Annotated in this window: 61 protein-coding genes and 1 rRNA gene (1 of these 62 running past the window's edge); 53 read left to right on the top strand and 9 right to left on the bottom strand. The window is 36.1% G+C overall.

The genetic code is table 11. The features are described 5' to 3' along the window. The 36 genes from KHA88_RS17480 to KHA88_RS17305 form a co-directional block, all read left to right on the top strand. Nucleotides 1-758 carry the 3' portion of a sensor domain-containing diguanylate cyclase gene (locus KHA88_RS17480; RefSeq protein WP_213099763.1) on the top strand. 292 nt of this gene lie to the left of the window's left edge, so only the last 758 of its 1,050 coding nucleotides appear in the window; its start codon lies off the left edge, out of view; the stop codon is at nt 756-758. A gap of 411 nt (nt 759-1,169) precedes the next feature. Then, entirely contained in the window at nt 1,170-1,910 is a 741-nt protein-coding gene (locus KHA88_RS17475; RefSeq protein WP_213099764.1) for a YveK family protein, read from the top strand. Further along, nucleotides 1,888-2,556 (top strand): CpsD/CapB family tyrosine-protein kinase, encoded by a 669-nt coding sequence (locus tag KHA88_RS17470; RefSeq protein ID WP_346729076.1) that lies wholly within the window; start codon nt 1,888-1,890, stop codon nt 2,554-2,556. The genes KHA88_RS17475 and KHA88_RS17470 overlap by 23 nt, the downstream gene beginning before the upstream one ends. Nucleotides 2,557-2,991: 435 nt before the next feature. Continuing rightward, nucleotides 2,992-4,821, top strand: coding sequence for a polysaccharide biosynthesis protein (locus KHA88_RS17465; RefSeq protein WP_213099765.1), 1,830 nt, complete (start codon nt 2,992-2,994; stop codon nt 4,819-4,821). A gap of 14 nt (nt 4,822-4,835) precedes the next feature. Beyond that, nucleotides 4,836-5,714: a UTP--glucose-1-phosphate uridylyltransferase GalU gene (gene galU, locus KHA88_RS17460; protein ID WP_213099766.1), complete on the top strand. Its 879-nt coding sequence runs from the start codon at nt 4,836-4,838 to the stop codon at nt 5,712-5,714. A gap of 9 nt (nt 5,715-5,723) precedes the next feature. Continuing rightward, nucleotides 5,724-6,869 (top strand): glycosyltransferase family 4 protein, encoded by a 1,146-nt coding sequence (locus KHA88_RS17455; RefSeq protein WP_213099767.1) that lies wholly within the window; start codon nt 5,724-5,726, stop codon nt 6,867-6,869. Beyond that, nucleotides 6,854-7,963, top strand: coding sequence for a glycosyltransferase family 1 protein (locus KHA88_RS17450; RefSeq protein ID WP_213099768.1), 1,110 nt, complete (start codon nt 6,854-6,856; stop codon nt 7,961-7,963). Before KHA88_RS17455 ends, KHA88_RS17450 begins: the two co-directional genes overlap by 16 nt. Before the next feature lie 8 nt (nt 7,964-7,971). After that, the gene (locus tag KHA88_RS17445; protein ID WP_213099769.1) at nt 7,972-8,862 is read left to right on the top strand and encodes a glycosyltransferase family 2 protein; all 891 of its coding nucleotides are present in this window, start codon (nt 7,972-7,974) and stop codon (nt 8,860-8,862) included. 60 nt (nt 8,863-8,922) lie between these two features. After that, complete coding sequence (locus KHA88_RS17440) at nt 8,923-9,993, top strand: EpsG family protein (protein ID WP_213099770.1); 1,071 nt, start codon at nt 8,923-8,925, stop codon at nt 9,991-9,993. A 66-nt stretch (nt 9,994-10,059) separates the two neighbouring features. After that, on the top strand, nt 10,060-11,181 hold the full coding sequence (locus tag KHA88_RS17435) for a glycosyltransferase family 1 protein (protein WP_249313310.1): 1,122 nt from the start codon (nt 10,060-10,062) through the stop codon (nt 11,179-11,181). Continuing rightward, entirely contained in the window at nt 11,175-12,377 is a 1,203-nt protein-coding gene (locus tag KHA88_RS17430; RefSeq protein ID WP_213099844.1) for a glycosyltransferase, read from the top strand. The genes KHA88_RS17435 and KHA88_RS17430 overlap by 7 nt, the downstream gene beginning before the upstream one ends. A 25-nt stretch (nt 12,378-12,402) precedes the next feature. Beyond that, on the top strand, nt 12,403-13,473 hold the full coding sequence (galE, locus tag KHA88_RS17425) for a UDP-glucose 4-epimerase GalE (RefSeq protein ID WP_213099772.1): 1,071 nt from the start codon (nt 12,403-12,405) through the stop codon (nt 13,471-13,473). Between the two features lie 22 nt (nt 13,474-13,495). Then, nucleotides 13,496-13,648, top strand: a complete 153-nt coding sequence (locus KHA88_RS17420; RefSeq protein WP_213099773.1) for a YwzD family small protein — start codon at nt 13,496-13,498, stop codon at nt 13,646-13,648. A 32-nt stretch (nt 13,649-13,680) separates the two neighbouring features. Continuing rightward, nucleotides 13,681-14,295: a sugar transferase gene (locus tag KHA88_RS17415; protein WP_213099774.1), complete on the top strand. Its 615-nt coding sequence runs from the start codon at nt 13,681-13,683 to the stop codon at nt 14,293-14,295. Continuing rightward, on the top strand, nt 14,292-14,936 hold the full coding sequence (locus KHA88_RS17410) for an acetyltransferase (RefSeq protein ID WP_213099775.1): 645 nt from the start codon (nt 14,292-14,294) through the stop codon (nt 14,934-14,936). The genes KHA88_RS17415 and KHA88_RS17410 overlap by 4 nt, the downstream gene beginning before the upstream one ends. After that, the gene (locus KHA88_RS17405) at nt 14,937-16,115 is read left to right on the top strand and encodes a DegT/DnrJ/EryC1/StrS family aminotransferase (RefSeq protein ID WP_213099776.1); all 1,179 of its coding nucleotides are present in this window, start codon (nt 14,937-14,939) and stop codon (nt 16,113-16,115) included. It begins immediately after the preceding gene. A 20-nt stretch (nt 16,116-16,135) separates the two neighbouring features. Continuing rightward, a complete protein-coding gene (locus KHA88_RS17400; protein ID WP_213099777.1) occupies nt 16,136-16,486 on the top strand; it encodes an XRE family transcriptional regulator in 351 nt (116 codons plus the stop codon). Nucleotides 16,487-16,568: 82 nt separating this feature from the next. After that, the gene (locus KHA88_RS21350) at nt 16,569-17,759 is read left to right on the top strand and encodes a glycosyltransferase (protein ID WP_213122613.1); all 1,191 of its coding nucleotides are present in this window, start codon (nt 16,569-16,571) and stop codon (nt 17,757-17,759) included. Between the two features lie 13 nt (nt 17,760-17,772). Beyond that, nucleotides 17,773-18,975: a glycosyltransferase gene (locus tag KHA88_RS17390; protein WP_249308761.1), complete on the top strand. Its 1,203-nt coding sequence runs from the start codon at nt 17,773-17,775 to the stop codon at nt 18,973-18,975. Between the two features lie 88 nt (nt 18,976-19,063). Beyond that, complete coding sequence (locus KHA88_RS17385; protein ID WP_249308763.1) at nt 19,064-20,251, top strand: glycosyltransferase; 1,188 nt, start codon at nt 19,064-19,066, stop codon at nt 20,249-20,251. A 13-nt stretch (nt 20,252-20,264) separates the two neighbouring features. After that, nucleotides 20,265-21,239, top strand: coding sequence for a glycosyltransferase (locus KHA88_RS17380; RefSeq protein WP_213099778.1), 975 nt, complete (start codon nt 20,265-20,267; stop codon nt 21,237-21,239). A 25-nt stretch (nt 21,240-21,264) separates the two neighbouring features. Next, nucleotides 21,265-23,079, top strand: coding sequence for an ABC transporter ATP-binding protein (locus KHA88_RS17375; RefSeq protein ID WP_249313308.1), 1,815 nt, complete (start codon nt 21,265-21,267; stop codon nt 23,077-23,079). 19 nt (nt 23,080-23,098) lie between these two features. After that, nucleotides 23,099-24,265, top strand: coding sequence for a glycosyltransferase (locus KHA88_RS17370; protein WP_213099779.1), 1,167 nt, complete (start codon nt 23,099-23,101; stop codon nt 24,263-24,265). Between the two features lie 66 nt (nt 24,266-24,331). Further along, the gene (locus KHA88_RS17365) at nt 24,332-25,186 is read left to right on the top strand and encodes a PIG-L deacetylase family protein (protein WP_213099780.1); all 855 of its coding nucleotides are present in this window, start codon (nt 24,332-24,334) and stop codon (nt 25,184-25,186) included. A 16-nt stretch (nt 25,187-25,202) separates the two neighbouring features. Continuing rightward, nucleotides 25,203-26,072, top strand: a complete 870-nt coding sequence (locus tag KHA88_RS17360; protein WP_213099781.1) for a 6-hydroxymethylpterin diphosphokinase MptE-like protein — start codon at nt 25,203-25,205, stop codon at nt 26,070-26,072. Continuing rightward, nucleotides 26,072-27,241: a glycosyltransferase gene (locus KHA88_RS17355; protein ID WP_249308765.1), complete on the top strand. Its 1,170-nt coding sequence runs from the start codon at nt 26,072-26,074 to the stop codon at nt 27,239-27,241. The genes KHA88_RS17360 and KHA88_RS17355 overlap by 1 nt, the downstream gene beginning before the upstream one ends. A 3-nt stretch (nt 27,242-27,244) precedes the next feature. Further along, nucleotides 27,245-28,300 (top strand): glycosyltransferase family 2 protein, encoded by a 1,056-nt coding sequence (locus KHA88_RS17350; RefSeq protein ID WP_213099782.1) that lies wholly within the window; start codon nt 27,245-27,247, stop codon nt 28,298-28,300. A gap of 67 nt (nt 28,301-28,367) precedes the next feature. Continuing rightward, nucleotides 28,368-29,531 (top strand): GNAT family N-acetyltransferase, encoded by a 1,164-nt coding sequence (locus tag KHA88_RS17345; RefSeq protein WP_213099783.1) that lies wholly within the window; start codon nt 28,368-28,370, stop codon nt 29,529-29,531. A 55-nt stretch (nt 29,532-29,586) separates the two neighbouring features. After that, on the top strand, nt 29,587-30,651 hold the full coding sequence (locus tag KHA88_RS17340; RefSeq protein ID WP_213099784.1) for a glycosyltransferase family 2 protein: 1,065 nt from the start codon (nt 29,587-29,589) through the stop codon (nt 30,649-30,651). Between the two features lie 69 nt (nt 30,652-30,720). After that, entirely contained in the window at nt 30,721-31,386 is a 666-nt protein-coding gene (locus tag KHA88_RS17335; protein ID WP_213099785.1) for an acylneuraminate cytidylyltransferase family protein, read from the top strand. 21 nt (nt 31,387-31,407) lie between these two features. Further along, the gene (kdsA, locus tag KHA88_RS17330; RefSeq protein WP_249308767.1) at nt 31,408-32,235 is read left to right on the top strand and encodes a 3-deoxy-8-phosphooctulonate synthase; all 828 of its coding nucleotides are present in this window, start codon (nt 31,408-31,410) and stop codon (nt 32,233-32,235) included. 21 nt (nt 32,236-32,256) lie between these two features. Further along, nucleotides 32,257-33,237 (top strand): KpsF/GutQ family sugar-phosphate isomerase, encoded by a 981-nt coding sequence (locus tag KHA88_RS17325; protein WP_346729077.1) that lies wholly within the window; start codon nt 32,257-32,259, stop codon nt 33,235-33,237. Between the two features lie 3 nt (nt 33,238-33,240). Then, a complete protein-coding gene (locus tag KHA88_RS17320; protein ID WP_213099786.1) occupies nt 33,241-33,768 on the top strand; it encodes a KdsC family phosphatase in 528 nt (175 codons plus the stop codon). Between the two features lie 31 nt (nt 33,769-33,799). Continuing rightward, complete coding sequence (locus KHA88_RS17315) at nt 33,800-35,965, top strand: right-handed parallel beta-helix repeat-containing protein (protein ID WP_213099787.1); 2,166 nt, start codon at nt 33,800-33,802, stop codon at nt 35,963-35,965. Between the two features lie 247 nt (nt 35,966-36,212). Beyond that, a complete protein-coding gene (locus tag KHA88_RS17310; protein WP_213099788.1) occupies nt 36,213-36,719 on the top strand; it encodes a DoxX family membrane protein in 507 nt (168 codons plus the stop codon). A gap of 171 nt (nt 36,720-36,890) precedes the next feature. Further along, nucleotides 36,891-37,202 (top strand): ATP-grasp domain-containing protein, encoded by a 312-nt coding sequence (locus tag KHA88_RS17305; RefSeq protein ID WP_213099789.1) that lies wholly within the window; start codon nt 36,891-36,893, stop codon nt 37,200-37,202. Between the two features lie 163 nt (nt 37,203-37,365). On the opposite strand, the gene KHA88_RS17300 is transcribed toward KHA88_RS17305, so the two are convergent. Continuing rightward, nucleotides 37,366-38,610, bottom strand: a complete 1,245-nt coding sequence (locus KHA88_RS17300; RefSeq protein WP_213099851.1) for a protoglobin domain-containing protein — start codon at nt 38,608-38,610, stop codon at nt 37,366-37,368. 522 nt (nt 38,611-39,132) lie between these two features. On the opposite strand from KHA88_RS17300, the gene KHA88_RS17295 reads away from it, so the two are divergent. The 3 genes from KHA88_RS17295 (at nt 39,133) to KHA88_RS17285 (ending at nt 41,094) form a co-directional block, all read left to right on the top strand. After that, the gene (locus KHA88_RS17295) at nt 39,133-39,639 is read left to right on the top strand and encodes a DoxX family membrane protein (RefSeq protein WP_213099790.1); all 507 of its coding nucleotides are present in this window, start codon (nt 39,133-39,135) and stop codon (nt 39,637-39,639) included. Between the two features lie 65 nt (nt 39,640-39,704). After that, on the top strand, nt 39,705-40,211 hold the full coding sequence (locus KHA88_RS17290; RefSeq protein ID WP_213099791.1) for a DoxX family membrane protein: 507 nt from the start codon (nt 39,705-39,707) through the stop codon (nt 40,209-40,211). A 265-nt stretch (nt 40,212-40,476) separates the two neighbouring features. Next, the gene (locus KHA88_RS17285) at nt 40,477-41,094 is read left to right on the top strand and encodes an NUDIX hydrolase (protein ID WP_213099792.1); all 618 of its coding nucleotides are present in this window, start codon (nt 40,477-40,479) and stop codon (nt 41,092-41,094) included. Nucleotides 41,095-41,160: 66 nt separating this feature from the next. Here KHA88_RS17285 and KHA88_RS17280 read toward each other — a convergent pair whose 3' ends face one another. Together KHA88_RS17280 and KHA88_RS17275 are read right to left on the bottom strand one after the other, a co-directional pair. Continuing rightward, on the bottom strand, nt 41,161-41,340 hold the full coding sequence (locus tag KHA88_RS17280) for a YfhD family protein (RefSeq protein ID WP_213099793.1): 180 nt from the start codon (nt 41,338-41,340) through the stop codon (nt 41,161-41,163). 37 nt (nt 41,341-41,377) lie between these two features. Next, the gene (locus tag KHA88_RS17275; protein WP_213099794.1) at nt 41,378-41,509 is read right to left on the bottom strand and encodes a YfhE family protein; all 132 of its coding nucleotides are present in this window, start codon (nt 41,507-41,509) and stop codon (nt 41,378-41,380) included. 114 nt (nt 41,510-41,623) lie between these two features. Between KHA88_RS17275 and recX the strand changes: the two genes are divergently transcribed. Both recX and KHA88_RS17265 read left to right on the top strand, forming a co-directional pair. Further along, entirely contained in the window at nt 41,624-42,421 is a 798-nt protein-coding gene (recX, locus tag KHA88_RS17270) for a recombination regulator RecX (RefSeq protein ID WP_213099795.1), read from the top strand. A 12-nt stretch (nt 42,422-42,433) separates the two neighbouring features. Beyond that, a complete protein-coding gene (locus KHA88_RS17265; RefSeq protein WP_213099796.1) occupies nt 42,434-42,748 on the top strand; it encodes a YfhH family protein in 315 nt (104 codons plus the stop codon). A gap of 39 nt (nt 42,749-42,787) precedes the next feature. On the opposite strand, the gene KHA88_RS17260 is transcribed toward KHA88_RS17265, so the two are convergent. Then, nucleotides 42,788-42,949, bottom strand: coding sequence for a YpzG family protein (locus KHA88_RS17260; protein WP_213099797.1), 162 nt, complete (start codon nt 42,947-42,949; stop codon nt 42,788-42,790). A gap of 18 nt (nt 42,950-42,967) precedes the next feature. Then, nucleotides 42,968-43,150, bottom strand: coding sequence for a small, acid-soluble spore protein K (locus KHA88_RS17255; protein ID WP_213099798.1), 183 nt, complete (start codon nt 43,148-43,150; stop codon nt 42,968-42,970). Between the two features lie 98 nt (nt 43,151-43,248). On the opposite strand from KHA88_RS17255, the gene KHA88_RS17250 reads away from it, so the two are divergent. Then, the gene (locus KHA88_RS17250) at nt 43,249-43,515 is read left to right on the top strand and encodes a YfhJ family protein (RefSeq protein WP_213099799.1); all 267 of its coding nucleotides are present in this window, start codon (nt 43,249-43,251) and stop codon (nt 43,513-43,515) included. Nucleotides 43,516-43,574: 59 nt separating this feature from the next. On the opposite strand, the gene KHA88_RS17245 is transcribed toward KHA88_RS17250, so the two are convergent. Further along, nucleotides 43,575-44,555 carry a metal-dependent hydrolase gene (locus tag KHA88_RS17245; RefSeq protein ID WP_213099800.1) on the bottom strand — a complete coding sequence of 327 codons (981 nt, stop codon included), beginning with the start codon at nt 44,553-44,555 and terminating at the stop codon, nt 43,575-43,577. Between the two features lie 156 nt (nt 44,556-44,711). Here KHA88_RS17245 and mutY point away from each other — a divergent pair, with 156 nt between their 5' ends. From mutY to KHA88_RS17220, 5 genes are all read left to right on the top strand, one after another. Continuing rightward, the gene (gene mutY, locus KHA88_RS17240; RefSeq protein WP_249308770.1) at nt 44,712-45,806 is read left to right on the top strand and encodes an A/G-specific adenine glycosylase; all 1,095 of its coding nucleotides are present in this window, start codon (nt 44,712-44,714) and stop codon (nt 45,804-45,806) included. Between the two features lie 63 nt (nt 45,807-45,869). Then, nucleotides 45,870-46,619 (top strand): enoyl-[acyl-carrier-protein] reductase FabL, encoded by a 750-nt coding sequence (gene fabL / locus KHA88_RS17235; protein WP_213099802.1) that lies wholly within the window; start codon nt 45,870-45,872, stop codon nt 46,617-46,619. A 73-nt stretch (nt 46,620-46,692) separates the two neighbouring features. After that, nucleotides 46,693-46,992, top strand: coding sequence for a gamma-type small acid-soluble spore protein (locus tag KHA88_RS17230; protein ID WP_213099803.1), 300 nt, complete (start codon nt 46,693-46,695; stop codon nt 46,990-46,992). 218 nt (nt 46,993-47,210) lie between these two features. Then, entirely contained in the window at nt 47,211-47,738 is a 528-nt protein-coding gene (gene ntdP, locus KHA88_RS17225) for a nucleoside tri-diphosphate phosphatase (RefSeq protein WP_213099804.1), read from the top strand. A gap of 67 nt (nt 47,739-47,805) precedes the next feature. Continuing rightward, a complete protein-coding gene (locus tag KHA88_RS17220; protein WP_213099805.1) occupies nt 47,806-49,554 on the top strand; it encodes an ABC transporter ATP-binding protein in 1,749 nt (582 codons plus the stop codon). A gap of 43 nt (nt 49,555-49,597) precedes the next feature. On the opposite strand, the gene KHA88_RS17215 is transcribed toward KHA88_RS17220, so the two are convergent. Both KHA88_RS17215 and KHA88_RS17210 read right to left on the bottom strand, forming a co-directional pair. Beyond that, nucleotides 49,598-50,674, bottom strand: a complete 1,077-nt coding sequence (locus tag KHA88_RS17215) for an FUSC family protein (RefSeq protein WP_213099806.1) — start codon at nt 50,672-50,674, stop codon at nt 49,598-49,600. Between the two features lie 83 nt (nt 50,675-50,757). After that, entirely contained in the window at nt 50,758-52,041 is a 1,284-nt protein-coding gene (locus KHA88_RS17210; RefSeq protein WP_213099807.1) for a glutamate-1-semialdehyde 2,1-aminomutase, read from the bottom strand. 167 nt (nt 52,042-52,208) lie between these two features. Between KHA88_RS17210 and KHA88_RS17205 the strand changes: the two genes are divergently transcribed. The 4 genes from KHA88_RS17205 to perR all read left to right on the top strand — a co-directional run bounded on the left by KHA88_RS17205 (nt 52,209) and on the right by perR (nt 54,473). Next, nucleotides 52,209-52,628 carry a potassium channel family protein gene (locus tag KHA88_RS17205; protein ID WP_213099808.1) on the top strand — a complete coding sequence of 140 codons (420 nt, stop codon included), beginning with the start codon at nt 52,209-52,211 and terminating at the stop codon, nt 52,626-52,628. Between the two features lie 67 nt (nt 52,629-52,695). Then, nucleotides 52,696-53,166: a thioredoxin-dependent thiol peroxidase gene (gene bcp / locus KHA88_RS17200; protein WP_213099809.1), complete on the top strand. Its 471-nt coding sequence runs from the start codon at nt 52,696-52,698 to the stop codon at nt 53,164-53,166. A gap of 223 nt (nt 53,167-53,389) precedes the next feature. After that, nucleotides 53,390-53,938 (top strand): cob(I)yrinic acid a,c-diamide adenosyltransferase, encoded by a 549-nt coding sequence (locus KHA88_RS17195; protein ID WP_213099810.1) that lies wholly within the window; start codon nt 53,390-53,392, stop codon nt 53,936-53,938. Between the two features lie 100 nt (nt 53,939-54,038). Continuing rightward, nucleotides 54,039-54,473 carry a Fur family transcriptional regulator gene (perR, locus tag KHA88_RS17190; RefSeq protein ID WP_213099811.1) on the top strand — a complete coding sequence of 145 codons (435 nt, stop codon included), beginning with the start codon at nt 54,039-54,041 and terminating at the stop codon, nt 54,471-54,473. 40 nt (nt 54,474-54,513) lie between these two features. Here perR and KHA88_RS17185 read toward each other — a convergent pair whose 3' ends face one another. Further along, complete coding sequence (locus KHA88_RS17185; RefSeq protein ID WP_213099812.1) at nt 54,514-54,864, bottom strand: YgzB family protein; 351 nt, start codon at nt 54,862-54,864, stop codon at nt 54,514-54,516. Nucleotides 54,865-55,002: 138 nt separating this feature from the next. On the opposite strand from KHA88_RS17185, the gene KHA88_RS17180 reads away from it, so the two are divergent. Both KHA88_RS17180 and KHA88_RS17175 read left to right on the top strand, forming a co-directional pair. Beyond that, nucleotides 55,003-55,878 (top strand): nucleotidyltransferase-like protein, encoded by an 876-nt coding sequence (locus KHA88_RS17180; RefSeq protein ID WP_213099813.1) that lies wholly within the window; start codon nt 55,003-55,005, stop codon nt 55,876-55,878. A 234-nt stretch (nt 55,879-56,112) separates the two neighbouring features. Next, a 16S ribosomal RNA gene (locus KHA88_RS17175) occupies nt 56,113-57,664 on the top strand. Nucleotides 57,665-57,671 lie beyond the last annotated feature (7 nt).

Here is a 57,671-nt window from a genome sequence, read left to right as displayed (position 1 = left end):
ACACGAACCAAGCTGGAGCATCGTTACTCGGTGCAAGTAGTCCGACAGAATTACTTAACCATTATCGGAAGGATTTAATTCATTCCGAATTAGGAGAAAACCTTGGATTGAACAATCAAGTTAAAGTAAAGAGATTGGATGGAACGACCTTCGATATGGAAGTTACAGCAACAAATATTGAGTATAATGGGGAACCGGCAATTGAATTAATTGCTAGAGATATTACAAACAGAAAGCGACAGGAAGACATTGTAGAAAAGTTAGTTTATCAAGATACTTTAACTGGATTACCGAATCGAAGATTTTTCATGGATAAGATGAATCAATTGGTGATTCAATCCCGAAAAAATAATAATAGGTTTGCTGTTATGTTTCTCGATTTAGACGGGTTTAAACAAATTAATGATTCTCTTGGTCACGATGCGGGTGATACACTCCTGAAACAAGTTGGCAATCACTTAAAGGGATGTGTAAGAGAAAATGATATAGTAGCAAGATTAGCTGGAGATGAATTTACCATATTACTACCTGGTGCGACAGAAAAAGATTGTAAATTAGTAGCACAGAGAATCATTGATCGCCTAAATACACCTATTTTTATAACGGGTAAAAAAATTCGAATAACAACCAGTATAGGAATTGCTCTATATCCTCAAAACGGTCATGATGCGGAAATGTTGATTAAACAAGCTGATATGGCTATGTATCAAGCAAAAGAGCAAGGGAAAAATTGTTATAGGTTTTTAAAAGTAAGTTAGTTAGCAAACTTGCTTAGTAACGTATACCCTATAGGTGCTTTGCATAAGAATTGCTATGAAGCTGTAAATCTTTAAGAAATCATTAATAGTAAAGAGCATCTCATGAATTAATTGAGGTGTTCTTTATTTCTATCCTAACTTTGTTAAATATAAAGATGAACAAGGGGATATATTGCTTTGATTTAAGAAAAGGGAATTCTAATATACTTGTAAAATATTTTCCGGGCTATGCACAAAAAAGATTTAAAAAGATGTTGACTTGTTCTTTATAAAGAATTATAGTGGGTATATAGTATGAATTATAAAACGATTGGGAAAATATTTATTAAGGCTAAGGTATGATAAAACTTCTTTTTTTTGGTCACTTTGTTCTTTATTAAGAATTACAAGTCATAATAATAAGGTGGTTTTATGAATCATTTAAATCAACAGTATAGGGAAGACAAAAGAATAGCAAAGGAAATTAATTTAAAGGATTTATACAGGGTGTTAAAAAAGCGTATTTGGATCGTATTTGTGATAACCATATTAACGACTGCGGCTGGTTGGGTATATAGTAACCTCAATCAAACAACGCCGTTATATGAAACTTCAACAAATATTATTATCGATGCGGACTCGGAATATAGAAAGACCCTTCAAGTCATTATTAAGGACACGACCGTTTTAGAAAATGTCATAGAACAACTTGGACTAGAAGAATCACCAGAAGCATTGGCAGGACAAATCAATGTCACAAATGTTGATGAGTCCCAGGTAGTTAAGATAAGTGTTATCGATACGGATCCGAACAGAGCTGTAGAGATAGCAAATTCGACCGCCAATGTATTTACTAAGAATATTCCAAAGATTATTGTTTATAAAGATATTCGCATATTATCAGAGGCTAAGCTACAACCATTTCCTATTAACGAAAGCAATCCAAATAAATTTATTTTGATCGCTTTTATTTTTGGAATTATAGCGGGAACGGGGCTAATCTTTTTAATTGATTCCTTGGATGATTCAATTAAATCAGAACGTGATATCGAAATGATGTTGGGAATCCAAGTTTTGGGCGGTGTTTCTAAAATGAATAAAAAGAATGTCAACAAAAGAAAAAAGAAGAAAACCGAACTGGAGCTTAGAGGTGAGACAATTGGTATTAAATAAAAGAAAACGATCCATTGCTAAAAAAAGAAATTTAGTTACCTATACAAATCCTGACTCTATCATATCGGAACAATACCGAACAATTCGAACGAATATTCGTTTCCTAAATGGGGATAAAAAAAACAACACTCTTTTAATAACTTCTCCAGGCAAGTGGGAAGGAAAATCAACAACAGCTGCTAACATAGCAATATCAATGGCTCAGCAGAAGGAAAAAATCCTCCTTATTGATGGAAATTTAAGGGATCCAGGTATTCATCATATATTCAAAACGTCCAATGCCACCGGACTAACAGATGTTCTAACTGGAAAGGTGAACTTTGAAGAGGCTGTTTGCCCATCAAATATTGGAAGCTTGGACCTTTTAACAAGTGGAGCTATTCCATTCAATCCAGCTGAGCTGTTAGGATCTCATATGATGAGTCTATTACTGAAAAAAGTAAATTCTTTATACGACCTTGTCCTAATTGATTCAACATCACTACTTGAAGTGACTGATACAAAAATTATCGCAAACTTATGTGATGGAGTTGTATTAGTAGTTAGGCAAAATAAAACGGATCTTGAAAGTGCATTTGAATCGAAAAAAGTTCTAGAATATGCAAAGGCTCAAATTGTAGGTGTTATTTTAAATGAAAAAAACTAGAAATAGTTAAGTGCGAACATATATTTTTTACTCGTTTGTTCGTTATTAAGAATGATTTGTTCTTTCTGGTGATGTCTCCCTACCATTATCAATGGAGGCACTCGATCATGCTGTGGGTCCCTGAAAAGACCTTAGACGCGAGTCGTCGTTAGTGTGATGTGAGGGGGGGTTAAATGCCCTATGTTAATAAAAGCGAAAGCGCCTTGGTCAGCCCCGACAAGCAAAAATGCCTTTCGCCAATAAAGTCCGTTCTTGACTTTTATTGGCGAAAGGCATTTTGACCTCGAGGGGCTAGGTGCTGGAGCTAGACATTTATAAAGATCTTAATTATGGAGTTTTTAGCCGTGGCTTTTTTGTGGTTCCTTATTTCAAAAGACTCTTTAATTAAGATCTTTATTTTTCGGTCACAAATCTAGAATTAAAGGGGAGTAATTTATGTCCTACCAGCAAAGGTTATCTTTATTCATTATTGTGGATTCATGTATTGTACTAACCGCCATCTTCTTCGGGCGCTTTTTAGTTAACGCTAGCTTTAATGTTATAACCTTTCCAATTATTTTAAGCTCTATTTCCATCATTGTAAGTCATCATATATTTTCATTCATTTTTAAAATCTATAAAAAAGCATGGGAATATGCGAGTATCGGAGAACTAATCATTATTTTTAAAGTCGTCACTTTATCTATAGTAACTGCAGGTGTCGTCCAGCAAATGATGATTCATGAAATATACTTCAGACTCCTTGCTGTTACTTGGATGCTTCATCTGTTGTTCATTGGAGCTTCAAGGTTTTGCTGGAGAATATATCGTGATAACTATTTGAACAAAGCAGATAACAAAAAACGGACACTTATTATAGGGGCGGGTTCTGCAGGTACGATGGTGGCCAGGCAATTATTAAAAAATAATGATGCAGAACTATTACCGATTGCGTTTATAGATGACGACAAAAACAAACATTATCTGGATATAATGGGGGTTCCAGTAGTTGGTGATGTGAATCGAATTGAGAAGGCAGTTCAGGAATTGAATATCGAGAATATTATTATCGCTATCCCATCACTGTGTAAAAAGAAGTTAAACACGATCTTTCAAGAATGCGCTAAAACAAAAGCCAAAACACAAATCCTACCTTTGTTGGAGGATCTCGTTACCGGCAAAATTGCTGTAAATCAATTTCGTGATGTTCAAGTGGAGGATTTATTAGGTAGGGAACCGGTTGATTTAGATATTGATAGTATATCTGAATATGTAACGAACAAAGTGATATTAGTAACCGGTGCGGGAGGATCAATTGGATCTGAAATCTGCCGTCAAATAGCTAAGTTTAATCCACAAAAACTAGTGTTATTAGGACATGGCGAAAATAGTATTTATTCGATTGAACAAGAATTAAAAGAAACCTTTGGACATTCAACTATTGAATTTTTAACGGAAATTGCGGATGTGAAGGACGAGAAAAAAATGATGTTAGTGATGGGGACATATCAACCCCATGTCGTTTATCATGCGGCTGCTCATAAACATGTACCATTAATGGAACGTAACCCTGAAGAAGCTGTTAAAAATAACATCATTGGAACGAGGAATGTTGCAGAGGCAGCAAGTTGGCATGGGGTGGAAACATTTGTAATGATTTCTTCGGATAAAGCAGTTAATCCAACAAGTGTGATGGGTGCAACAAAAAGACTTGCTGAAATGATTATTCAAAATATGGATCAAAAAAGCAAAACCAGGTTTGTTGCTGTCAGATTCGGTAATGTCTTGGGAAGTCGAGGCAGTGTGATTCCCTTATTTAAAAAACAAATCGAAAAAGGCGGACCCGTTACAGTGACACATCGTGAAATGGTCCGGTATTTTATGACCATCCCTGAAGCCTCAAGGCTAGTCATCCAAGCTGGAGCATTAGCCAAAGGCGGAGAAATCTTTGTGTTACATATGGGTGACCCAATAAAAATTGTCGATTTGGCAAGGAATTTAATTAAATTATCGGGTAATTCTGTGGAAGAAATCGGTATAGAATTTACCGGAATGAGGCCTGGCGAAAAGCTATTTGAAGAATTATTAAAGGAAGATGAAGTACAAGATCAGCAAGTATATCCGAAAATTTATATTGGGAAGACGGCGAAGCTATTCCTCGATGAGATTGATTCAATTATTAGAAGTTATTCTACTTTAGATAAAGAGATATTAAGAGAAACACTTATTGACTTGGCGAACAATAAGGTTAAAGCAAAACTACCATTAATATCAGTTACAGGTTAAGGGGGAAGAAGTATATGAAAATAAGGAAAGCAATAATCCCGGCAGCTGGTTTAGGAACAAGATTTTTGCCAGCAACAAAAGCAATGCCAAAGGAAATGCTACCAATCGTCGATAAGCCCACCATTCAATACATAGTAGAGGAAGCTATTGAGTCAGGGATCGAAGATATTATCATTGTGACAGGTAAAGGAAAAAGAGCGATTGAAGATCATTTCGATCATTCTTTTGAGTTGGAACAAAATTTATTAGAGAAAGGAAAGTTTGATCTCTTAAATGAGGTGCAAAAGTCCTCCAAATTAGTGGATATCCACTATATTCGGCAAAAAGAGCCAAAAGGGTTAGGTCATGCCATCTGGTGTGCACGGAAATTTATTGGAGATGAACCATTTGCTGTTCTGCTTGGAGACGACATAATTCAAGCTGAGAAACCTTGTTTAAGACAAATGATTGAACAATATGAAAGATATAATGCCTCCATACTTGGGGTTCAATCGGTTGCTGATGATGAGGTATCAAGATATGGAATTGTTGATGGGCATACAATTGGCGAGCGCTTTTATAGTGTCAAGCATCTAGTTGAGAAGCCAATATTGACTGAGGCGCCCTCTAACCTAGCAATTATGGGAAGATATATCCTTAATCCTAGAATTTTTGAAATACTGGAGAAACAGGAACCGGGGGCTGGCGGGGAAATTCAATTGACGGATGCAATCGCTGCATTAAATCTTTTCGAAGCGGTTTACGCATATGACTTTGAAGGGGTTCGGCATGACGTGGGAGAGAAAATGGGATTTATTCAAACGACGATAGAGTTTGCCTTACAACGGGAAGAATTAAGAAAAGAACTGATCAATTATCTATCATCCGTTCTTGATAGACAATTGATCAAGTAAGGTGAGGCCATGAGGAAAAAGGTGTTGTTTTGTGCAACTGTTGATTTCCATTTTACTGCCTTTCATTTACCTTATTTAAAATGGTTTAAGGATCAAGGCTGGGAAGTTCATCTTGCTGCAGCTGGTAAATTAGACATTCCTTTTGTTGATAAAAAGTATGATATACCGATTCAGCGATCTCCTTTCAAAAGAAAGAACATAGGTGCATATAAAGTGTTGAAAACACTTATCGATGATCATCGGTATGAAATCATTCATTGTCATACACCAATGGGTGGTGTCTTAACCCGATTAGCGGCCCGAAAGGCAAGAAATCATGAAACAAAGGTGATTTATACGGCGCATGGCTTTCATTTTTGCAAAGGTGCACCGCTTTTAAATTGGCTTGTTTATTATCCAATTGAAAAAGTGCTAGCCCGCTATACGGATTGTTTAATAACCATTAATGAAGAAGATTTTAGCCTGGCAGTCAATCATCATTTTAAGGCAACCCGAATAGAACATGTACATGGAGTTGGCGTTAATACAGAACGATTTACACCAGTAAAGGATAAATCTGCACTAAGGAAAAAGTATCATTATCCCAATGATACTTTTTTGATGTTTTATGCAGCTGAGTTTAATAAGAATAAAAATCAACAAATTCTTATCGAAGCATTGCCCTTCATTAAGGAGCAGCTACCAACTGCAAAACTTTTATTAGCTGGGGATGGTCCATTAATTGATCATTGCAAACAACTTGCAAAAAATCTAGGAGTTGAAGAAATGGTCGACTTCCTGGGCTATCGTCAAGATGTCGAATCATTATTAAAAATGAGTGACATTGCTGTTGCCTCAAGTTTACGGGAAGGATTACCGGTCAACATCATGGAAGCGATGGCTTGTGGATTGCCGATCGTAGCAGTTGATAACAGAGGACATCGGGAACTCGTCTTCAATAACCAAAATGGATTTCTTGTAGGAAAAGAAGCTATTGAAATTGCTAATAAGATTATTAACCTTGCTGTAAATAAAGATTTAAGAGAGCAATTTGGATTGCATAGTCGATTTGTAATAGAAGAGAAATATAGCGTTGATAGAATTTTAGAAGAAAGTAGACAAATGTACAAAAAAGTAATGGATCAGATGGAGGAAATTCAGTGGGCAGTCCAATAAGAATATTGCATGTTGTCGTTAATATGAATCGAGGTGGAGCCGAGACACTTATTATGAATTTATATCGGAATATTAATAAGTCTAAGGTTCAATTTGATTTCTTAACATGTAAGCCTGGTGTTTTTGATGATGAAATCAGTAAAATGGGCGGTAAAGTGCATAGAATTCCTTATATCTCAGATGTTGGGCATTTTAAATATATACGAGAATTAGATCGTTTTTTTTCTATAAATAACAATTATAAAATCGTTCACTCACACATAGATAAGATGAGCGGACTTGTTCTTAGATCAGCTAAAAAAGCTGGAATTACAATTCGAATATCACATAGTCATAATACGCAAAGTGAGGGGGGCATAGCTGCAAGAACATATAAGTGGTTTACAGGAAAGTTAATCATCCCTAACTCGACAAATTTTTTTGCCTGTTCAAATTATGCAGCAAAATGGTTATTTAATGAGAAATCTAGCTCTGCCAAGATTTTAAAAAATGGGATTGAACCTGATACATTTAATTTTTCCAATAAAGTAAGAAAACAATTCAAAGAAGAATTAAAGCTAGCAGATAACACCTTTGTTCTCGGGCATGTTGGAAGGTTTGCTGAGCAAAAAAATCATACTTTTCTTATCGATGTATTTGCGGACTTATGTAAAGAAAACAATAACTCGATTCTTTTATTAATTGGTGATGGACCTTTACGTAAAGATATTGAAGAAAAGGTTCGGAACTTAAATTTAGAAAAAAGGGTGATGTTTCTAGGGATAAGAAGTGATATTAACCGTATCCTTCAAGGGTTAGATATATTTGTATTTCCATCTTTGCATGAAGGTTTACCCGTTTCATTAATTGAGGCACAAGGGGCGGGATTACCTTGCCTCATCTCTGATCGTATTTCGCCTGAAGTTGATATTGGAAGGAACTTAGTTGATTACGCATCCATAGAAGACAAAGCAAAATGGGTAAATAAGATAAGGAACATTGCTTCAACACCGTTTTTAAGAACGAGTGTGAATGATTCTTTAGTAGCGCAAGGATATGATATATCAGCCACTGCCAATCATATTGAAGATTTTTATTTAAAGATCTCGGGGTGAATGAACAGATGAAATTGTTAACCGTATTTACTCCAACATATAATCGAGCGTATTGCCTAGAACATTGCTATCGAAGTCTTTTTCGCCAAACGAGTAAGGACTTTATTTGGCTTATCATTGATGACGGTTCTACCGATGGTACGAAACAATTAGTAGATGGATGGATTAGGGAAAATGTGATTGAAATTAGATATATTTGGCAAGCAAACAAAGGAATGCATGGAGCACATAACAAAGCGTATGAACTGATCGATACTGAATTAAATGTGTGCATTGACTCAGATGATTATATGCCAGAAGATGCTGTAGAAAAGATCAATAACTTTTGGAGAAAGCACGGCAGCAACAAAGTGAGTGGCATCATTGGACTCGATTCATACACGAATAATCAAGTGATAGGTACAAGATTACCCCACCATTTAAAAAGCTCTACATTATTTAATCTCTATAGCAAGCACGGTGTTACAGGTGACAAAAAGCTCGTATATCGAACGGAATTAACAAAGCAGTATCCATATCCAATTTTCGGTAACGAAAAATATGTAGGTCTTGCATACAAATATTATATGTTAGATAAGCAATACGAAATGCTACTCATGAACGAGGTGTTGTGTTGTGTAGAGTATCTTCCAGATGGTTCATCATTAAATATGTTTAATCAATATAGAAAAAATCCGAAGGGTTTTGCATTTTATCGAAAAGAATTAATGAAGTTACCCTTTGCAAATAGTTCATTTAAATTTAGACAAGCGATACATTATGTATCTAGTAGCTTACTAATAAATAATAAAAGGTTTTTGAAAGAAACCCCAAGCAAAGGCTTAACAATTTTAGCAATCCCATTTGGCATCTTATTATTTATATATATTACAACAAAGACAAGGACTGCACAGGGATAAGGCTAGGCAGCCGACTTTTATTTGACGGAGGGAAATATCTGTCTTGAAAGGAAATGGCCAATGACTTTTCTATGGATCAATCTCGCTATCGTTTTTATTTTATCGTTTTTTTCAAGGTATTTCGCCACACCTGTACTGGCAACAGGAGCAATTACTCCAATAAAACCGAATAAAATCTTAGTATTAGGTGCGCTATTATCATTAGTGTTTATATCGGGTCTTAGATCTGGTATAGGAGACACTTTTTTTTATGCACGTATTTATGTGATAAATGATTTTACATGGGAGTTTATAACCTCTCAGAAAGATATTGGTTTTGGGATTCTTCAAATGCTGTTAAAGAAATACTCAGACGATCCTCAAATAATGATTTTTACAACAGCTTTAATCACTAATGTTCTGATTATTTCCGTACTATATAAATATTCACGGATCTTTGAGTTAAGCGTGTATGTTTACATTACGGGTGGCTTATTTTTGGTTTCAATGAATGGCATAAGGCAAGTGCTAGCTGCAGCCATCATTTTTACGGCGACAAAGTATTTAATCAATGGGAATTGGCTCAAGTATTTCTTAATTGTTCTTCTGTCTTCAACATTTCATCAAAGTACATTGATACTTATACCTATCTATTTCTTAGTTAGATATAAAGCATGGTCTAATGCAACGTATATAGTTCTGTTCTTCGCTTTAGTAATTGTCGTCGGCTATAATCAATTTTCCGCCATTTTATTTACTGTAATAGAAGATACTCAATACGGTCATTACTCTAATTTTAAGGAAGGTGGGGCAAATGTATTTAGGGTTGCAGTAAATGCTGCGCCTCTTATAATTGCCTACCTCGGCAGGGAGAAACTTAGAGAGATATTTCCTAGCAGTGACATTATCGTTAATATGTCTCTAATCGGTTTTGTGTTCATGATGGTTTCGACACAAAATTGGATTTTTGCAAGGTTTTCAATTTATTTTAGTTTGTATCAATTAATCCTAATTTCTTGGATTGTAAAGCTTTTTAGTATTAAATATCAAAGGTTGGTTTATTATGCATTATTGATTTGCTACTTACTCTATTACTTTTATGAAAATGTTATGAGTTTAAATATCATTTATGAAAGTAATTTTTTTGGATAGGCTATTTTAATCGAAAGGAAGGAGTAGATGGAACATCCTAAAAGAGTCTTGCACATCGTAAGTTCTATGGGGCGAGGTGGAGCTGAAACGCTCATCATGAATATTTACAGAAATATAGACCGCACGAAAGTCCAGTTTGATTTTATTATTCATAGTCAGGACAAGGAAGACTCCTCATATGATGATGAAATTAAATCTATGGGGGGGGAAATATACAGCATCCCTAGTCTTGGAACAACGGGACCTATTAAATATATAAAAAGTTTAATCGATGTGATGTCTGCAAATAATTATATAGCGATTCATGCACATACTGATTACCAAAGTGGGTTTCCGGCATTAGCAGCAAAGATTTGTGGAATAGAAAATAGAATTTGTCACTCGCATAGTAATAATTGGTTGAAGAGAAATAGTTTGAAAGAAATAGTCATGTTGAAAACACTACAAGGATTGATTAAGTTTTCCGCGACAAAGTTTTGCAGTTGTAGTGAGGAAGCGGCTGAGTTCCTATTCGGCAAAAGAAGAAATAATCGAGTGCAAATACTAAATAACGGGATAGATATTAGTAAATATATCGATATTGATCCAGATAGTAGAAATAGTGTTTTAAAAGAACTTCATTTGGAAGAGGATGTAAAAATCATTGGTCATGTCGGGCGATTTTCCGAATCAAAGAATCAAATGTTCATTTTAAAGGTTTTGAAAACACTGGTAGAAGAAGATCCAAGCTTTGTCGCCATTTTAATCGGTGAAGGCCCCCTAAGAGGCACGATTGAAAAGGAAGCAAAGAAACTTGGATTGCTTGAGCATATCAGATTTTTAGGAATACGCTCTGACATAGCAAGACTAATGAATGCCTTTGATATTTTTCTCTTCCCTTCTTTATTTGAAGGCTTCGGTATTGTCATGTTAGAAGCACAAAGCTCAGGGACTCCCTGTATCGCTTCAACTTTTGTAACTAATAGTACGGATATGGGTTTAGGATTAGTGACATACATCGATCTTGAGGATGACATGGACAAATGGTGTGATCACATTAATGCGGCAATTGTAATGGATCGACCAAACAAGCAATCGATTATTAAAAATATCTCTAATTTAGGGTTTAGTATCCAAGAAAGTTTGAATGATTGGCTGAGATTATATGGCATACTGAGCCAGACAAAAGATGGAGGTATGACATATTGAAGAAAAAAATCTTAATCTCTTCTTTTGATTTGGCAATAGGTGGTGTAGAACGTAGTTTAATTGGCTTGTTAAATCAAATAGACTATAACAAGTATGAGGTAGACCTAATGCTTTTTAAACACGAGGGAGAGTTTCTTTCGTTTCTGCCTTCAGGTCCCCACCTATTGGCCGAAGTTCCTCAATATACTACATTCAGAAAGTCGATCCAACAAATAGCGAAGGAAGGATATTTTCCGATCGCTATGTCTAGGTTAGTAGCAAAATCATTTAGTTCCTTTCATGGAAAGGTAAAAAAAGTTGATGAACCGGGATATTTGACAATACAGTATGGATGGGAAATGACAAATCCATTTCTGCCAAAACTAAATAAAGAATATGATGTGGCTATAGGATTCCTATGGCCACATAACTTTATAGGGGGAAAAGTAAAAGCTAAGAAAAGAATCGGTTGGATCCATACGGATTACTCAAACATTTATGTAAATAAAAAAGTGGAATGTCGAATGTGGAATAAGTTAGATAAAATTGTGGCTGTGTCGGAAGAGTGTTCAAAAACATTTCTGAATGTTTTCCCCGACTACAAAGATAAAACCTCTGTCATTGAGAATATTCTTTCTCCTGAATTTATTAGAGACCAAGCTAATAAAGAGATTCCTGAAGAAATAAAGAAAACATCTGGAAAAAAAATATTAGTTACAGTGGGACGACTTTCACATGCAAAAGGTTTGGATTATGCTGTAAAAGCTTGTAAGGAATTGATTGATAAAGGATATGATGTGGAGTGGTACGTAGTCGGGTATGGTCCCCTTGAAGATGAGCTTCTTAGATTGATTAATGATTTAGAACTTAAAAATCGTTTCATTTTATTAGGTAAGAAGGTTAATCCTTATCCGTACATAAAAGCATGTGATATTTATGTGCAGCCATCTAGGTATGAAGGGAAGGCTGTTACTATCCGTGAAGCGCAGATTCTAGGGAAACCAGTCGTAATCACCAATTTTCCTACCGCAAAAAGCCAAGCACGAGATGAATATGATGCATTAATCACATCGCTTACTATTGATGGAATTGTAAAAGGGATAAGCCGGTTAATAGATGATAAAAAGTTAAAGGAAAGTATCATCACAAATATCCGCAAAAAGAATTATGGAAACGAATACGAAGTGGAAAAATTATATGAGTTAATCGAAGCATAATTAAAAGTAAGGGAGGTAGATAAAAATGGCTATACTCATTACTGGAGGCGCCGGCTATATCGGCAGCCATACATGTATCGAATTGTTAAATGCAGGTTATGAAATTGTAGTGGTTGACAATTATATCAATAGTAAACCAGAATCACTAAAGCGTGTGAGTGAGATTACGGGTAGAGACATTAAAGTTTATAATGTTGATTTATTGAATAAGAAGAGTTTGGAAAAAGTGTTTATTGAAAATACAATAGATGCCGTCATTCATTTTGCCGGATTAAAAGCCGTTGGAGAATCAGTTCAAACACCTCTTCTGTACTATGAACAAAATATTATTGGCACGCTAAAATTATGTAACTTAATGAAGAAGCATCATGTTAAAAATCTGGTTTTTAGCTCGTCTGCGACAGTTTATGGAACGCCCGAGTACATTCCAATTAGTGAAGACTCTGAATTAAGAGCAATGAATCCATACGGGCGAACAAAACGGATGATCGAAGAAATGTTAGCTGATCTTTATGGTTCAGATCCTAGCTGGAGTATTGCGCTTTTAAGATATTTTAATCCCATCGGTGCTCATGAAAGCGGACTGATTGGTGAAGCGCCAAATGGGATTCCCAATAATTTGATGCCTTATATTACACAAGTGGCGATTGGAAAACTAAAAGAGCTTAATGTATATGGAAATGGTTATCCAACTATAGATGGAACTGGTATAAGAGATTATATCCATGTAGTCGATCTTGCAAAAGGTCATTTGAAAGCACTAGAAAATGTAATCGGAAAAACCGGTGTTGAACCGTATAACCTTGGGACTGGTAAAGGATATAGTGTCCTGGAGGTGATTGCAGCTTTTGGGAAAGCATCGTCTGTAACAATACCTTTTAAAATAGTGAGTCCGAGGCCCGGAGACATAGCAGTTTGCTATGCAGACCCTACTAAAGCCAAACAAGAACTTGGATGGACTGCAGAAAAAGGGCTTGAAGAAATGTGTGCAGATTCGTGGAGATGGCAATCCAATAACCCGAATGGATATGAACAAAAAATATTATTACATAACGAAAATCCTCGCTTAATTAATACAGCGGGGATTTCCTTATGATCACGTAAAGGACGATGAATAAATGAGTATCTCTGAAAAATTATCCGATCAACAGTTCAAGGAATTGTTAGAAGACATATATATGAAAGGACAAGAATCAGAATTCATACAAGCAGAAGACATACTAAAGGATATAGAAAATAAACTGATGACACTGCTTGCTATGTCAAATTAACCAAACTATTAACCTAGGAGCTGGAGCCTTAAGTGAAAAGACTCTTAGATTTTATTTGCTCGGCGTTATTACTAATTATATTTTCACCGATTATTTTATTAATTGGACTGTTAGTTAAAGTGAAATTAGGAAAACCCATCCTATTTAAGCAAAAACGTCCGGGATTACACGGAAGGCCATTTTATTTATATAAATTTCGCACGATGACTGATGAAAAGGATTGTAATGGAAACCTACTTCCAGACAGCGCTAGAATAACCTCTTTCGGGAAATTCTTACGAAAGTATAGTCTGGATGAGCTTCCACAACTCATTAATGTCTTAAAAGGGGAGCTCAGTTTAGTGGGACCTCGACCACTTTTAATGGAGTATTTACCTTTATACACGCCGGAACAAGCAAAGCGTCACCTAGTGAAACCTGGAATAACAGGATGGGCACAGGTGAATGGGCGGAATGCGATTAGTTGGGAAGAGAAATTTAAATTCGATGTATGGTACGTGAATAACTATTCCTTATTACTAGATCTGAAAATCTTATTTTTCACGATAATAAAGGTCCTTCATTCGGAAGGAGTTAATCAACCTGGGAATGCGACAATGGAAAGTTTTATAGGCTCAAAGTCTACTGTGAAGGAGGGACATGGGTGAAAATAGCGATCCTCGGTCAAGGTGGTCATAGTAAAGTCATTCAGGATCTTATTTCATTGAACTGTAATTTTCAAATTATTGCTTATTTAGATGATAAATACAAAGAATTATCAATGAAGGAGGATACTTTTTATGGACCAATTTCATCAGTAGAATCGCTAATCAATATTGATAAAGATGTAAAATTCATCATCGCAATTGGGAATAATAAGATTCGGAGATTGATTGCCAACAAGGTGAAACTTCCAAATGAAAGCTATATTACACTCATTCATTCCACAGCAAGTGTAAGTCCAAGCGCAAAAATCGGTTATGGGTCGGTTATTATGGCTCATACCGTGATTAATTCGGATACTCAAATCGGTGATCATACAATTATTAATACTGGTTCAGTTATCGAGCATGATAATCAACTTGGAAGTTTTGTTCATATTTCTCCAAATGCCACACTTACAGGGACAGTTAAAATTGAGGATGGGGTACATGTTGGGGCGGGAGCTACAATTATTCCGTCTGTAACAATTGGAGAATGGTCGGTCATTGGTGCAGGAGCAACTGTTATCGATCGTATACCCTCTAATAGCACTGCTGTAGGTGTTCCAGCTAGGGTGAAGAATAAACAAATGATTGAGGGTGTATAAATGATTCAAACAAAAAATAAAAGTAGAATTTATCTTTCGCCACCACATTTGTCTGGTCATGAAATCAAATATATTCAAGCAGCAATTGATACGAATTGGATCGCGCCGCTTGGACCCAATGTAGATGCATTTGAAAATGAAATAGCCCGTTATATAGGTGTGGGTGGGGCTGTTGCCGTAAGCTCAGGAACTGCAGCCATTCATTTGGCCCTTTCTTTATTAGATGTGAAAAAAGGAGATTCCATATTTTGTTCTACCCTTACATTTGTTGCAAGTGCCAATCCAATCCTTTATCAAGGTGCAGAGCCAGTTTTTATTGATTCTGAACCTGAAACTTGGAATATGTCACCAGAAGCACTAGAAAGGGCATTCCAAGACGCTTCACGTTCAGGAAAGTTGCCAAAAGCTGTGATTGTTGTCAATTTATACGGACAAAGTGCAAAGATGGATGAAATTCTATCTATATGTAACCGATATGATGTACCTATTATTGAGGATGCGGCAGAATCACTTGGTTCCACATATAAAAGAAAGCCTAGTGGTTCCTTCGGGAAATTTGGAGTTTTTTCATTTAACGGAAATAAAATCATCACCACTTCCGGTGGCGGCATGCTTGTCTCCGATGATGTAAAAGCATTAAATAAGGCGCGCTTTTTAGCTACTCAATCAAGAGATCCAGCCCCTCATTATCAACACAGTGAGCGAGGGTTTAATTATCGGATGAGCAATATTTTAGCTGGGATTGGGAGAGGGCAACTTGAAATACTGGAGGAAAGAGTGCTTGCTAGACGAATAATATTTTCTAAGTATTACAGAGAATTATCAGATCTACCCGACATTCACTTTATGCCTGAGTTAGAAAATACTATGTCAAATCGTTGGCTTACAACTTTAACAATAGATCAGAAAGGTGCGGGAATTTCTCCTTATGAATTAATTCAATTGTTAGCTGAAGAAAATATCGAAGCGCGCCCAGTGTGGAAACCTTTGCATTTGCAGCCCTTATTCGAAGGAACAAAATACTATCCTCATAGTGACCTTCATAATGTGTCGGAACAGTTATTTACAAATGGATTATGCTTACCTTCTGGCTCAAATATTTCTGAAGAAGAGATGATGAGAGTGGTTGATTGCATGAAGCATGCATTAAAGCCAAAAGCTTATAGGATCATCCAATAAGGAAAAAGAGGTATAAAGGAATGATAGGGAAAAATATATATGAGATAAGAAAGAGAAGAGGTTTTACATTAACTGAGCTGGCAGATCGAGCAGGTATAGCCAAATCTTATTTGAGCAATATCGAAAGGAACGTCAATAAAAATCCTTCCATTAATGTAGTGGAAAAAATCGCATTAGTTTTAGGGGTGGAAATGAAAGCACTATTAATTTCGGACGCAAATTCAGAAACTCAGCCACAACCGCTTGATGAAGAATGGGTTGATTTTGTTCATGAACTAAAAGATTCCGGTGTTGAAAAAGATCAAATTCAAGAATATAAAACATTGCTTGAATTTATTAAGTGGCAAAAAAAGCGGGATGGAGGTAAATAGGTACGAAGGCAATCAAAAAGTAAGTTAGAAAATTATGATATATAAACTAATAAAATGTTAGTTAATTGTGGGTGACTAGGAAGTGAAAAAAAAATTATTATTCGTTATAGACTCATTAGATAGCGGTGGAGCTGAAAAGAGTTTAGTTACTTTGTTATCATTTTTGGATTATTCAAGGTATTCTGTAGACCTTATGATGTTTGGTCATGGTGGGGTATTTGAAGAATTTGTTCCTAAGGAAGTAAATATTTTAAGACCCTTAAAATACACAATGTTCACTACATTAAATGTTAATAAAGCTTTCGTCTATTCTATAAAGGGCTTTAATTTAAGAATGTTATTTGCAAGACTTAATTACTCTATTCGTATTCGTCGGAAAGGCTATGGGAATTCACAAATTGCTAGAATTTTTTGGGAAAGTGTTTCTAATGTAATTGAAAGCAATCCAAAAGTATACGATATTGCAATAAGCTATGCACAAGGTGTTCCAACTTTTTTTGTTGCTGAAAAAGTAAAATCAAAGATAAAAATTGCATGGGTGAATACTAGTTACAAATTAAATGAACAAGAAAAGAAGTTCCAAAAAAAATATTATGATCAATATAATAAGATAATAACAGTATCCCAATCAGCTCAAGAGATTTTTTTAGAGACATTTCCTATTTATACAATGAAAACAGATATTATATACGACATTAATAATCCTGATTTTATCTCTAAGATGGCTAATGTCGGACAGAGCTACGATGATAGTTTTAATGGAATTAGACTTTTAACTATTGGCAGATTTGATGAAGGTAAAGGCTATGATATAGCTTTAGAGGCGTGTAAAATTCTTAAAGAAAAAGGCATTAATTTTAGATGGTACGCATTGGGGAAAGGTCCTTTAAAAGAAAAAATTGAAAAATATATTAAAGAAAATAATCTATGTGAAAATTTTATCTTATTGGGCATTAAAGCAAACCCGTATCCATTTATCAAAAACTCTGATATTTATGTTCAGACATCAAGGTTTGAGGGGTTTGGACTAGCAATCGCGGAGGCCCGCATGCTTAATATACCAGTAGTGGCCACAAGGTTTGATGCAGTTTATAATCAAATGGTCGAAGGAAAGAATGGGCTTGTTGTAGATATGGAAGCTGGGGCGGTGTGTGAGGGAATCTTACAATTAATAAATGATGTTGAATTAAGGGATGAAATTATTGAATACTTGCACGCTGAGAAAAAAGGGAATGTTGAAGAAATCAATAAGTTCTATCAATTAATAGGATAGGAAGAAAGTGAATATGCCTAAAAAGAAAAGTATACTCTTTATGCTGATTAATATGAATGTGGGTGGAACTGAAAAAGCATTACTTAATATGATATCAGAGATTCCAAAAGATAAGTTTGACATAACAATTTTAATGTTAGAAGAGTATGGTGGCTTCCTGGATTCCATCCCTAGTGGCATAAAGGTCAAGTATTTCAAGGGCTATCACAACATAAAAGAAATCCTAAAAGGACCTTTACATGTAACTGCACTAGATTTCCTAAAAAAACGGAAAATCATAAAAGCTGTCATAATGACATTTTTGTGCTTTATTTCTAAAATTACAAAAGAAAGAAGTCTTTTTTATAAATATGTTTTGAGAGAATATCCATTAGACAAAAATGAATACGATATAGCAGTAGCTTATGCCGGTCCTATGGACTTCATAAGCTATTTTATTGCTCATAAAACAAAGGCAAAAAGGAAAATCCAGTGGATTCATTTCGATGTTACAAAAATAGGTTTTAATAAGTATTTTGCAGCTAAACTTTACAAGAAATTCGATCAGATTTTTGTAGTATCAAAAGAGGGGAAAAATAAGCTGGCTCGTATGTTACCAAAATTAAACGACAAAATTGATGAATTTACAAATATTGTATCACCAGAGTTAGTAGAGGAAATGGCGGAAAAGGGAGTAGGTTTTGAAGATCAGTTTGGCGGAGTTCGTATTTTAACTGTCGGACGATTAAGTAAGGAGAAGGGGCAGGATTTAACCATTCCTGTGTTAGCTAAACTTAAAAAAAATGGATTTAATGTTAGATGGTACTGTGTTGGTGATGGCACGGCCAGATATGAGTACGAACAACTTATTAATTCGTATAACCTTGGGAATGATTTTAAACTTTTAGGGGTCAACTCCAATCCGTATCCGTTTATGAAGCATTGTGACATTTATGTTCAGCCATCTCGTCATGAGGGATATTGTATCACTTTGGCTGAAGCAAGGTGCTTTAGTAATCCGATTATTAGCACAAATTTCACTGGCGCGGCTGAACAATTATTGGACGAAGAAACGGGTATTTTGGTTGGTTTTGATGAGCATCAAATGTACAACGCAATCATCCGATTATTGAATGATGATAAATTAAGACAGAAAATAAAGATAAATCTACAAAGGGAAATAGTAGGTAACGCATTGGAGATGGATAAGCTGTTAAAAATAGCGAATAGTTTTTAAAAAACTCAGGGTAATGCCTTTAAGCAGCTCGAGCTTTTTACATTAATTTAAATTAAAAACTTAATGTCTGGGGGCTGAGGTGAATAAGATGAAGAAGAAAATTCTATTTATGGTTACTAACATGAATATTGGTGGGGTTGAAAAATCATTACTCTCCCTACTGTCAGCTATTCCAAAAGATAAATATGATATCACCCTTATTTTATTAGAAAAAAAAGGCGGATTTTTGGAAAGTATCCCAAATTGGGTGAAGATTGAAGAATCCAACTGGTTTAGCGATGTAAAGCCAATAATTATGCAGCCACCTCAACAAACGGTTAAAAATTTCCTATATAATAAACAGTTTCTAAAAATACCTTCTTTTATTAATGCGTATTTTATATCCAAGTATTTCAACAATAGACATTTTTATTATCAAAATGTGTTAAAAAGTATACCTAACAATCCCAATAAATATGACATTGCAATCTCATATCAAGGACCTACAGATATTATCGATTATTATATAGCATATAAGGTAACTGCCCATAAGAAAATATCTTGGGTTCACTTTGATGTTTCTAAACATAGGATCAATGAAAAATTATATAAAAAACTATACCGAAGTTTTGAAAAAGTATTTGTAGTGTCAAAACAGGCAAAGAACAACCTCATAGACAAAGTACCATCTCTAGCCAAAAAGACTGAAGTGTTTATGAATATTATTCCAAAAGATTTAATAAAAGAAATGTCACAAGTACCGATAAAATTTGATGATGATTACAGGGGTCTAAAGATTGTAACTGTAGGTAGGCTTTCAAAGGAAAAAGGTCAAGATATGGCAATTAAAGTTTTATCTCGATTACGTGATGAAGGCTATGAAGTTAGATGGTACTGTATCGGTGAAGGAAATGAAAGAAAAGAATATGAACAATTAATCCATATGTATGGCTTAAAAAATGATTTCGTTCTTTTGGGAGCAAAGACAAACCCATATCCTTATATCTTCCAAGCTGATATTTATGTGCAAACATCTAGGCATGAGGGATATTGTATTACATTAGCAGAAGCAAAATATTTAAAAAAGCCCATTGTTACTTCGAATTTCATAGGTGCATATGAACAAATTGAAAATGATGTAACTGGAATTATAGTATCTAATGAAGAAGAATTATACAGCAAAATTAAATATATTATAGATCATAAACGTGAAAGGGAAAAACTAAGCAAGGCATTAGAGCATAAAACTTACGAAAGTACAGATGAAATACAAAAGTTTCTTACTTATATTAGTTGAAAGGATTGGAATAATGGCACCGAAAATAAGTATTATTGTTCCAGTTTATAAGGTGGAGCAATATATTCATAAATGTATTAATTCCATACTTGCCCAGACCTTTAAAGAATTTGAGTTAATCCTTGTAAATGATGGATCTCCAGATTGTTGTGGAGAAATTTGTGATGAATATGCAAAAAGAGATGCAAGAATTAAAGTTATTCATAAAGAAAATGGAGGACTAGCAGATGCAAGGAATGCCGGTTTAGAAATTGCTCAAGGAGATTATATTGGTTTTGTCGATAGTGACGATTGGATTGAACCGGATATGTATGAACTACTCTACAATATGTGTACTGAAAATGATTGTGAAATATCAAGCTGTACTAGTACTATCTATTTTACTGATAAAACAGTTATTAATGGTACGCATCCATTAACAATACATGATAGAAACGAAGCAATGAAGGAAATACTTAAAGGTGAACTATATGATGAAGTTGTATGGACAAAATTAATTAAGCGAAATCTATTGAATGATATAAGATTTCCTGTGGGAAGGATATATGAAGATACAGCATTCACATATAAAGTGATTCATAAAAGTCAACGTGTCTGCAGCATAGGATTACCAAAATATCACTATATTAAACGTGAAAACAGTATCATGGATTTGGCTATTAAAAACTTAAGAATTGATGCCGTATTAATATATAACGAGATGCATCAGTTAATAAAAGTGAATTATCCACAGTTATCCCAACTGGTAATATTAAAACTTGCTAATCACGCGATGATTATTTTGAATTTGATATCTCTTAATGGGGACTTTCACAAATATAAAAATGAATATTATAGCGTGATAGAAATTTTAAACATAAATTTTAATAAAACAATAAGACTGCTTGAATATCCGAAGACAGTTAAAATTCTGCTGATTGCCGCGAAGATTCACCCGTTATTATATAATCGCGTTATTAATCTAGTATTAGGGAGAAGAAAAGTATGAATTGTCTATTGTTAAGTATATTATTTTGAAGCGAGTTAAAAAGAGAGAAGGTGTGAAAGATTTGAGCGGAAATATCAAAAAATTGCTTGTTCTATTTAACAAAAGAGAGAAGAAAAAGTTATTATTATTATTTTTCATGATGATAATTGCAGCGTTGTTTGAAACATTGGGAATAGGATTAATTGTTCCTCTTGTCGGCATTGTAACTAATCCAGAAGCCATAAAAGAACAAGCAGCTTTGGCTTATGTATTCGAGTTGTTTAATTTTCAATCAACCACTTCATTTATGATCTTTTCGGTCATATTGTTACTAATGGTATTTGTCATAAAGAATTTATATATTCTTCTATATCTATACACACAAAACAGAATAATTTTAAATCAACAAGTAACACTATCGCGAAGATTGTTTGAAGAATACTTAACAAAACCATATACATTTCATTTACAAAGGAATACAGCAAATTTACTTAGAAATGTAAATGGAGAAGTACCAAGGGTTTTGCAAGGAATAATGATGTCTGGATTTCAGTTATTAACAGAATTATTTGTGGTCATTTGTATTTTATCTATGTTATTAGTAACGGCTCCGGTAGCGACAGTAACAGCTTCTATCTTATTAGGTGGAAGTGTTTTTTTATTCTTTAAAGTTTTTCGCAAAAAAATGAATGCGTTAGGAAAAGAGCAACACAAAGTAAGTGGATTGATGATTAAATGGGTTAATCAGGGTTTGGGAGCAAGCAAAGAAGTAAAAGTATCGGGAAAAGAAAACTTCTTTGTTAATGCATATACAAAACAAAGTCAAATTAGCGCAAATAATAGTCGTTATATGATGATGTTAGATCAAACACCTAGACTTTTTATTGAAACTTTATTAGTATCTATTGTCCTTATCACTATGCTAATTATTATTTTTCAAGGTACAAATACATCTCAAATTGTATCGACAATGGCCCTCTTTGCTATGGCAGCATTTCGACTTATGCCTTCGATCAATCGAATTATGGCAATGATAACAACTATACGGTATAGTCAACCCGCATTAGCCGTTATTTATGAGGATTTGTTTATGAATAAAGAGGAGTATTCAAATAGTAATCCTACTAATGGTATTGAATTATTATCTAATAAGGAGGGGAAATATTTTAATGATTCAATAGATTTAAGCGAAGTCTCTTTTCGTTATTCAAATCAAAAGGAATATTCAATAAAGGATATTTCTTTAACGATTCCAATTGGCCAATCGGTTGCATTTATTGGCGAATCCGGTGCTGGAAAAACAACCCTTGTTGATATTATCCTTGGATTGTTTCGTCCGGATAAAGGCAGCGTCCTTGTAGATGGAGAAAATTTAAATAATTTAAAATCTTTATGGCAACAGAAAATTGGTTATATCCCTCAATCTATATTTCTATCTGATGATTCAATCCGGGGGAATGTTGCATTTGGGATGGATGGTGAACAGATCGACGACCAAGAAGTTTGGAGAGCCCTAGATCAGGCACAATTGAAGGAATTTGTTGAAGCCCTCCCCAATAAATTAGACACTTCAGTGGGAGAACGGGGAGTGAGGCTTTCTGGGGGGCAACGCCAACGCATTGGAATTGCTCGGGCTTTGTACCATAATCCGGAAATACTATTTATGGATGAAGCAACATCAGCACTAGATAATGAAACAGAAAAAGAAATTATGAAGGCCATTGATGGCTTAAAAGGGGAAAAGACGCTGATTATTATCGCGCATAGACTAAGTACAATTGAAAATTGTGATACTGTATTCAAAATTAATAACGGTAGACTCATAGCAGTCGAAAAAAAGTTGGGACGGTCAGCCATGTAAGAAAGGGGGTTTTTACTAAATGAAAAAAATAGTTATTGTAACTAGAAGAATGGTTATGGGAGGTATAGAAAAGTCATTGATTTCAATGCTGAAATCTATACCAAAAGAAAAGTATGATGTAACAGTCTTAGTGATGGGGACTGGTGGCGAGCTTGAAGATGAGATTCCAGATCATATAAAGGTCGATTGTTTATATGGTTATGAAAAATCTAGAATAGAAAAGATATGGAATTATACAAAGAGTGGTAAATTTATTCGCGCTTTTAAAATAGGTTGGTATACGCTTCGAGCTAGAATGGCTGAAGGCGCATATAACCAAGATTTTTATCACTCTAAAATTATTCCAAAGATTGAATCAGAATATGACTTAGCAATTGCTTACCAAGCACCAGCATCTTTTCCAGTAGTATTTGTGATGAAACATTTAAGAGCTAAAACAAAGATTGCTTGGATACACTGTGACGTTTCCCAGTGGGTAAAGGAACTAAAGGATTATAAAGAATATTATGAGAAGTACGATAAAATATTTTGTGTTTCAGAATACGCCATGAACAAGTTCAATAATCTTTTTCCTAATCTAAAAGATAAAACATCTGTATTTTACAATATCCTTGATAAGGAACAACTAGCTAAAATGGCAGAAAAAGATGAAGGTTTCAATGACCAATACGATGGTATCCGTATTTTAACTGTAGGAAGATTAAGTTATGAGAAAGGGCAAGACATTATACCAAGTATACTCATGAAGTTAAGATCAAAAGGAATCAATATTAGATGGTATTGTATTGGAGAAGGTGAAAGTCGGCCGGTACTCGAAAATTTGATAAAGACATTTGGTTTAGAGGAACACTTGATCCTGTTAGGAACAAAGAAAAATCCTTATAACTATATAAAACAATGTGATGTCTATGTCCAGCCTTCTCGACATGAAGGGTATTGTATCTCATTGGCCGAGGCAAGAGCGTTCAATAAACCGATTGTAACAACAGATTTTGTTGGTGCTAGAGAACAGATAGAGAGCGGACATAATGGACTAATTAAAAAATTCGATGAAAATGAAATTTATTCAGCTCTCATTACCCTTATTAGTAATCCAAGTTTATGTACAAAGTTTAAAAACAACCTAAAAAGAACTAATGTTAACACTACTTATGAAATAAAAAAATTATTTGAAAGTGTCGGCTAACACTTCGATCTCAATATTATAAAAAGGTGAGTGAATTTGTTGCTGTTTAAAAGGCTTATTTTTAAATTGAAACAAAAAATACATGGAAATGAAAATATCATCAAGATGATAGAATATATCAGGGGATTATATAGATATCCATATAAAATGTTGGGACGTAAACTTCCGCTTAATGATCATAACAATCATACAGATGTACTCGTCTTTGCAGCCCATCCTGATGATGACGTATTAGGTCTAGGTACTACTTTATATCGGCATAGTTTGAATGGTGAAAACATAAAAGTAATTTTTGTCACAAATGGAACTGGTAGGGATGGCGAAAGTTGGAAACTTAAAGTCAATGAATCAACAAAGAAGTCCGAAATAAGATACTTTGAGGCAGCCCAAGCTTTATCACTAATAAATATTCCAAAAGAAAACATAATTTGTCTTGGTTATCCTGATGGAGGCACACAACGGTATTTGAAAAATATTTCTGTGGATATTCATGCACTCATACAAAGATTGAATCCGGGACGTATATATGTTCATTGCATTGAAGGTGGCCATGGCGATCATGATATGACAAGTTTGGTTGTTAAATCTGTATGTAATAAAATTGGCTTTTTTAATGTGTTTGAATGGGCCGAATACAACCTAGAACAGCCTTTAGGGACTCTAGACATAAAGTTTTTGCCCTCTCTTTCAACTAAGTTTAAAGAAATAAAAATAGATATTTCAGAAGAAGAACGAATAATAAAAAGAAAAATGTTAGCTTCACATCATTCGCAAGATGTTGAACAGTTCTTCTTACAAGGGGAGGCAATTCGGCAAGCTGATATGTCGGAACTCGAAACAGAAATTAATGAGCATTATCAACTCCCTAAGAGCAGAACATTACCAATAGTAAAAGAATTTTATAAGTCAACCAACATTTGAAAATGAGGTAGGAAGTATGACAATAAAAGAGGTTTTGAAAAGGTATAAATTTACATACTATTTCCTTAAACAAATAAGAAAGTTACAGTACTTTATCAATCCCTATGTTATTGATACTATTAGTTTCAATTTTAATAAGTTTTTAAGAGTAAAACATATTAATAGAAACAGTCGGTATGAAAAGCTAAGAAATATAAAAAATAAGCATAAAGGTGAGAGGTGCTTTATTGTAGCAACAGGCCCGAGTTTGTCAATTGAAGATTTGGAAAAATTAGACAATGAAGTTACCTTTAGCATGAATTCAATCTGTTTAGCTTTCGATGAAACGGATTGGAGACCAACATATTATGGTATTCAGGATATAAGTGTATTTAATAAGCTTGAGAAATATATAGAAAAATTAGATGTCGAATGTACATTCATAGGTGATGTAATTTTAAATCATAAATATATTTCAGATAATCATTTTATTTTTCCACTGAATTTGCTGAACCATAATATGAATCACCAAAAATATAACACAAAATTTAGCGATGATGCCTTTGCTGTAGTATATGATGGGTACTCCATTACATACTCCCTCATTCAAATAGCAGTATATATGGGTTTTAAAGAAATTTATTTACTTGGAGCTGATTGCAACTACTCTAGTAATATGAACCATCATTTCAAAGAATACGGTCTTGTAGATCCTACCTTTTTATCAGCTGGTGAAAAAATGATTAGCGCATACAAAGAAGCGAAGAAATATGCCGAACGTAATCATATAAAAATTTATAATGCTACTAGGGGCGGAATGCTCGAAGTATTTAGAAGAGTAGATCTTGATGCAGTATTATCTGAGAAAAATGAGAATCGCCAACCGTTAACAATGAAAACAATTTAATGCTTCTGAATGAATATAGGGAGGAAGTTTTTATTGAAAAAAAAAAGCTTTTGTTAGTCACAGATGTGATGTCAATTGGTGGAGTAGAAAAAGTTATTGTAAATACATTGAACGGGATCGATTATTCTATTTTTGATGTTACTCTTTTTATTATGTATAAGACAGAAGGAGAAATAAGTAACATTAAAAAGATTCCAGCAATGGTGAACATACAATATTTATTTAATAAGCCTCCTAAAGGGGCTTATCAAAGAATTTTATATTATCTATTTATGTTTTTCCCACATACAGTAATCAATTCATTCATTGTGAAAGAATCTTATGACATAATTGTTACTACTAAAGACGTTTTCTCATATCCAATTAGTGTAAACAAGTGTAAAAAAGTGATGTGGATTCATGGAGGATTAGAATATCTAGAAACAGAAAATCCCTCTATATTTAATAAAATTAAAATATGGTACAAAAATAGAACTTACAGTAAGTTTAATCACATACTGTTGCTGACCAATGCTGCAAAAAAGAGATTTTGTAATAAATATGGTACCGAAGATAGATGTCATGTACTATATAACCCTATCAATAATGATGAAATAACTAAACTATCAAATGAAGCAGTATTAGATTATGAATTCAAATCTGATATGGTAATTATTTGTTCTTGTAGATTAAGCATTGAAAAAGGGGTAGACAGATTATTAGATGCTTGCAATAAGTTATTCCAGGAAGGTTATAACTTTAATTTAATCATCTTGGGAGATGGACCAGAAAAGGTAAATTTAATGGAAAAAATTCAAAATAACCCTCTTTTGAATAATAAAGTAGCGATGTTAGGGTTCAAGGAAAATCCATATAAATATATAAGTAAGTGTAACATTTATATTTCACCTTCAATAACGGAAGGGTTTTCTTTGTCAATTGCCGAAGCGATGATTTTGGATTTACCTATAATAAGCACTAATTGCAATGGCCCTAAAGAAATATTAGAAAATGGAAAATACGGTTTATTAGTTGAAAATACTGAAAACGGAATCTATCAAGGATTAAAGAAGATAATATCAAACCGTGATTTGATTGATTATTACAGATTAAAAAGCGGAGAACGTAAGGAGTTCTTTTCTTATGAAAAAAATATTAGGGCATTAGAGGGAATTCTGAAAGAGGGGTAGTTGATGAGTAAGGTTAGTGTAATCGTTCCTATCTATAATGCAGGGAAAACATTGGATAAATGTGTAAAATCTATTCTTAAACAAACTTTTAGCGATTTTGAATTAATATTAGTAAATGATGGTTCGACTGATAATAGCTTGTCAATTTGCAAGAAGTATAGACAGCAGGATAGCAGAGTAATTGTAATTGACAAGAAAAATGAAGGAAGCGTTGCTACAAGGAGAAAAGGAGTAGAAAGTTCAAGATCTAATTATATTCTGTTTGTTGATGCGGACGATTGGATAGATAGAAAAATGATAGAAGAACTATACAATGAAACGAAGAATAATCTTGATATCATTGTATGCAATACTTATAAAGTGTTAGGGAAAGGCCTAATAAAACAAAAAAACCATAGTATATATTTTAAAGAAGATAAAATTTACAATAAAGAAAAAGTCAAAAAAGATTTAGTGGTAGCTTATTTGCATGGGCATCCATTTCCTGCATTCCTTCATGGAAAGTTATTTAAAGAAGAATTAGTTCGGAATAGCGGAAAATATTTAGATAGGATTTCTTTTTTAGGGGATGATCTATTTTACAATTTAGAAATGTTCCTTAAGGCGGATAGGGTTAAGGTCATTGATAAACCGCTTTATTATTATAGATTAGGTGGTCTTACAAGCAAATATATGCCCAGTTTATTTGATGACATGGTTAACGGCTTCGAAATTCAGAAAGAAGTTGTTGATCAGTATTTTCAAAGTACAAAAGAAATTGAATATAATGGTATTTGTATTATGTTACTAAATACGTTTAAAACGTGTTTGTATAATTTATTTATTAGTGATCTTACTAAGTTAGAAATAAAGGAACGAATAAGGGAATATGTTAATCATTGTAGTGTTATAGAGAGTATTCATAATACCGGTTCGATTAGATTCTTTTCAAAGGAATATTTAAATGCCATAAATCATAATGATATTGACTATCTTTACCAGTTAGGGGAACAACAGTATATTAGAAGTAAACCAAAAAGGACTTTTATTAATACTCTGTCGAAATTAGCTATAATCTAAAAGGGATCTTTCAATTTGAAAGATCCCTTTAATTCTATCAAACTAAGGAAAGGATGATGTGGAAAAAATGGAGGTAATCATACATCAACAAATTGATTCATTGGAAAAAATATTACCAAAGTGGGCAAAATTAAAAGAGGGATTCCGTGAAATAACAACTTTTCAGGATATTAATTGGATTAAAGGTTGGTGGGACTACAAAAGCAAACAAAGAAATATCACTCCTTACATTATAGAAATAAGAAAAAGAAATAATAATGAAACGATAGGAATTATCCCACTTTATTACTCGCATGTAAAAGTTGCAGGATTAAGTTTTTGTATTTTAAAACCTATGGGTTCGGAACTGTCTGACTACTTAATTCCAATCTTATCAAAAGAATATTCGGCTGAGAAAATACTTAGTGAAGCATTAGATAAAATATATGAAGGTAAATCAAATTGGGATTGCATAATTTGGGGAGATATACCAGAGAACTCATTCTTTGATTCTTTTTTGAATACACATCTTTCGGAGGAGTACGCAATGATTGAGAGAAAGAGAGCAGACGTTTGCCCATTTCTTATACTCAACAAAGATGTTGAGGAAGTAATACTTAAATTTGATAAAAAGCTTGTGAAAGAAGTTCTATCTAAAGAAAGAAAATTAAAAAGAGATGGAAGCCTTAATTATTGTAAAGTAGTGACTGCAGACGAGATAGAACCAATAATGAATAAGCTTTTTGAATTGCATTGTGAAAGATGGGAAAAAACAAATACTCCAAGTAGATTTAGATTGAAGGAAGAAAGAGAGCATGCATTACTGGCAGCTAAAAACCTCTTTAATAGTAATTTATTACATCTATCTTACTTAATTCATAATGACGAAATTGTAGCAGTTGAATGTGCAAAGACAGACGGAAAAAAGATCTATCTTTATCTTACAGCCTTTAATATAAAATTTAAAAGGTACTCTGTTGGCAATCTTTTATTATATAATCTCATTCTCGAGGCATGTAAAGAGGGATATGAAATAGTGGACTTTACTAGAGGGAATGAAAGTTATAAACAGCAATGGGGTACTATAGATAAATATAATGTAAACTATGTCTTTTTTAACCTCACTTTAAAGTCTGTGCTATTCAAAAGTATCCATCGTATCTATCACTCTAAACATTTTAATTTATATATGCAAAAGTTTGTAGCGAATCGACTTCTTGCAAAATCAGCAGTAACTAAACAGGGTGATTAATTTTCCTGTGTAAAAAATATTAAGGTATTTAAGGGAATTTGAAAGGAGATAGATTATGGGGAGGGTTAGTGTAATTGTTCCTATTTATAATGCGGAGAAAACATTGGATAAATGTATCAGATCTATTCTTAAACAAACTTTTGGCGATTTTGAATTGATATTAGTAAATGATGGATCTACTGATAATAGTTTGTCGGTTTGTGAGAAATATAAACAAAAAGATAGTAGGATACTTGTAATAGACAAGAAAAATGAAGGAAGCATCGCCACGAGGAGAAAAGGAGTGGAATGCTCAAATTCGAATAATATTATGTTTGTTGATGCAGATGATTGGATAGACAAACAAATGATTGAAACATTATATAATGAATTAATTTCTAACAACCTAGATATAGTTGTATGTAATAGTTTTGATGTCTTTGGCAATGGACATATTATTAAACGGAAGTATGATAGTTACTTTTTTAATAGAGAAAAAATTTATAATAACGAAGAAATTAAAAGGGAAATAGTTCCTTCCTACTTCCACTATGGAAATGCATTTCCTGCTTCACTTTGGGGCAAACTATATAGAAAAGAGTTACTCATTGATGGTGGTAGATTTTTAGAGCGAATACATTTCTTTGGGGATGACCTTTTTTACAATCTTGAAATTCTAATGAAAGCCAAAAGAGTGAAAATTATTGAAGCGCCTTTATATTATTACAGAATGGGTGGCTTTACAAATAGTTATATGCCTTATTACTTTGATGATGTATTCAATGGTTATCAAATACAAAAGGAAATAATTAATGAATATTATTTAGAAACTAAACAAGAGCAATATAATGGTATTAGTATTATGCTCTTGTATTTGTTTAGAAATGGCTTATATAACTTTTTTTATGGAAACCTAGATGAAACAAATATTAAAAGCTTAATAGGGGAATATGTTTCAAATAGAAATGTAATCGAATCTTTAAATAATGTAGGTTCGCAGGAGAACTTTTCTATAGATTACATAAATGCAATAAGGAATCAAGATATAGATTTTCTTTATTCAATAGGCGAAAATATGTTCAAAAGAAAAAGAACTAAAAGGGCTATTAAATCGTTTCTTACTAAATTATCTTTTGTCTAACAAAGCGTCGGGTACTGTTCTTTATAGTGAACATAACGTTAAAATCAAATTCTTCGGGAGATGTTAATATTGAAAAAAAGAGTAGTAGCATTTGTCCCAATTAAGTTAAATAGTCAAAGATTAGCAAAAAAAAATATCCTTCCGTTAGGTGATCACTCATTAAGTTGGTACGTATTTAACACACTATTGGGTATCGAAGAAATTGATGAAGTCTGTGTTTTTTGTAGCGATGAAAGGATCATGGATTATATACCAATAGGAGTGAAATTTGTACAAAGAGATCCGTACTTAGATGGCGACATGGTTAAGGGCAATGAAATATATGAATCTTTTATTAATACCGTCGATAGTGATATATATTTACTTGCACACACTACATCACCATTGATGAGGCAAAGATCAATTGAAAATGCTTTAAATAATGTGTTAAGTGAAAGCTATGATTCTGCTTTAAGTGTTCAAAAAAAACAAACCTTTGCCTGGTATAAAGGTCAGACGCTAAATTATGAAAGTAACGATATTCCAAGGACTCAAGATATAGAGCCTATATATATAGAAACAAGTGGATTTTATATTTTCAAAAAGGAACACTTTTTAGCACATAGAAGAAGGGTTGGATTTTACCCATATTTTCAAGAATTGGATGATATTGAAGCGATCGATATTGATACGAATGAGGATTACGAATTTGCCTTAATGATCATGAATAAAAATAAAATCCCATTAAAAATCTAATATCCATTGGAGATGAGCTTTATGGTTAAGGAAATTAAATTACAAGATAACATTATCTTTGGTGGCAATCGCCCATTTGTGTTGATTGCAGGTCCCTGCATGATTGAAAGTGAAAAACTAATAATGGAAACAGCTGAAGTAATAAAAGAAGTGACGGAAAAACTTAATATACCGTTTGTTTTTAAAGCATCATTTGATAAAGCCAATCGTTCCTCCATTTATTCTGAAAGAGGTCCCGGAATGAATAAAGGATTGGAGATATTAGAAAAGGTAAAAAGTAACTTACACATTCCTGTTACGACAGATATCCATGATGCCAGCCAAGCGGAAGTTGTTGCTGGAATCGTGGATATCATTCAAATTCCAGCTTTTTTATGTAGACAAACGGATCTGTTAGTTAGTGCTGCTCAAACGAACAAAATCATTAACATTAAAAAAGGGCAATTTTTAGCTCCATGGGATATGAAGAATATTGTAGTAAAAATAAAGGAAGCGGGAAACGATAACATCTTATTAACAGAACGAGGTTCGACGTTTGGTTATAACAACTTGGTGGTTGATATGCGTTCGCTACCAACCATAAGGGAATTTGATGTTCCAGTTGTTTTCGATGCTACGCATAGTGTGCAAATCCCTGGCGGTTTGGGAACGAGCACCGATGGAAAAAGAGAGTTTGTCCCGTATCTCTCTCGTGCAGCAGTAGCGGTCGGTATCGATGCTTTATTTTTAGAGGTTCATCCTGACCCAGATCATGCTTTATCAGATGGACCGAATATGATTAAACTTGATGATCTTGAGGAAGTTCTTACACCTATAGTAGAGATCGATAGACTTATAAAGGGAATGTAAAAAAAGGGAGGGTGTACAACTGTGACAAATTTATTAGCGACTAATAGTCATATAACCACCATTAAAGAAGTTTTAGAGGAAGAAGCCCAGGCCATCATGAATTTAATAGCTGGTGTAAATCAAGAAATGTCCAAAATAATAGAAGTAATTCTTGAATGCAAGGGAAGAGTTATTGTAACGGGTGTTGGGAAATCCGGAATTATTGGCCGGAAAATCACAGCTACTTTAGCGAGTACTGGTACTCCCTCTTTATTTTTACACCCTGCTGAAGGACTTCATGGCGACTTGGGAATGGTAACTGATTCCGATATTGTATTGGCACTGTCTAAAAGCGGGGAATCTAATGAAGTCATCAATATCATACCTTCTATTAAACGAATAGGCGCAAAACTTATTGCATTTGTAGGTAATGAACATTCTACTTTAGCAAATAAAGCCGATCATATTCTTTGTATTGGTATGGTAAAGGAAGCTTGCCCATTGGGCTTGGCACCAACTACGAGTACAACCTTAATGCTTACATTAGGTGACGCTGTTGCAATTGCGTTATTAAAAGCCCGTAATTTTACATCCGAAGATTTTGCTGTTTATCACCCGGGTGGTTCACTAGGGAGAAGACTATTAATCACAGTTAATACTATTATCGAAATTACTAAAAAAAATCCCATATTAAACAAAATGAGCACAGTTGAAGAGGCTATATTTAATATGACTGAATCCGGTGTAGGAGCAACAAGCATTATTGATAACAATGGAAAATTAGTTGGCATTATAACGGATGGGGATATACGAAGATCTTTAGCAAAAGGGCAAAGTTTTATAAATCTTACTGTGGAAGATTTATACAACAGGAATCCCCACACGATTAAACAAGAGAGCCTAGCTGTTGAAGCATTGAATATCATGGAAAATTTAAAGATAAATGTCTTGCCAGTAGTAAATGATCTAAACGAACCTATAGCTATGATTCATTTACATGATATAACAAGGTTAGGTTTTTAAATAATGAAAAAGGCCGAAATTAAATTAATCGTATTAGATGTTGATGGTGTACTAACAGATGGAAAACTACTAATTGGTTCGAATGGTGCCGAATATAAAAGTTTTCATGTGAAAGATGGAATGGGTATTAGCCTAGCACGTTACCACGGAATAAAGATTGCCATAATTACTGGTAGAAAATCCGAATCTGTCAATATTCGCTCAAAAGAGCTGAATGTTGATTTTATATTCCAGGGGATCACGAATAAAGAAGAAGCATTAAATGAAATTGTTACTTCACTTAATATGAATCTACAGAATGTATTTTATATGGGTGATGATATCAATGACCTATCAGTTATTAAATTAGTTGGATTTTCAAGCGCTCCTAGTGATGCTGCAGATATTGTAAAGAAATCTGTAAATTTTGTAAGTAATTTTACTGGTGGAAATGGGGCTGTTCGAGAAGCAATAGAATTAGTCCTATCTCAACAAACAGATTATCATGTTCTCGTTGAGAGTTATCTTAATAAGAATACAAATTTAACTTAGTAATTAAAGAAAGATGACAGGGAGTTATACTATGAAAAGGTGGATCATTTTATGTGTTGTAGTAGTTTCCTTAATGGCGGGTTCCGTTGTTCTGGTCGATCAAGGTATGACACCAGCTACCGAATCCACAGCTCAAACAAAAAGTGAGATAAAAAATCCAGCATATGAACTTGAGTTAGGTCGATGGAATGTGTCCAACGACGGGACCAATCCTCAGGAAACCACCAAAGGGATCAACTCCGCCCTTCAATGGGCAAAGGAAAATGCCTATAAAAGCTTTATAATACCGGATGGAACTTATCTTATTGCTAAAGGTACGGAACAATCTGATTCTGAAGACAGTATCTATATGGTTAGCGACATGGACTTGATGTTAAGTGAAAAGACAATACTGCAAAAAGAGGCCAATGCATTTGAAGGCTATTCCGTTCTATCCCTTGATAAAAGTGTGAAAAATGTGACTGTGAAAGGAGGCACTTTTTTGGGAGATCGTGATCATCACGATTATTCAAAAAAGGGAACCGAAACAGCTGGAACACATGAATGGGGATATGGAATTTCAATAATTGGGGCGGAAAATGTGGTTATTGATGGGGTGAAAACAGAAAAGTTTACGGGAGACGGTATTTTCGTGGGTGGAAGTACTATTACGGGATCTTCTATTATGGAAACAGATTTAGAGTTAGGAAGTATTGACGATATGGGGAGACCTGTCAAAGCAAAAGGGAAGATTCGCACAAATAACCGAGATATCACAAATTTTGACGATCCTGCATACAAAATATATGAAAATATACATTTCTGGCTTCCAAATGGAATCGCCGATGGCAGTAAAGTAGATGTATATTATTATCGAAAAGATGGAAGCTTTATCAAAGCGGATAAGCAAATAGCGTATTTTTCAGGAGAATCACTAATTCCAAAAGAAGCTGATTATTTTCGGGCGGTATTTGAAGCCGCTTCAACAAAAGGAGTTCAGGTAGAACGGATGACTGTCGCCATTGCTAAAAATATCACGATTAAAAATTCCGATATAGGATATAACAGAAGGCAGGGAATTAGCTTAGTTGGTTCGGATGGGGTGCAAATTGTAGACAACCACATCCATCACACGAACGGAACTGCCCCACAGAGTGGCATTGATGTCGAACCGGGATTCTATCCCGGAAAGAACACCATTATTAAAGGAAACAGATTCACCGACAACATCATACAGGTTGTCCTTGCTTACGGTGAGAATGTCCGGATTGAAGATAACCATTTTGAACAAAATGTAAAAAATTCTGTTGGGGTATATGTGCATGAAGGATTTAGTGGGGAAATTGATGTGAAAGATAACTCTTTTAATGGTTCAGGGTTAACTTTAGATTCTGAAAATGCTATGGCTGAGAGCAACCAATTCAAAAACGGTGAGGTTAACTTAGTTGGAAAAAATATCACTTTTAGGAAATCTACTCTTGTTGATACAAGCCTTGACGTGGGGAGTGGTGAAGGTCAGAAAATATCAAATGTAACGATTCAGCATAACGGAATTCGTCCTCTAGCATTGTACATTCGGGATAAATCGGTACTATTGAAAAATGTAGCCATTAAAGCCAAAACAAAAGGAAAGGATTTAATTTTAGGACCTGGGAACAGCCAAAATGTCTATGATCGATTGAAAGTGGAAGATAGTGATGAATCAGGGACCGTCCTTCCTGCTGGTACATACATTCAATGTTCCTTCAAGGCAGGGAGCCTTGCAATTAATAATGTTGGGAAATATGTTCTGGACGAATGTGTTGTAAAAAGTAAAGGAAATTTGCTGATGGTAGATAGTACGTATGGGAAGCCGGATGTCGCCATTAAGAACTCTGACCTAGAAGTAATGGGAAATATCGAAGCCGGTGCCGCCGTATATATTTTAGGAGCCCAGAACTTCGAGCTTTTGGACAGTATGGTATTAGCAAAAAACAACAGTAACAGTGCGCCCCTTATAAAGATAGGCCCATACGGGGATCCGATACAAACAAATGTGTTTGATGCAATTATTAAGGGGAACATCCTTCATACGAATACAGACATTTCTGCAATAGACACTTCTAACGCAGGAACCAATGCTCCATCATATTCAGTAGAGGATAACACTATATACAATGCTAGTTTGGATTTGACGAAGAAGGATAGGAATCATAATAACAAGCTAATTACACATTGAGGAACTTATAAGCTCAGGCTATGACAAAGCATTGAGCTTTGGCTTTTACACCTTTGTCAAATCGGTGACATTATCTAAAACCCCTTGCAGAATCTTGGAAACCATTGTATATTAAGAGTGTAAATAGAATGTGAAGTGATTCACAAGAACTTAAGTTCAAAATCAGCTGATCAAAGCAATATATTTTTTTAACATAATATGTGAATAATTTCACAATCTATACAAATATATTTTAGGAGTGAGTGAAATGAAAAAATGGTATGAGCATCGCTTAGTTGCTATTGTCTGGGCAGCATTAAGAATTTGGCTTGGGTTTCAATGGTTGGAAGCGGGATGGCATAAGCTTGGCGCATTCGATGCTGCTGGATTTTTAAACGGGGCAATTGAAAAAGCTGGTGGCGAATTCCCGGCAGTTCAAGGTTGGTATGCTGGTTTCTTAGAAACAGCCGTACTTCCAAACGTAAAGATTATTAACATTCTTATCCCTTGGGGAGAAATCCTCGTTGGTATCGGCTTAATCGTTGGAGCATTGACATTACCAGCACTAATTGCAGGGGCATTCATGAACTTGAACTTCTTAATGGCAGGTACAGTAAGCACTAACCCGATTTTACTAACAGCGGCAATCATCCTTCTCTTCGTCATAAAAGGGACAGCATATTATGGAATAGATCGGTTCTTGGTTCCTGCAACAATCAATAATTTCCAAGATAAAGGTATATTTAAAAAAATCCGAGGTGCAGCAGCACATTAAGTGAAATAATAAAAAACGGAAGGGCGGATTGCTCTTCCGTTTTTCGTAGTTTTAGCTAACAGACCAAACCTACGTTTGATAATCCCGCCAATTTTATCAGTAATCGCACTGAATGATTGAAAAATCCCGTCAGGAAAACGACTAATATATTTATTAAAAGGAAAGATCAATATGAGAGCTGGTGAAACGGATAAATCTATAGTTGTAAAAGACGAAAAATTAAAAAAACTTATAGGAAAACTTATTTTAACCCTTAACCCTCTCGGACCAATAGATATAGATTGTTTTAAGACTGAGCATGGCTATGTGATATCTGAAATTAATCCAAGATTTGGAGGGGGGTATCTACATGCACATGAAATGGGGCAAGGATTCGTTAAAAATATTATCCACAACTTACAAGGGGAGCCTAATGGATTGACCGAAGGCGATTATAAAGAAGGAACAACGATGGTTAAATATGACCATTATATAGTTATTTAATATACTAGGATGAACTATAGAGAGGGAAGAGTTAATTCTTCCTCCTAGCTACATAACTAATCAACTAAAAAATCATGGGAAACAGGAACGGAATATAGAACTTCCTGTTTCCTAAATCATGAAACTTTGTATGTAGTTATGAAAGGCAATTTACTTTGAGTGCTCAGTTCATATCCTGAGTAAACATTGTAAGATTGTCCGCAGATAGAGCGACCTCTTCAAATGCTTTCCCTAATTCATTAACTACATTAACAAAAGAAACAAGTTCATTTTCAATCTTATTATTTTGGAGTTTAGTTTCACCCATCGTTTTTAGTATTTCTTCAAAATGGTCTTCAGTTTCTTCCATACTATTATTTCCGTTCTTAACAGCATCTCTAATTTTTTCGAGTGATTGTGTTAATTTCTCTACTTGGGAGTTCGTGTTTAAGATTAATGTAGCTACGTTTGTAACTGATTTCTTTGTTTCTTCAGAAAGCTTCCGAACTTCTCCAGCTACGATTGAGAATCCTCTACCATGTTCTCCAGCCCTTGCAGCTTCAATTGCAGCATTTAATGATAACAAATTGGTTTGGTCTGCAATTCCAGTTACAATGTTTACAATCTCTTGCATTTGTTTCGATATTTCTAATAATACTTCTACATCACTTGAAATATCGTTTATGGAATTTTGGATGTTTTCCATATTAATACTCTGCTTATGTAGTTGGTCCTTCCCATTTTGAGCACGTTCTTCTGCAAGAGTAGATAATTCAGCTCCCATATTTGCAAAGGAAACAATATCATAGGATTGTGAATGCAGTTGTTGAAAGGAAGCATTCGTTTCTTCAGAAATTGCAGCGAGATTTTGTGATGCACTTGCTACATTGTCTCTTATCATTGCTTTTTGCTCTTCGATTTCACTTCTAAGCCTGTCGGATTCAGAGTCATATGCTTCTAGAACTAATTGTTGTTCAAGGTTTAATATTTTTGATACAGATCTTATTGTTCGAAAATAATCTTCCTTTTTGGTTAATTTTTCTTCAATTATGTTAACCAGCGACAGGAATAAATCCTGAAATGCGCACATATACCACTTTGTTTGTAAACCGATCCTAACATGAATATGTGCAATACGGATTCTCTTTTCAAAATAAGCTTCATTAATTACTCCATCAAACATTTCAGAAATGTGTTGCTTCAGAGTTTTCTTTAATCTTTCAATGGAGCTGTTATCATTGATGATCATTAGTAATGAAGGTTCGTTTTCCAAGTTTTTATAAAATCTATCAACAATATAATCAATTTTCTCAATAACAAATGGTTGAATGCGGTTAATAATTTGCAAATCCTCTACTGTAAGTTCAATCATTTTTAGTTGCTTTTCAACATCGCTGTTACTATTTATGTTTAATTCTCCTTTTCCCATTGCTTCTTCCGTCTTCCCAGTTGTCTTTCTAAATTTATCAAAAATCAATGATGAGACCCCCTGATGCTCTTCTATACATATGGGTAAATAATACCATATAAACAAGTCAACGTCGTTTTATTTCTAAGCCTTACTAACCTGGGTATATAGTAATTTAAGATTTGCGAATAAGCTTCTAATGCGGTTTATCGTAAAATCCTCCGGGAGTTGGTGTTTTGCAGAAAGAGCTGGGCGGCCTTATCGTTTTGTATTTTGGATAGTGAAACATTAGCCAGATGATAGAGGGGTTTAGAGAAAAAGACATCTTGTTTTTGAGATTATTCGAAGCTATGTCAAATTGGTGACATTATCCAAAACCCCTTGCGGAAAATTGGAAACCATTGTATATTAAGAGTGTAAAGAGAATGTGAAATAATTCACAACCGACAGAAGTAAATCAGCTGATCAAAGTACTAATATTTTTTTAACATAACATGTGAATGATTTCACAATCACTACAAAACTAATTTAGGAGTGAGTGAAATGAAAAAATTGTATGAACATCGCGTAGTAGCAATCGTCTGGGCAGCATTAAGAATTTGGCTTGGAGTACAATGGTTGGAAGCAGGATGGCATAAGCTTGGAGCATTCGATGCCGCAGGATTTTTACACGGAGCAATTGAAAAAGCCGGTGGCGATTTCCCAGCAGTCCAAGGTTGGTACGCTGGTTTCCTTGAAACCGTAGCCCTTCCGAACATCAAAATTATTAACGTCCTTATCCCTTGGGGAGAAATCCTCGTAGGTGTCGGCCTAATCGTTGGAGCATTGACATTACCAGCATTAATTGCAGGGGCATTCATGAACTTGAACTTCTTAATGGCAGGTACAGTAAGCACTAACCCGATTTTACTAACGGCGGCAATCATTCTTCTCTTCGTCATAAAAGGAACTGCATATTATGGAGTAGATCGGTTCTTGGTTCCAGCAACAATCAATAATTTCAAAGATAAAGGGATATTTAAAAAAATGCGCGGTGCAGCTATACACTAATAAAGTTTTTATAAAAAATTTAAAGATGTATGTGAATAAATTCACAATAATAAGGAGTGAGTGAAATGAAAAGATGGTATGAACATCGCATAGTCGCTATTGTCTGGGCAGCATTAAGAATTTGGCTTGGAGTACAATGGTTGGAAGCAGGATGGCATAAGCTTGGCGCGTTTGATGCAACTGGGTTTCTACATGGTGCCATAGAAAAAGCTGGTGGCGATTTCCCGGCTGTCCAAGGTTGGTACGCAGGATTTCTAGAAACGTTTGCACTACCTAATGTAAAATTGATTAACATCTTAATTCCTTGGGGAGAGGTTCTCGTCGGTGTCGGCCTAATCGTTGGCGCATTGACATTACCCGCACTAATTGCAGGAGCGTTCATGAACTTAAACTTCTTAATGGCAGGTACAGTAAGCACTAACCCGATTTTACTAACAGCGGCAATCATCCTTCTCTTCGTCATAAAAGGAACTGCATATTATGGAGTAGATCGGTTCTTGGTTCCAGCTACAATCAATAATTTTAAAGATAAAGGGATCTTCAAAAAAATCCGAGGTGCAGCAGCGCATTAAGTGAAAAATGATTAAACGGGAGGGCGGATTGCTCTCCCGTTTTTCGTAGTTTAATCTTTACTAGGATTTAGTCTGATAATCCGGCCAATCTTATCAATAATTCCGCCGAATGAGTGAATAATCCCGCGAATAACCTGGTTAATCCCGCTAATTGTTCACTTAATCCAGCGAATGATGTTATTTCTTCCTTCCATAGTTCTTCAATATGGTATCATGAAAGCGATATTTAGCAGGTACTAATTTTCAATGAAGGGTGTTGTCAACTATGAGTCATCAATGGCTTGACTGGGCGAAAAGGATACAAGCACTATCGCAAGCTGGATTAAAGTTTTCAAAAGATGTTTACGATATTGAACGTTTTGAAGAACTACGCAATATTAGTGCTGAAATCATGGCATTACATACAGGTCTCGAAATGGAAAAAGTCAAAAATTTATTTGCGAATGAAACAGGGTATCAAACACCTAAAGTTGATATTCGAGGTGCTGTATTCAAAGATGAAAAAATTCTTATGGTGAGAGAAAACTATGATGATCGTTGGTCATTACCTGGCGGATTTTGTGATATTGGTTTATCACCAACTGAAAATATTATTAAAGAGATTAAAGAAGAGTCAGGCTTTGATGTGAATGTCAAACGACTGTTAGCTTTATTAGATTCCAATTACCACCCCCATCCGCCACAACCCTATCATTATTATAAATTATTTATCCATTGTGAAATCATCGGGGGAGAGGCAAGTATTGGTGTGGAAACAAATGATGTCCAATTTTTCTCTGAGCAATATTTACCGAAACTTTCAACTAATCGAAATACAGAATCACAAATTAAAATGTTATTTGAATTTATGAGAAATCCAAATAAAGAACCTTTACTGGATTAAATACAAGATAATATATACTGTAATGAATAAAACAGGAGTGCATCCTCGCACTCCTGTTTTATTTGCCTATTTTCTCTTAGCCCGCTTGTCAGCTGCTTGCGATCTTGCCATCGCCTCTCGATCGTCCTGGTCAGCCAGTTCCTCAGAAAACTCTACATCTAATCCGTCAGATTTCATATTCTTTGGTACCTGTGGAAGCTTCTGTTTGTTTTTGTCCCGTGCCTTACGTCTATCGTCACGTCCCATGTTGAAAATCCCCTTTTAAGAGTAGTATTAAATAACTCTACTTTCGGCGTCTAGGCTGATAATCTGTAAAGCCTCCAGCTTTGTCAGCCTTTTTGAATTCATTTGAATAAAGAACTTCCTGTGTAGCGGACAATGTGCTTCTCGTATCCACTTCGTTTCGTTTTCTCATCAAATCGGCTCCTTCATTATGTATTCATTTTCATTTTGCCCAACGCCGCTTTAAACATACTCGTTAGAATGTATGATAAAATATATGTACTATTCGTCATTAAGGGTGATGCTTGTGCCAATCATTACGAAAATAACGACACAAAAAAATGCAACTGACCGTTATAATATTTTTCTAGATGAAAAATTTGCCTTTGGTGTCGATGAAGAAGTATTTATTCGATTTCAGCTTGGTAAAGGTAAGGAATTAACGGAGTTAGAGATTTTCCAGATTCAATATGAAGACGAAATTCGAAAAGCTCTAAATGCAGCCATTCATTATTTATCATTCAGGATGCGGTCTGAATCGGAAATTCGCGCATATTTAAAGAAAAAGGAATGGGAAGAGCCTGTTATTCAGGCAGTTTTATTAAAATTGAATGAACGAAATTATATTGATGATCTTGAGTTTGCTTCCGCCTTTGTTCGTACTCAAGTAAATGGGGGAAAAAAAGGACCTGGTACGATTAAACAGGAGTTAAAGCAAAAAGGGGTCGAGGAGCAATACATTGAGCAAGCTTTAAATGAATACAGTGAAGAGCTGCAAGTTGACCACGCCACCCAGCTTGGTAATAAGTTGGCGAAACAAAACAGCAAGTTATCTGAGCGGTTTTTAAAACAAAAGATTGAGCAAGCGTTGATGATCAAAGGCTTCCCATTTTCTGTCATCTCAATTGCAATGGAAGAAATTGAATATGAAAAAGAAGACGATGACGAGTGGCAAGCAATGCTTGTCCAAGGGGAAAAAGCCCATCGGAGGTATAAAAGCTTTTCAGGCTATGAATATAAGCAGAAAATGAAACAAGCTCTGTTTCGAAAAGGGTTTGCTATTGAATTAATTGATCGATTTCTTTTGGAAAAAGAAAATACATAAGGCGGTTGTAAAATGGAAAATGAAAAAAGATATAGCCAAATGACAGAAGCTGAGTTAAAACAGGAAATTGTTCAGCTAAAGGAGAAGGCGCGTAAAGCTGAGCAACTTGGAATTGTGAACGAATTCGCGGTAATGGAAAGAAAAGCTGTCATGGCAAAAGCGTACTTATTGGATCCTGCAGACTTTAAACCTGGTGAAATTTACGCAGTTGATGGTGCTCCTGGAACTTATTTTAAAATTGACTATATGAATGGGGTTTTTGCCTGGGGCTATCGGTTGAATGGTAACGGGAAACAAGAGGCGCTGCCAATTTCACTTTTAAAATAAGTCATAGCGGGATTCTGATTCCCGCTATGACTTCTTAATTTACCTTTTCTGCCGTTTGACTACGTCTCTTTGCAGAATAACGTTATCAACGGACAAATCAGTTTGCCCGTTTACTTGTGAATGGACGTTTTTGGGGTTGTACCACGCTCTATTAAATGGACTAAGTTGTCTGTTTAAATGGGTGTTTTCTTTATTTATCATATCCACTCACTCCTATTATTAAAATCGGGTGTTTTCAACCTCGCTAACATGTTCCCTTGCACCGGAAGCCCGCATTCTTTCTTGTGGAGCAGTATTGGTTGTGCCATTGGCGCGTTTTGAGGCAAATTCTGGTTTAGCACGTGGCTCGCCTTCGAATTTATTATCGTTTCCGTACGGAAAGTCTTTTGCTTTATTGCGCATCTAGACAGCCTCCTTTTGCTTGGTGCGGAAAAAAGTTTCCGCATGTTATTATTATGGATATAAAGTGTTGATATTATGAGGAAGGGAAGCGATCTAAAATGAATGACTATCATGAACGTTTAGCGGAATATTTACTTGAGAAGAATCCAAATTTGTCGGCATCAAAGGCTCGGACGTGGGTGGAGTTATTTTGGGATGATTTTGAGACAACTTATGCGAAAGCTGGGAGAAAATACCGTGGTCCCGAAATGGCTGAAAGGGTTGTACGTTCCTGGATAAATCAATATGGGGATAAGCTTCATGAATTTGCGGCACTAAATCCTAAATATGCCCATATGCTTAACGAGGAAGAAAATGAAAAGTAATAAAAATGCAGCCTAGTACTTGTACTAGGGCTGCATTAAAATTATGTTACATAAGTTTTTTAATCCACTATAACATTTAACTTTTTCCTTAATTTTTCTTCACTGAATATCCAACCTGTATACGATGTAATGATATTAAGCTCTGTATCAAGTTGAACGATTGCAACAAAGGGGTAATGTCCGTTGCTGCGGTATCTTAAATCAATAAAGCGGACTTCATAGTAATGGTTGTATTCACTTATTTCCCAGCGATAGACTGGAGAAAAGGACAAGAATGCAGAGATGTTTTTATCCTTTTTGGCCGTTTCGATAATCGGTGTTTCCGGAACCGGAACACGCTTAAACTTATCAAAAATCGTAATGGAACGCTTAAATGCACGCCCAACATAGAAGCAGTCTTTTGACGTAACAGCAAGCCTCCATTGATTAAAACTCATAGTTGGGGCGATAATAATTTCTTCTGCATCCGGAATTGTTTTTAAAAGTGCGGAACGAACAGTCCGTTGCATGATAAATCTTATTAAATAATAAAAAATTAACACTATATACATGGTGAGAAAAGTTTGGCCCGGTTCCGCACCTAAAATCCATAAGATTATTCCAAGTGCATGAATGCCAAAAATAATCGGATCAAATGTATTAATAATCCCAAGTGCCACCCACTTTGCCGAGAATGGCCTCAATGCCTGCGTGCCGTAAGCGTTGAAAATATCAACGAATACGTGAAGAAACACCGCAGCAAAGGACCACAACCATAGATGAAGCAGGTTTGCCTCTGGGTAAAATAAACTGACGAAAGCTGTTACAACAATCGGCCAAAACAAAACGGCGGGGATCGAATGTGTAACCCCCCGATGATTCCGAATATAAACGGCGTTATTTCTTAGTTTTAGAAAAGTGTCGATATCAGGGATTTGAGAACCGATAATGGCAGCCATGAGGACACTGTGTGAGTTAACGGTGTTTTCCGCAACTACAGGATCCAATGTTGCAAGTCCGCCAATGGCTATCCCCATAACTACATGTGTGGCAGTATCCAATCTAAATCCTCCTCCGGGAAGGTATGTTGTATAACGCTTGCTGTTTTACCATGATATTTTAAAGGGTGCCAAAATGCAATGCATCCTAACTTCGCAGAAGCGGTTATGATCATTATTCCCTAAAAACATAAGAGACTAACATCTGGAGATATGAATATGAACACCAATTTTGATAAAGTAGATATTAAACAATTTCAACATGATTTAATTACCTGGTTCGTAAGAGAGCAACGGGACCTTCCATGGAGAAAAAATGGAGGGGACCCTTATAAAGTTTGGGTTTCCGAAATTATGCTGCAGCAAACGAGAGTTGACACCGTTATTCCTTATTATGAACGATTCTTGGAAAAGTTTCCTACCATTGAATCATTTGCGGAAGCTGATGATGAATCGGTCTTGAAAATTTGGGAAGGGCTTGGCTATTACTCTCGTGTGAGAAACCTTCATTCTGCTGTGAAGGAAGTCGTTCAACATTATGGCGGAAAAGTTCCAGAAACACCTGAGGAGATTTCTAAACTGAAAGGTGTCGGGCCTTATACTGCAGGAGCTGTGCTTAGCATAGCATACGGAGTACCTGAACCGGCAGTGGACGGAAATGTCATGCGAGTACTATCGCGTATCTTGCTTATGTGGGATGATATTGCAAAGCAATCAACTCGAAAGTTGTTTGAAAAAGCGGTTCGTGAGTTAATGTATTATGAAAATCCATCTTACTTTAATCAGGCATTAATGGAACTTGGCGCCTTGATTTGCACACCGACTTCTCCTTCGTGCCTACTTTGCCCTGTTAGGGATCATTGCCAAGCATTCGAAGCCGGTGTCCAAGAAGAATTGCCTGTGAAAACCCGAAAAAAAACCACGAAGCATGTGGAAATTGTTGCGGCAGTCCTAAAAAATAAGGACGATCAATTTTTAATTCGAAAACGTCCAGAAAAAGGCTTACTCGCGAATCTTTGGGAATTTCCCAATGTTGAAGATCATGGTCCCTATGTACAAATGCGGCAAGGTTTAGCGGGATATTTAAAAAATGAATTAGAAATTGATACCGAGCTTGAAACGGGAACTTTTGAAAAAGTAAATCATGTTTTTACTCATTTAACATGGACAATTGATGCTTTTTCAGGCAAACTGATTGGAGATTTCAGTGGTCGTCCAAACTATAAATTAGTATGTAAAGAACAGTTGGAAGAATACGCATTTCCAGTATCACACCAAAAGATTTGGCAAGCGTATAAAAAGCAGTATTTGTGAAATTGTCCAAACTCTATGGGAAGAGGTAAAATAAAGTTATTCAACATTGAAAGGTGGATACATATGAGTAATAAAGTGGCACTTGTAACTGGAAGCAGCAGAGGGGTAGGGAAAGCTGCCGCAATTGCATTAGCCAAACAAGGCTATGATATTGTTGTAAACTATGCGCGGAGTAAGAAAGCAGCGCTTGAAACAGTAGAGGAAATTGAAAAGCTTGGAAGAAAAGCATTCCTAGTTAGAGCAAATGTTGGCGATGTAGAAAAAATAAAAGCAATGTTCCAAGAAATTGACAAGGAATTCGGCCGGCTTGACGTATTAATCAACAATGCTGCATCAGGTGTATTACGACCAGCAATGGAGCTGGAGGAATCGCACTGGGATTGGACAATGAATATTAACAGTAAAGCGTTACTGTTTTGTGCCCAAGAAGCGGCAAAGTTGATGGACCGCAATGGCGGCGGGAAAATTGTTAGCCTTAGTTCACTTGGTTCAATTCGTTATTTGGAAAATTACACGACTGTGGGAGTTTCCAAAGCAGCAGTTGAAGCATTGACTCGTTATTTGGCAGTAGAGCTTTCCGAGAAAAACATCGTTGTGAATGCCGTGTCAGGAGGAGCAATTGATACTGACGCGCTGAAACATTTTCCAAATCGCGAAGAGTTATTGGAAGATGCAAGAAAAAATACTCCGGCCGGGCGTATGGTGGAAATTGATGATATTATCAAAACGATTATGTTTTTAGTTTCTGATGATGCCTCAATGATTAGGGGCCAAACAATTATTGTTGATGGTGGCCGCTCTATTCTTGTTTAAAAATTTTCAAAAAAAGTTTGGATAACAACTTCCACGTTTGGTTACATTAACAAACGTGGAGGTGAGAACACAAATGAAGAAAGCTAATAAAACACAATCTGGCACAAATATTCAACAAGTAAGACAACAAAATGCACAATCCTCTAGTGGTGGTGCAGGCGCTTATGGAACTGAATTCGGAAGCGAAACGAATGTGCAACAAGTAAGACAACAAAACGCACAATCAGCTAGAAGTGGTGCGGGTGCTGCAGGTGCTCAAGGAGCCTTCGGAACTGAATTCGCAAGCGAAACTGATGCACAACAAGTAAGACAACAAAACCAACAAGCTGAAGCAAAAAAAGCGAAAAACTCTGGCAATTTTGGCCAACAGTAATGAAATGTAAAACAAGGAGCCGTCCTTTTTATAAGGGGCAGCTCCTTGTTTTTTTATTTCATTTGCTTATTAAATCGCATTTGTTTTAAAAGTAGGGGTAAACCGTTATAATAATAAAATAACTACTATCATTCGTTTTTCACAAAAAGTATTTGTCATTATAAAATATTGATCATACATATAGGCTGGACCTTTTAGATCAGAAAGTAGGGGAGACGATGGGTATTCCCGTGGAAGGTGAAAACATTCAAATCCATAGTTATAAACATGATGGAAATATTCACCGGATTTGGGATGAAACAAAAGTATTAAAAGCAACGAAACATCTAGTCATCGGTGGAAATGACCGTACTCTTGTGACTGAATCCGACGGTAGGACATGGGTTACTCGTGAGCCTTCAATTTGTTATTTCCATACGGATCTATGGTTTAATATTATTTCCATGATTAGGGAAGACGGGATTTATTATTATTGCAATCTTGGTTCTCCCTATGTTTATGACCATGAAGCATTAAAATATATCGATTATGATTTAGATGTGAAGGTGTATCCCGATATGACGTTTACACTGCTTGATGAGGATGAATATGAATATCACAGGATGCAGATGGGCTATCCGGATGTGATTGACCATATTTTAAAAGAGAACGTTGACAAGCTCGTACGTTGGATCAGGCAACGCAAGGGACCTTTCTCACCGGATTTTATCGATACATGGTATGATCGATATTTAATGTACCGTTAATAAAAACGGAGGGCCTGTTGGTTTTGTGTCAACAGGTTTTGTTTTTTGAAAACAAGGAGGGTGACATTTGGGGGTCATCAAGAGATATTTACAATTCGTTAAACCTTATCGTTGGAAAATTATTGGGACGCTTTTTATTGGAATTATCAAATTCGCTATCCCGCTTTTAATTCCTATGCTCATGAAGTACGTTATTGATGATGTCATAGGTGCTGATGCACTTTCACCAGACGAAAAGACATCGAAATTAATGATGACTATGGGGGCTATGCTCCTTTTATTTGTTATCGTTAGGCCACCTGTCGAATATTACCGCCAATACTTCGCTCAATGGACGGCAAGCAAAATCTTATATGATATTCGTGATCGTCTTTTCACTCATATTCAAAAATTGAGCTTTAAATTTTACTCAAACACTCGTGCGGGTGAAGTGATTTCAAGGGTTATCAATGATGTAGAACAAACTAAGGATTTTGTCATTACTGGTTTGATGAATTTATGGCTTGATGCCGCTACTGTAATCATTGCCATTGCTATCATGGTAACAATGGATGTACCGCTAACATTCGTGTCACTCGCGGTTTTTCCACTTTATATTATTTCAGTCCGTTATTTTTTCGGCAATTTGCGAAAATTAACGCGTGCACGTTCACAGGCTCTCGCCGAGGTGCAAAGCTATTTGCATGAACGAGTGGCGGGGATGTCTGTCATTAAAAGCTTTGCGATCGAGGATCATGAACAAAAACAATTTGATAAAAATAATGCTAATTTTCTTAATAAAGCGTTAGTGCATACGAGTTGGACTGCAAAAGCATTCTCAGTCGTCAACACTATTACGGATCTTGCTCCGCTCATCGTCATTGCTTATGCAGGGTATCAAGTGATCCATGGAAACCTATCTATTGGAACGCTCGTTGCTTTTATGGGGTATGTTGAAAGGCTGTATAATCCTCTAAGAAGACTCGTCAATTCATCGACTACGCTCACTCAAGCAATCGCTTCGATGGACCGCGTATTTGATTTAATAGATGAGAAGTATGATATAGATGATGCTCCAGATGCAGTTGAAGTGAAAAAGGTTAACGGAAATATCCGTCTTGATAACGTAACGTTTGCTTACGATGAAAAAGAAAAACCTGTTTTACACGATATTAATCTTGATGTAAGAGCTGGAGAAACAATCGCCTTCGTCGGGATGAGTGGTGGGGGGAAATCTTCCCTAGTCAGCTTGATACCTAGATTTTATGACGTTACAAAAGGACAAGTTTTACTGGATGGTACGGATATTCGCAAGTTCAAAGTTCGTAGCCTTCGCGATAAAATCGGGATGGTATTACAGGATAATATTTTATTTAGTGAATCAGTGAAAACGAACATTTTGCTTGGAAAACCCGAAAGCACAGATGAAGAAGTATATAGGGCGGCGAAAGCAGCAAACGCACACGAGTTTATCACGGACCTCCCATATGGTTACGATACAAAAGTAGGCGAACGTGGAGTGAAATTATCCGGTGGACAAAAGCAACGGGTGGCCATCGCTCGAGTATTTTTAAAAAATCCGCCAATCTTGATTTTAGATGAAGCCACTTCGGCGCTAGATTTGGAAAGTGAAGCGCTCATCCAAGAAGCAATAGAAAAGCTTGCAAAGGACCGGACGACATTAATTATCGCCCACCGATTATCAACGATCACCCACGCAGATAGAATTGTCTTGATAGAACATGGACAAATAACCGAAGTGGGGACTCATGAAGAGTTGATGACGAAAAAAGGCAATTACTATCAATTATTTCAAGTTCAACAATTGGATATGTAAGAAAAGAAAAGCTCTGGGAGGAATATGTCCTCACAGAGCTTTCTTATATATCCTCAATATTAACTTGGTTATCTTTTTTATGATACTTTTGGAAGGTTTGAATCAATTTATCTAAATACTCAAGCTGCTCTTCGTATTCTATGATAGCAGAAAGAATATGCATTAAATGGTATGGTTGAAATTCATCTTCCACTTCAATTTTTTTGATTTCCTTTATAAAGGCATCCATGAGTTGATTTCTATTGAAAATACTTTGGTTTAATATATCTAGCTCCGCTTCTGAGCGGACACGCCCCAAAAATTTCAAATGCAGTTGCTCGTGATAGCTTAGCAAATAGTCCAGTCTTTCCCGTGTGTGCATTTGCAAAGACTCAGGTAACTGATGCAAAATATTTTCGTAGCGGTACTGTAGTTTTAGTAACTCAAAACTTTTTTGAGTCACTTGGATCATTTGCCTGTAAATGACGAGTTTTCGTCTTTTTGAAAACTCATATTTCTTAAAATAGCGCCGTTCTTCTTGATACATTGCATATAATTGATTGATACTGCCAATTCGACCTTTAATTTTTCCAAGATCTTTTTTTAGCAGTCTGTCTTCAGATGCAAATCTTGTAGTCAGCCTAATCCATTTAATGATATCTTCCGTCACACCAGAAATCCCTTGAAAGAGTTTTGTTTCATATTTTGGTGGTATGAAAATTAGATTGACAGCAAAGGAAGACATGATTCCAAGTAAAATAGATGAAGAGCGAAGCAGAGAGAATTGCAGAAAATCTTCAACAGGTGCTTCCATAATAGCAATGATTGTCACAAGTGCTAGTCGGATTGAGCTCTCCAATTTCAATTTAACCATTATAATAATCGCGATAATCGCTGCAAAACCAATGATAAATAAATGATTGCCGAATAATAGAACGCAAGTGATTGCAATGACGGCTCCGATAATATTTCCCTGAATTTGATCAATCACCGATAAATAAGAACGATAAATAGTGGGCTGTATTGCAAATATAGCGGCAATCCCGGCAAAAACAGGTGCAGGGATTTCAAGAAGCTGTGCAACGTATAGCGCCAACGTAATGGCAATTCCCGTTTTTAACATGCGGGCACCAAGCTTCATAATATAAAATTCCTTTCTAATGTCATCTTCCCAAGTGGATGAAAATTTCGGTATCTAGTTCCAGCGCCAAGGCGCTTCCACTTTTATGATTTAAAAGCATTTTCAACTGCTGTAATCGTTTCTTTAATATCTTCTTCTGTATGAGCTGTCGTAATAAACCAAGCTTCATATTTAGAAGGAGCAAGATTAATTCCCTGATGGAGCATACGCTTAAAAAATGTAGCAAATAATTCGCCGTCTGTTGCTTCTGCCTGATCATAGTTTACTACTTTTTCGCGTGTAAAATAAATGGTCAAGGCACCTTTTAAGCGATTGACGGTAATCGGAGCATTATATTTTTCAGCTGCTTCCAATATACCTTTTTCCAGCATAGCACCAAGATGATCAAGCTGGTCATATACACCCGGTTGCTGTAAAACTTCCAGGCAAGCGATACCAGCCAACATGGATGCTGGATTTCCAGCCATTGTTCCTGCTTGATATGCAGGTCCTAGTGGAGCGACTTTTTCCATGATATCCTTCCTGCCGCCATAAGCGCCAATCGGCAAACCACCACCAATAATCTTACCAAGTGCGGTCAAGTCAGGAATGACTCCCAACATATTTTGTGCTCCGCCATACATAAAGCGAAATGCCGTGATTACTTCATCAAAAATAAGCAACGCTCCTGATGCATGGGCGATTTTCTTTACTTCTTCAAGGAAACCAGGCATTGGTTCAACGATGCCAAAATTACCAACAATGGGTTCTGCGAGAACGGCTGCGATTTCATTTCCCCATTTATCCATCGCTTCCCGGTAAGCATCGATATCATTAAAGGGAACAGTAATAACTTCCTTTGCAATGCTTTTTGGCACACCGGCAGAATCGGGCATGCCAAGCTGGGACGGCCCTGAACCGGCTGCAACGAGCACCAAATCTGAATGCCCATGGTAGCAGCCCGCAAATTTTAATATTTTATCTCTTCCGGTAAATGCCCGAGCAACCCGAATCGTTGTCATGACAGCTTCAGTCCCTGAATTAACAAATCGTACTTTGTCTAGAGATGGCATCGCTTCTTTAATCATTTTGGCAAACTTAACTTCATGGGCCGTCGGAGTGCCGTATAATACACCCGTTTCTGCGGCCACTTTTATTGCTTCTGTAATATGGGGATGTGCGTGCCCTGTAATGATGGGGCCATATGCAGCTAAATAATCGATGTAGCGGTTGCCATCCACATCATACAAATAAGCGCCTTCTCCCTTTTCCATTGCGATAGGGGAGCCTCCGCCCACTGCTTTATAGGAACGTGAAGGGCTATTGACTCCGCCGACAATATGTTCAAGTGCTTCATTATGTAAGTCTTCAGATTTAGAAAAGTTCATCATAATTCCTCCTGTGCTTATCAAACCTTCCTATATATTGTAGTGGTTCAAACAATTCAGCGCAAATATAGCACGAAAACCTGGTAAGGTATTTGTATGCCTTGGTCATAGAGCGTAAAACAATAGCGTAAAATGAATGGACAAGAATAGAAGAGGTGATCTTCTCTTTGTGGTATATCATTTTTTTTGCAATCGTTGTGTGCATTTTTATGGCGCTTAAAAATTTGTTTTTTCCAGAAAGATTTAACTATAAGCAAGTGTCATTTGAAAATTTTGTCTTCCTTGCATTTACTTACGCCGTCATCGTCATTGGTTTCGGACTTCTTTTCTTAATGTTTGAAATAAGGGGATGGCATCTTATCATTGATTCAGGTGCCATTATGAGTGGAAGCTGGAATCATCAGCTTGGAACTGCATTATATTTAAGTGCGATCACTCTTTTTTCTGTCGGCTACGGTGATGTAGTACCTATTGGTATCGGCAGGCTTCTCGTTATGATTGAAGCCTTGATTGGCTATACGATTCCAGCAGCATTTGTCGTCCGGACTTTTATTGATTACGAACCAGCGCACCGTCAAAAGAAATAGGTTAGTTGTATTTCTAGTTCGCTTTCTGTACGCTAATTAAAGATAGTATGAACAGGAGGCGTTAATGATGACTTTAATATTAAATGAAAAGGCTCCGGATTTCCGATTGCCAGCAAGCAATGGCGAGGAAATTGCACTTGCGGATTTTCAAGGAAAAAAACATATAGTCCTTTATTTTTATCCAAAGGATATGACACCGGGATGCACAACACAAGCATGTGATTTTCGCGATATGCATGCGGATTTTTCTGCTTTAGACGCGGTGATTTTAGGGGTCAGTCCCGATCCGTTGAATAAGCACGAAAAATTTGTTGAGAAGCACGGTCTGCCTTTTTTACTGTTAGTTGATGAAAATCATGAAGCTGCAGAGAAATACGGCGTATGGAAATTGAAAAAGATGTTTGGTAAAGAGTATATGGGGATTGAGCGTTCTACTTTTATTATCGATAAAGAAGGAAAGCTTGTAAAGGAATGGCGAAAGGTTAAAGTGAAAAGGCACGTCGAAGAAGCTTTAGAGTTTATAAAGGAAAAACTCTAAGCCTATTTTTCAATAATCCCGGCAGTTGTCCATGCTAAAAAGATGAAGCAGCATATTGTATATTAGGGCATACCTCCTCAAAGAAATAATTTCGGGCCAATTTTATTGGCCCTTTTTTTATGCATTTATCAGGGTTTTTTATTACATAAGAGAATTAATAACTGGCAGATGCTAAAATATAATATAGAAGCATAATGTTTATTTCAATTGGGGGGGATAATACATGAAGATTTATACAAAATCAGGTGACAAAGGAACAACATCATTAATATACGGCGAGCGGATTTCCAAAAATGATACTCGTGTCGAAGCATATGGAACATGTGATGAAGCAAATTCTATGATTGGGCTTGCCCTTAGTTTCTTGGTAAATGAAAAGGCTACAGAAGTGGAAGAAGTTCGGTCGGTTCTTTATCAAATTCAAACTAACCTATTTCATGTCGGTGCCGAGCTAGCTACGCCTAGAGGAAAAGAAGTAAAGTGGAAGCTTCAGGAAACTGATATAGAAGAATTAGAAAAGTTCATTGATAAATGGGATGCAACCCTTCCGCAATTAAGAAATTTCATCCTTCCAGGAGGTCATCCAGCAGGAGCAGCCCTTCATACAGCGAGGACGGTCATCCGAAGAGCTGAAAGATGCGCAGTGGCAATTGAAAATAGTAATCCACTTGTCCTTTCATATTTAAATCGATTATCCGATTTCCTTTTTGTAGCGGCGAGATTCGTAAATGATAAGCTGGGAGCTGTGGAAACTAAACTGCATGATCGTTAAGAAAGAGAAAATATTGACAAGAATGTACTTTTATTAGTACACTATTTATAAGAATTACAATTAGAGAATGAATTTCTTTTTAGAAAAGAGGTGCATGGCGATGTCAGATATTCAATTGAAAGAGGCCATTCATACATTGAAAGAGACGGGAGTCCGGATAACACCTCAGCGTCATGCGATTTTGGAATATTTGATTCAGTCAATGTCACATCCGACTGCAGACGATATTTATAAATCACTTGAAGGCAAATTTCCAAACATGAGTGTCGCAACAGTTTATAATAATTTACGCGTATTTCGTGAAGTTGGCCTAGTTAAGGAGCTAACGTATGGGGATGCATCAAGTAGATTTGACTTTGTAACATCAGACCATTATCACATTATATGTGACGATTGCGGCAAAATTGTTGACTTCCATTATCCTGGGCTAGACGAAGTAGAGCATCTAGCGGCTCATGTAACAGGCTTCGAGGTAGGCCATCATCGTTTAGAAATTTACGGAACCTGCCCAGAGTGCAGCAAAGGCACACATTAAAAACAAAAAGGATTGCCCACTATATGTGGAGCAATCCTTTTTAATTCTGCTTTTTATTATATTTTTCATCGAATTCTTTACCAACAAGATTGGGATCTACAGTTAATGGTTCACGGCAATACATACACATGTCAACCCTACCCAATATCTTGGTGGGCTTATTGCAATTGGGACAAACTACTTGAACAGCCTTCGTGGAAAGCATGCCTATCCAAAAGTAAACCAGTGTACTTGCGATGATTGCCAAGAGTCCGAGTATCATGAAAAGCGTCATGACGATTGGATGACTCTTGAAGAAAATCCCGAAATACATGATAATGAACCCGATAAATACTAAACTTAATGCAAACGAGCGTATTTTATTAATTTTATTTGAATACTTTTTTGCCATTTAAAGCCCTCCCGAAAGTAAACTATATCATATAAAAATGAAAACATCCCAATAATTTGAGACGATTAAATGAACAAGCAGGAGATAAATACAAGTTTGTCGAAATAAGAGATGAACTATTTATTTGGGGGAATTGAAATGGAAGACATCCTAAGGCCAATCTACCAGGAAAGGGCAAGTCAGAGCGATACTTTAGGTATCTTAAAGATTGAAAAGAAACATAAAATTGCTACACTCACGGATACTTTCGATGTGATTTTATTAATGGTTGTTAAGGAACAAGGTAATCCTGTCTTCATTAAACACTATCAATATGAAGGAAAGAAAGCGGCGCTTCATATTGTTGAAGAACGTCAACTACAGGAATGGCTGTTGCTTGGATCCAACCGTAAAATTGTCGAATGGTTATATGAAGGAAAAATTTTATTTGATCGAAATGAATATATGGAAAAGCTAAGAACAGAACTTCAGGATTTTCCCTTTTATGGCCGAAAAATAAAAATCGGTTTGGAATTTGCCAAATTAATTAGAAGATATTTGGATGGAAAAGATTTTTTTGAAAACGGTCATTATTTAGATGCCTACAACCACATTGTTCATTCTTTACATCACTTAGGAAGACTTGCGATCATTGAGGATGGATTTCATCCGGAACTGACAGTCTGGAATCAAGTTAAGCAAATTGAACCTGAAATTTTTAAATTATATGAAGAACTAGTAAAAAGCGAAGAATCAATAGAAAAAAGACTGGAACTCCTATTCCTTGCGAGTGAGTTCTTAATTTATTCCAGATCGTCTGTTGGCGCAGCCCATCTATTAGAAGTACTAGAGAACCATCCGCAGTGGAGTATTGAAGAAATTTCATCCCATCCTGAAATAGTACATTATGGTGTTGACCTAGGCATCTTCCTTGAGTATCTAATAGAAAAAGATTTTATCGAAACGGTAGATGTTGAAACAAAAGGGCAGGGAATATACCATCGTTGCTATCAAGTGAAACAAAAAAAGAATTAAATTCAACTTTTCTATTGACGAAGTGATTTATCGGTGTTATAGTAGTAAACGTCGCTGCTGAGACATTGAAAACGCAGCGGCGAGAGTTGAAAAAAGTTCTTGACTTTCAATTCCGAGTCTGTTACAATAAAAGAGTCGCTGTCAGAGGCGAACCTGTTTGATCTTTGAAAACTGAACGAAACGAAACGTCAACAAGTAATTTTTGTAAGACCAGCAAATGAGCTAACAAACTACTTTTATGAGAGTTTGATCCTGGCTCAGGACGAACGCTGGCGGCGTGCCTAATACATGCAAGTCGAGCGGATCTTTGGGAGCTTGCTCCCAAAGATTAGCGGCGGACGGGTGAGTAACACGTGGGCAACCTGCCTGTAAGACTGGGATAACTTCGGGAAACCGGAGCTAATACCGGATAACTTCTTTTCTCGCATGAGGAGAGGTTGAAAGATGGCTTCGGCTATCACTTACAGATGGGCCCGCGGCGCATTAGCTAGTTGGTGAGGTAACGGCTCACCAAGGCAACGATGCGTAGCCGACCTGAGAGGGTGATCGGCCACACTGGGACTGAGACACGGCCCAGACTCCTACGGGAGGCAGCAGTAGGGAATCTTCCGCAATGGACGAAAGTCTGACGGAGCAACGCCGCGTGAGTGATGAAGGTCTTCGGATCGTAAAACTCTGTTATCAGGGAAGAACAAGTATCGGAGTAACTGCCGGTACCTTGACGGTACCTGACCAGAAAGCCACGGCTAACTACGTGCCAGCAGCCGCGGTAATACGTAGGTGGCAAGCGTTGTCCGGAATTATTGGGCGTAAAGCGCGCGCAGGCGGTCTCTTAAGTCTGATGTGAAAGCCCACGGCTCAACCGTGGAGGGTCATTGGAAACTGGGAGACTTGAGTGCAGAAGAGAAGAGCGGAATTCCACGTGTAGCGGTGAAATGCGTAGAGATGTGGGGGAACACCAGTGGCGAAGGCGGCTCTTTGGTCTGTAACTGACGCTGAGGCGCGAAAGCGTGGGGAGCGAACAGGATTAGATACCCTGGTAGTCCACGCCGTAAACGATGAGTGCTAAGTGTTAGAGGGTTTCCGCCCTTTAGTGCTGCAGCAAACGCATTAAGCACTCCGCCTGGGGAGTACGGCCGCAAGGCTGAAACTCAAAGGAATTGACGGGGGCCCGCACAAGCGGTGGAGCATGTGGTTTAATTCGAAGCAACGCGAAGAACCTTACCAGGTCTTGACATCCTTTTGCCCTCCCTAGAGATAGGGATTTCCCTTCGGGGACAAAAGTGACAGGTGGTGCATGGTTGTCGTCAGCTCGTGTCGTGAGATGTTGGGTTAAGTCCCGCAACGAGCGCAACCCTTGACCTTAGTTGCCAGCATTCAGTTGGGCACTCTAAGGTGACTGCCGGTGACAAACCGGAGGAAGGTGGGGATGACGTCAAATCATCATGCCCCTTATGACCTGGGCTACACACGTGCTACAATGGATGGTACAAAGGGTTGCGAGACCGCGAGGTTTAGCTAATCCCATAAAACCATTCTCAGTTCGGATTGCAGGCTGCAACTCGCCTGCATGAAGCCGGAATCGCTAGTAATCGCGGATCAGCATGCCGCGGTGAATACGTTCCCGGGCCTTGTACACACCGCCCGTCACACCACGAGAGTTTGTAACACCCGAAGTCGGTGGGGTAACCCTTACGGGAGCCAGCCGCCGAAGGTGGGACAGATGATTGGGGTGAAGTCGTAACAAGGTAGCCGTATCGGAAGGTGCGGCTGGATCACCTCCTTTCTAAGGA

The organism is Lederbergia citrea (genome assembly GCF_018343525.1).
Classification (GTDB): domain Bacteria; phylum Bacillota; class Bacilli; order Bacillales; family Bacillaceae_C; genus Lederbergia; species Lederbergia citrea.
This window is presented reverse-complemented; position numbering and strand designations above follow the sequence as displayed.

Coding starts and splice junctions, on each gene's coding strand:
- fabL (WP_213099802.1), top strand. CDS start 45,870: ATGAGTAATAAAGTGGCACTTGTAACTGGAAGCAGCAGAGGGGTAGGG.
- mutY (WP_249308770.1), top strand. CDS start 44,712: ATGAACACCAATTTTGATAAAGTAGATATTAAACAATTTCAACATGAT.
- KHA88_RS17280 (WP_213099793.1), bottom strand. CDS start 41,340: ATGGGACGTGACGATAGACGTAAGGCACGGGACAAAAACAAACAGAAG.
- KHA88_RS17320 (WP_213099786.1), top strand. CDS start 33,241: ATGAAAAAGGCCGAAATTAAATTAATCGTATTAGATGTTGATGGTGTA.
- KHA88_RS17315 (WP_213099787.1), top strand. CDS start 33,800: ATGAAAAGGTGGATCATTTTATGTGTTGTAGTAGTTTCCTTAATGGCG.
- perR (WP_213099811.1), top strand. CDS start 54,039: ATGTCAGATATTCAATTGAAAGAGGCCATTCATACATTGAAAGAGACG.
- KHA88_RS17385 (WP_249308763.1), top strand. CDS start 19,064: ATGAAGAAGAAAATTCTATTTATGGTTACTAACATGAATATTGGTGGG.
- KHA88_RS17295 (WP_213099790.1), top strand. CDS start 39,133: ATGAAAAAATTGTATGAACATCGCGTAGTAGCAATCGTCTGGGCAGCA.
- KHA88_RS17465 (WP_213099765.1), top strand. CDS start 2,992: ATGTCCTACCAGCAAAGGTTATCTTTATTCATTATTGTGGATTCATGT.
- KHA88_RS17290 (WP_213099791.1), top strand. CDS start 39,705: ATGAAAAGATGGTATGAACATCGCATAGTCGCTATTGTCTGGGCAGCA.
- KHA88_RS17250 (WP_213099799.1), top strand. CDS start 43,249: ATGAATGACTATCATGAACGTTTAGCGGAATATTTACTTGAGAAGAAT.
- KHA88_RS17185 (WP_213099812.1), bottom strand. CDS start 54,864: ATGGCAAAAAAGTATTCAAATAAAATTAATAAAATACGCTCGTTTGCA.
- KHA88_RS17355 (WP_249308765.1), top strand. CDS start 26,072: ATGCTTCTGAATGAATATAGGGAGGAAGTTTTTATTGAAAAAAAAAAG.
- KHA88_RS17210 (WP_213099807.1), bottom strand. CDS start 52,041: ATGAACTTTTCTAAATCTGAAGACTTACATAATGAAGCACTTGAACAT.
- KHA88_RS17265 (WP_213099796.1), top strand. CDS start 42,434: ATGGAAAATGAAAAAAGATATAGCCAAATGACAGAAGCTGAGTTAAAA.
- ntdP (WP_213099804.1), top strand. CDS start 47,211: ATGGGTATTCCCGTGGAAGGTGAAAACATTCAAATCCATAGTTATAAA.
- KHA88_RS17255 (WP_213099798.1), bottom strand. CDS start 43,150: ATGCGCAATAAAGCAAAAGACTTTCCGTACGGAAACGATAATAAATTC.
- galU (WP_213099766.1), top strand. CDS start 4,836: ATGAAAATAAGGAAAGCAATAATCCCGGCAGCTGGTTTAGGAACAAGA.
- KHA88_RS17305 (WP_213099789.1), top strand. CDS start 36,891: ATGAGAGCTGGTGAAACGGATAAATCTATAGTTGTAAAAGACGAAAAA.
- KHA88_RS17380 (WP_213099778.1), top strand. CDS start 20,265: ATGGCACCGAAAATAAGTATTATTGTTCCAGTTTATAAGGTGGAGCAA.
- galE (WP_213099772.1), top strand. CDS start 12,403: ATGGCTATACTCATTACTGGAGGCGCCGGCTATATCGGCAGCCATACA.
- KHA88_RS17350 (WP_213099782.1), top strand. CDS start 27,245: ATGAGTAAGGTTAGTGTAATCGTTCCTATCTATAATGCAGGGAAAACA.
- KHA88_RS17360 (WP_213099781.1), top strand. CDS start 25,203: ATGACAATAAAAGAGGTTTTGAAAAGGTATAAATTTACATACTATTTC.
- KHA88_RS17445 (WP_213099769.1), top strand. CDS start 7,972: ATGAAATTGTTAACCGTATTTACTCCAACATATAATCGAGCGTATTGC.
- KHA88_RS17390 (WP_249308761.1), top strand. CDS start 17,773: ATGCCTAAAAAGAAAAGTATACTCTTTATGCTGATTAATATGAATGTG.
- KHA88_RS17340 (WP_213099784.1), top strand. CDS start 29,587: ATGGGGAGGGTTAGTGTAATTGTTCCTATTTATAATGCGGAGAAAACA.
- KHA88_RS17435 (WP_249313310.1), top strand. CDS start 10,060: ATGGGGCGAGGTGGAGCTGAAACGCTCATCATGAATATTTACAGAAAT.
- KHA88_RS17405 (WP_213099776.1), top strand. CDS start 14,937: ATGATTCAAACAAAAAATAAAAGTAGAATTTATCTTTCGCCACCACAT.
- KHA88_RS17310 (WP_213099788.1), top strand. CDS start 36,213: ATGAAAAAATGGTATGAGCATCGCTTAGTTGCTATTGTCTGGGCAGCA.
- bcp (WP_213099809.1), top strand. CDS start 52,696: ATGACTTTAATATTAAATGAAAAGGCTCCGGATTTCCGATTGCCAGCA.
- kdsA (WP_249308767.1), top strand. CDS start 31,408: ATGGTTAAGGAAATTAAATTACAAGATAACATTATCTTTGGTGGCAAT.
- KHA88_RS17300 (WP_213099851.1), bottom strand. CDS start 38,610: ATGGGAAAAGGAGAATTAAACATAAATAGTAACAGCGATGTTGAAAAG.
- KHA88_RS17260 (WP_213099797.1), bottom strand. CDS start 42,949: ATGATAAATAAAGAAAACACCCATTTAAACAGACAACTTAGTCCATTT.
- KHA88_RS17195 (WP_213099810.1), top strand. CDS start 53,390: ATGAAGATTTATACAAAATCAGGTGACAAAGGAACAACATCATTAATA.
- KHA88_RS17230 (WP_213099803.1), top strand. CDS start 46,693: ATGAAGAAAGCTAATAAAACACAATCTGGCACAAATATTCAACAAGTA.
- KHA88_RS17215 (WP_213099806.1), bottom strand. CDS start 50,674: ATGAAGCTTGGTGCCCGCATGTTAAAAACGGGAATTGCCATTACGTTG.
- KHA88_RS17440 (WP_213099770.1), top strand. CDS start 8,923: ATGACTTTTCTATGGATCAATCTCGCTATCGTTTTTATTTTATCGTTT.
- KHA88_RS17285 (WP_213099792.1), top strand. CDS start 40,477: ATGAGTCATCAATGGCTTGACTGGGCGAAAAGGATACAAGCACTATCG.
- KHA88_RS17400 (WP_213099777.1), top strand. CDS start 16,136: ATGATAGGGAAAAATATATATGAGATAAGAAAGAGAAGAGGTTTTACA.
- KHA88_RS17420 (WP_213099773.1), top strand. CDS start 13,496: ATGAGTATCTCTGAAAAATTATCCGATCAACAGTTCAAGGAATTGTTA.
- KHA88_RS17345 (WP_213099783.1), top strand. CDS start 28,368: ATGGAGGTAATCATACATCAACAAATTGATTCATTGGAAAAAATATTA.
- KHA88_RS17475 (WP_213099764.1), top strand. CDS start 1,170: ATGAATCATTTAAATCAACAGTATAGGGAAGACAAAAGAATAGCAAAG.
- KHA88_RS17455 (WP_213099767.1), top strand. CDS start 5,724: ATGAGGAAAAAGGTGTTGTTTTGTGCAACTGTTGATTTCCATTTTACT.
- KHA88_RS17180 (WP_213099813.1), top strand. CDS start 55,003: ATGGAAGACATCCTAAGGCCAATCTACCAGGAAAGGGCAAGTCAGAGC.
- KHA88_RS17370 (WP_213099779.1), top strand. CDS start 23,099: ATGAAAAAAATAGTTATTGTAACTAGAAGAATGGTTATGGGAGGTATA.
- KHA88_RS17275 (WP_213099794.1), bottom strand. CDS start 41,509: ATGAGAAAACGAAACGAAGTGGATACGAGAAGCACATTGTCCGCTACA.